This is a genomic window from Cryobacterium tagatosivorans (assembly GCF_004402215.1).
Taxonomy (GTDB): domain Bacteria; phylum Actinomycetota; class Actinomycetes; order Actinomycetales; family Microbacteriaceae; genus Cryobacterium; species Cryobacterium tagatosivorans.
In genome coordinates, this window is the sequence record NZ_SOEZ01000018.1 from 1 (window position 1) to 57424 (window position 57424).

Below are 57424 nucleotides of genomic sequence, written 5' to 3' on the forward strand. Positions count from 1 at the left end.
CTTGCGGGCGTTGAGCAACTCACGGAAGTTGAACAGGATGGTCTGGCGCTTCGCCTGCGAGGTGTCGCGCCAGGCCGGGAACGCGGCCAGGGCCGACGCAATCGCGACGTCGACGTCGGCCGTGCTGGCCAGGCTCACGTTCCGGGCGACCTGGCCGGTCGCCGGGTTGAAGACCGGCGCGGTGCGCGTGGAGGTACCGGCGGCGGCAGCTCCATCGATCCAATGGCTGACAGTGGGAATGGCGTTCATAGTTATCTTTCGATTCTTTCGGTGTTGTGGATTGTGGGGGCCGGCGATCAGGCCAGCAGGTCGAGGCCGAGCACCTCGTCGTAGACGGCGAGGGCTTCGGCGACCTCGTCGTCGGTGACGACGCAGGGCGGCACGACGTGGATGCGGTTGTCCGCGAGGAAGGGCAGCAGGCCACGGCCGAGCAGCTCGGCCTTGATCCGCCCCATCACCGCCCCGTTGAGCGGCTCGCGGGNATCCGCCAGGCCCGGCGCGAGCACATCGCGGCCGATCCGGGCCGCGTTCTCGACGATGCCCTCGTCCTCCATCGCGTCCAGCGCCGCGACGATGGACGCCATCGCCAGCGGGTGACCGCTGTAGGTCAGGCCGCCCGGGAAGACGCTCGTGTCGAAGGTATGCGCTATCGAGTCCGAGATGATCACGCCGCCCGTCGGAACGTAGCCGGAGTTGACGCCCTTGGCGAAGGTGATCAGGTCGGGCACGACGTCGTAGCCGTCGAAGGCGAACCAGCGCCCGGTGCGGCCGAACCCGGCCATGACCTCGTCCAGGATCAGCAGGATGCCGTACCGGTCACACAGCGCCCGCACGCCCGCCAGATACCCGGGCGGCGGCACCAGCACGCCCGCCGTGCCCGGGATCGATTCGATCAGCACGGCAGCAATCGACGTCGGGCCCTCGCTCTGGATCATGCGCTCCAGGTGGCGCAGGGCGCGTTCGCTTTCCTGCTCCGGCGTTGTCGCCCAGAATTCGCTGCGGTAGAGGTACGGGCCGAAGAAGTGCACGTGTCCGCGCGCGAATTCGTTCGGGATGCGGCGCCAGTCGCCGGTCGCGACAATGGCCGACCCGGTGTTGCCGTGGTACGAACGGTAGGTCGAGAGCACCTTGTCGCGGCCGGTGTGCAACCGGGCCATCCGGATCGCATTCTCGATCGCATCCGCACCGCCGTTGGTGAAAAAGACCTTGTTGAACCGCGCCGGTGCCCGGCCCACGATCCGTTTGGCCGCTTCGCCGCGGGCGAGGTTGGCCGTCGACGGCGCGATGGTCGCTAGCGTCCCGACCTCTTCGATGATGGCCTTGACGACGGCCGGATGCTGGTGGCCGATGTTGACGTTCACCAGCTGGCTCGAGAAGTCCAGGTAGCTGCGACCGGCGTTGTCCCACACGCGCGAGCCCAGCCCGCCGGCGATGACGAGCGGCTTGAGGGCGCCCTGCGCCGACCAGGAGTGGAAAACGAAGGCACGATCGAGCTCGACCGTGCGCTGGTCGAGCCCTGCCCCTGCGGTCAGTTTGACGGTGTCATGGCCGGTGGTGTCATACACGATATTCGGTGTCTTTCTGTAGTGGGGATGGCGCCGAAGCGCGGTAAGGAGTGGTTCGGCGACGGTGGGAGTCGCGGCTAGATTTCCGGCCGGACGATTGACCGCGGTGCGAGCCCGAGGCCGCGGGTGTGCTGCGCGATTTCCTCGAGCGACGCGACCCACACGCCCGGGGTGGCCTTGACCTCGGCCATGAGCTCGCCGAGCTGCCGGGCTCTCCCCGGCCGGCCGGAAAGGAAGGGATGATTCGTGAGCACCCAGCATCCGCCTTCGTCGTGGAGCCCCTCGAACTCGCTGGTCCAGAGTTCGCGGGCCTTGGCCGGCGTCTCGATCAGGCCGCTGCCCGAAATGTCCGGGAGGAAGCAGTACTGCTCCCAGTCGTCCAGGGCCCATTGGATGGGAATCTCAACGATCGACTCCGCGGAGCCCGGCGTGATCGACAGCTCGTAGGGAACATCCGCATCCATCAGGCTCGAGTCGTAGAGGAATCCACGCGCGGCCAGCAGCGCCGGGGTCTCCCAGGACAGATCCCACATCGGGGCCCGGTAGCCAACCGGCCGCACGCCGACCACCTCGGCCAGGGCGTCCAGTCCCCGATCGAGGTTGTCGATCTGGCCGGCGAGATCGACGGCGCTCGGTTGCTCGTGCAGGTAGCCGTGGTGGGCGATTTCGTGGCCGGCCCTGGCGATGTCCCTGACAATTCCCGGATACCGGTGGGCCGTGTACCCGGGGACGAAGAAGGTGGATCGGATCTGATGATGATCGAGCATCCGCAACAGCCGGGGAACGCCCACGAGCGGGCCGTAGGCCTGGTGGCTCATCACGCTCATCCGGTCGGCGTTCCCTGGTGCGTTCCAGAGCACGGCCGACTCGGCATCGACATCGAAGGTGAACGCCGCTGCCGACTGCTTCCCTTCCGGCCATCGGATGGGACCTGCGGCGGTCATTCGCGGCTCTGCGCAGACATGATCGTAATCAGCTCATAGGCAAGATTCGCCGCCGCCACGGCCGTGATGGCCGCGTGGTCGTAGGCCGGGGACACCTCGACGATGTCGGCGCCGACGATTTTGTTGTGGCGGAACCCCCTGAGCACCGCGAGGAGTTCGCGGCTTGTCATGCCCCCGGCTTCCGGCGTGCCGGTGGCGGGCGCGAATGCCGGGTCCAGGACGTCGATGTCGATCGAGATATACACCGGAGCGTCGCCGACCCGGTCAAGGACCCGCTCGAGGATGCCGTCGACCCCGATGCGGTCGAAATCGCGGCAGTGCACGATGGTGAAGCCCATTTTCTCATCGTCGGTGAGATCTGCCGGGTCGTAGAGCGATCCGCGGATTCCGACGTGGGCCGACCTGTCCTTGCGGATCAGCCCTTCCTCCGAGGCGCGGCGGAAGGGGGTGCCGTGCGTGTACGGCGCTCCGAAGTAGGTGTCCCACGTGTCGAGGTGTGCGTCGAAATGCACCAGGGCGACCGGACCGTGCTGGGCGTGGGCCGCCCGAAGGGCCGGGAGGGCGACGGTGTGGTCGCCGCCGAGGGCGAGGACGAGGCGGCCGTCCGCCATGAGCTCGGCGAGCCCTGCCTCGATCTCCCCGAGCGCTTCCACGATGTCGAACGGGTTGCAGGCGATGTCGCCCGCGTCGACCACCTGCGCGTCCGCGAAGGGCATCGAGTCGAGAGCGGGGTTGTACGGGCGGAGCAGCCGGGAGGCTTCGCGAATCGCCGAGGGGCCGAAGCGCGCTCCGGGACGGTAGGTGACCCCCGCGTCGAACGGGATGCCGACGACCGCCACGTCATAGTCCGGCACATCCTCGCGCCGGGGCAACCGGGCGAAAGTGGTCAGGCCGGCGTAGCGCGGGGACTTCTGGCCGTCGACCTGGCCTACCGGCGTGCTTCGGGCGCTGATGTCGGGAGTGTTCATGACGTGTTTCCTTCTGTGTGCTGTGCAGCCCGGAGGCGTGAAGAATTTGGAATCGGGGGCATGCTCACGCTCGCCCTCTCGTGGAGCCGCCGTTGACCTGCACCACCTGGCCGATGATCGCGGAGAGTCGGAAATCGCACAGCAGCGCGACCGCCGCCGCGATTTCGGGCGACGTGCCGATCCGGCCCAGGGGGATGCCGGCGGCATAGACGGCCCGCATCTCGTCGAGGGAGATCCCGGCGCTTCGGGCATCGACCTCAAGCTGGGGGGTGTCGGTCACGCCGGGTGCGACCGCGTTGACGATGATGCCTTCGGGGGCCAGTTCGCGGCCCAGCGTTTTGACCAGTGAGATCAGGCCGGCCTTCGAAGCCGAGTAGGCCGTCGCGCCGGGCCACCCCGTGACACCCCACTCGCTGGAGATCACCACGATGCGTCCGGCTCCGCGACGTCGCATCCCCGGCAGGACGGCCTGGACGAGGTGGAAGGTGCCACCGAGGTTGGTGTCGATGACTTTCCACCAGTCCGCGGGGTCGGCCTCCAGGAACGGCCCCATGGTCATGAAGGCGTGGTTGGCGACCAGGACGTCCACCGGGCCGACTTCCAGTTCGACCCGTTGCACCAGTGCGCGAACCTGATCCGGGTCCGACACGTCGCCGGGCACGGCCAGTCCGGACAGCTCCGCGGCGAGGGCCGACAGCTCGGCCGAGGCCTCCCGGTCGTTCACCGCCACGGTGGCGCCCGAGGCGGCAAGCCGGCGGGCGTGCTCCGCGCCCATGCCCTGCGCCGCGCCGGTGACGAGGACGACTTTGCCTTCGAGATCGGGGTAGGGATGGCCGGTGTTCTCGGGCATCAGATCACCGCTCCAGCATTGGGGTTGAGGGTTTCCCCGACGCAGAATGTGCCCTCGTCGAGAAGGAATGCGATGCAGATCGCGACTTCCTCTGGTGAGGTCAGCCTGCCCAGGGGAAGGGTGGCCAGGTATTCCGGGGCGCGCCACGGAGAGTCGGCTGCGAGCAGGGGCGTGTCCGTTGGGCCCGGCGCGACGGCATTGACCCTGATTCCGCTGGGTGCGGACTCCGCGGCGAGGCTCCGGACGAGGCCGAGCAACGCGCCTTTCGCGGCCGCGTAGTGCGCGTCCTGCGACCCGCCGCCGATGGCCAGTTCGCTCGTGATCGCCACAATCGACCCGCCGCCGGCCGTTGTCATTCCCGGCATCACCGCGCGACTCAGGTTGACGAATCCGCCCACATGGACCGAGAGCATCCGGCGCCAGTGGTCGAGCGTGATCTCGGACACGGGCAGCATTTCGTAGTAGCCGGCGGCCGAAACCGCGGCTTTAACCGGCCCGAGTTCCTGCTCGACCCGAGCGACCGCGGCCCTGACCTCCTCCGGATCGGCCATGTCGACGCACGCGTCGAAGGAGCACTGCGGCGAGGGCCTGAGGTCGAACCCGGCGACGGTCCAGCCGCGGGACTCGAGTTCCGCTGCGGCGGCCGCCCCGATTCCGCTGGCTGTGCCCGTGACGATGGCCACCTTGCGTGCCGCCGCGTTCTGGCTCATGAGAATTGCGATTCCTTTTCCGGGAGGTTCTCCGGCGGCAGGAGCTCTTCGGGCATCCGGTATTCCAGTCCGGTGACGACGGGGATGCGCTTGTGAACGGCCAGGTAGATCACCGTTCCGACGACGCTCAGGACGGCGACGGCGATCCAGATCGACCAGTCGAGGAAGGACTCTTCGTACACGGGCCGCGGCCAGGCGATGTTGAGGAATTCGAAGGTGGCCCAGATCAGCGCGATCACGGCGAGCGGGAGCGTTGCCTTGCCGAGGGTGAACGGGCCGGCACGCCAGCGTCCGCGCAGATTCACAACAACGAATCCGACGAGCGGGAACAGGAACGAGAGGAAGAATCCGCCGGAGGTGAAGTTCAGCATCAGCGTGTACACGTTCTCAGCCACGTCGCTCAGGAGGAACAAGGCGCCGCCGACGACCATCGTGATCAGCAAGGGGCCCACGGGCTGGCGCTGCTTCCGACTCAGCCGGGACAGCATCTTCGAAGCCGGCAGTGCGCCATCCCTCGCGAACGACCAGATCATTCGTGACGCGGAGGTCTGCAGGGCCAGGAAGCTGGCCAGGAAGCCGATGACGAAGAGGATCTCGACGGGCTTGGCGATCTGGCTGCCGAGCTGCGACGTGAGAGTGAAGTTCACCGGGTCAGCGACGCTGCCGCTGCGCACGGCGTCAAGGTCCGGAACGGCGAGGATGAGGGCGAGGCTCGTGTACATGACGACCACGGCAATGAAGATGAGTGCGAAGAGGATCGCCTTGGGCAGGTTCTTGCGCGGCTCATTGACTTCCTCGGCAATCGCGCCAGCGCTCTCGAACCCGACGAACGAGAAACCGATGAAGACCATGGCGAGCAGGAACGGACCGCTGAGCGACAGGTAGTCAGTTCCCGGTGCGAGCCCCGCGCTCCCATCGAACAGGACACTGATGGAGTTGTGCTGGTGGAAGAAGAGAAGCCAGGTGCCGAGGCCGAGCGAGCCGACGATTTCAGCCACGATGCTGCCGATCATGAAGACCTTCAACACCATCCGTCCGGCCAGGTTCACGGCCGTTCCGAGGACCAGGACCACCAGCGCAATCCAGGCTTTGTCGACGCCGGTGGGGTTGTCGATGCCAATGACGTTGGCGATGAAACCCGCTGCGGCTATGGCGACGGTTGCCATCGCGATCAGCAGGGTCCACATGTATGCCCAGCCGGCAAACCAGCCGAATGCCTTGCCCCCGAGACGAGCAGACCACTGGTAGATCGACCCCTCGATGGGCCAGCGCGAAACCAGCATCGCGAAGACGAGGGCGACCAGGAGCTGGCCGCCGAAGACGATGAGAAAGCCCCACCAGAAGGACGGGCCGGCGATGGACAGGGCAACGCCGAAGATCCCATAGAGCGCGACGATCGGCGAGATGAACGCGAAACCGAACGCAAAGGATGAGAAGAGGTTGAAATCTCGCTTGAGGGTGATGCCTTCGGCGGCAGCGACCGTTTCGGTCTGGGTCATGGTGTGGTCTCCTTCGACTCTCGCAATTATGAATTGATTCGGGATGCGGCGGCCACTTTCGGCCACAACTTAGGAAGAACCACCGAGGACGGTGGGTGATATTGTAGGAACCTCTAATCTAAGGCGATCGTATAAGCAACAATTGCGTTGCATACCGGACATTCTGAAATGAGGGTAGTAGAAGTGGCCAAACCGATCGCTCCGGCATTCGGCCTGGAACTCGGGGAACTCGTCGAAGTGACAGAACTCGGACTCCGGCTCATCGTGGGTTCCGACTGGGCGCTGCCCCGGGTCGTCAGCTGGGCCCACGCCACGGAAATGACCGACCCCCGGCCGCATTTGCGCGGAGCGGAACTCGTCTGCACGGTGGGGTCGGCGCTGCTGGATGCATCCAGTTGTGCGCGGCTGGTCGAAGCGGTCCATGCGACGGGCTCGGCCGGAATCTGTCTCGGCATCGGAGAGGTTCACACCCAGATTCCCCGGGCATTGATCAAGGAATGCCGACGGCTCTCCGTGCCGCTGATCGAGATGGCCCATGGAGTCCCCTTCCTCGCCATTAATGATGTTCTCGCCGACGCGCGCGTTCGCGCTCAAACCGGAAGCAGCCAGCGCAATGCGGAGTTGGTCGGCAGGCTGCTGGCGGCTCTTCGCGAGAATGCGCCGATGGAAGACATCCTGAGCGTTTGTACTGCCGCCCTGGGAGGTTCGCTCACCTTCGAGCCCGTCGACCCTGCAACTGAGCTGCTCCCCGCGGCCCTCGGCGCAGTGGTTGACGACGCGCCGGGGGCTGTCTCCATCTCGACGGCGGAAGGAAACCTGCTCATTTGGCAGGGCCAGTCCCCCGCGCCCGATGCCGACCTGCTCGGCCAGATCGGTCGAATTCTCGAGATCGCCCGGCACGAGAAGGCGGACCGTGATATTCAGAACCGTCAACGCATCGGGCAACTTTTCGCCCTGGTCTCCGACGGCTTGGCTGATTCTGCGGCCCTCATGCCGGAGTTGCAGAGGGCGGGCCTTGTTGGGAAATCTGTGACGATCTCGGCATGGCCGGCGGAAACAGCACAACTCCTCGCCGCGCACCTGCCCGGCACGTTGATCGCAGACGCGCCCGAAGCCACTTTCGTCGTCACGACCAGCCCGCAGACCGTGTACGACACTGCCCGCGATCTGGGTTTGGTCTCCGGCCACGGAAGCCCGGTCGACGTTTCCCAGATCGCGAGGGGAATCGGTGAAGCCCGAGCGACGCTTCGACTCGCGCGTCGTCACGGGAAGGTTGCCGGCCCGGAAAGCCTGACCAGCCTCACCGGGCTATTGGAACAACAGCCGCCCGTGCGGCTTGTTCCCTTCATCGACCAGCTCATCCGACCGTTGCTGGAACAGGACGCCCGCCGGGGAAGCCAGCTCCTGGCGACCTTGCGCACGTTCATCGAGCACCAGGGGTCCCTGCAGGCAACAGCCGAAGCCCAGTACCTTCACGTCAACACGGTCCGTCATCGACTCGGGCGGATCGCGGTCATCGTCGGCCGAAACCCCTTGGAAGACAACGACCGAGCCTCCCTGGCCATTGCCCTGTGGGCCTACGACAGGTCGCGACGATATGCTCCGTGACCCACGGGGTGAGATTCCCTCCGACATATGGGTCAGTGCGTGGCAGGTGTGGGCGGCAATCGGGCCTGGTCTCCGCGGGTAACGTTCCCCGCCCGGATGACCTCGGCGTAGACGCCGAAAAGGATCTCGCCGGCATCCAGTCGATAGCCGGCCAGCGTCTTCAGCAGGCTCGTTCCGCGAGCGCCGGTATCCGGATCGAGGTCGATGACCGCGCAGCGAGGGACACCGCCTTTCACCAGCAGGCGCGCTCCCCCGAGCTCGAGTTCGCGGCCGGCCCAGGAATCCTCCACATGTGCTGCGGCGTCGCCGGTGTCGATCGTGAAGGTGGACCGGAACCGGCGCTCGTCAACGGCAATTCCGGATTCGCGGGCCAGCCGACGCAGTGAGCTCGTCGTGGCGATCGTGACGGACGCGCCGAAAACCACGCCTCCTGCGACCACGCTCCGCGCGAGAGCCACGCTCCGGCCCAGGAGCCGGGAGAACTCACCGGCCCAGGGCCCGTTGACCACCTCCATCCGGCTGGCACGGCCCCAGTAGTCGAGTGTGAGGTACTCGCCGCTCATCTCGGGCTCCGCAGCGACCTGCCGCCCGCCGATGTCCACGGAAAGCACCCCGTTGTCCCATCGCGCCTCGCAGGACAGAAGGGACGGATGCTCGACAGTTTTCAAAACCTGTCCGCCGTCTGGATCGACGACCGCGAAGACTCGGTCCCCGACCGGTCCGTCGGACTGGAGAAGAACCTGGTCCCATGGCTGGTGGCGGCCACCCTTCAGCGCCGACACACCAATGTCGCGCAGATGCACTGTTCTGATCACCCAATCGGTCGAATGAGGTCAAGGCCCGCGAGGTACCTCCCGCAGCCAACCAAATGATATACGATTCAACAAGCGACGACAGCGATGTCCAATTCGCCCACAACGAAGTGAGGAAGCCGTGCAGTTTCACCACCACGGATACGTATCCACAGACCCGCGCATCCAGGACGCCGCGGGGGTCGGCCTCGATCGCCCCGAGGAGCTCCCCGAGAACGTCGACGTTCTCATCGTCGGGACGGGCCCGGCGGGCATGATCACCGCCGCCCAGCTCTCCCAGTTCCCCGGCATCACGACGCGCATCGTCGAGCGGCGGGGCGCACGCCTTCCGATCGGGCAGGCCGACGGCATCCAGGCCCGCAGCGTGGAGACCTTCCAGGCGTTCGGTTTCGCGGAGCGCATCATCGCCGAGGCCTACCGCATCACCGAGATGGCCTTCTGGAAGCCGGACCCGAGCGACCGCTCGCGCATCATCCGCACCGCCCGCGCGGTGGACGACCCCACCGGCATCAGCGAATTCCCGCACCTCATCGTCAACCAGGCGCGCGTGCTGGACTACTTCGCCGAGGTGATGGCCAATTCGCCGACGCGGATGAAGCCCGACTTCGGCCTGGAGTTCCGCGGCCTGGAGAACACGAACGAGGGCAACTATCCCGTCACGGTGACGCTCGTGCACACGACCGGGGAACGCGCGGGCCAGGAGCGTATCGTTCACGCCAAGTACGTCGTCGGCGCCGACGGCGCCCGCAGCGGCGTGCGCGACTCCATCGGCTGCACGCTCGCCGGCGACCAGGCAAAGCACGCCTGGGGAGTCATGGACGTGCTCGCGGTCACCGACTTCCCGGACATTCGCACGAAGTGCGCGATCCAGTCCGGCTCGGGTGGAAGCATCCTGCACATTCCTCGGGAGGGCGGATACCTGTTCCGCATGTACGTCGACCTGGGCGACGTGGCCGATGATGACAACGGTGCCGTGCGCAAGACGACGATCGAGGAGATCATCGCGAAGGCGAACGCGATCCTGCACCCCTACACGCTCGACGTGAAAAACGTCGCCTGGCACAGCGTGTACGAGGTCGGCCATCGACTCACCGACCGGTTCGACGACGTGCTCCCCGCAGAAATCGGCACCCGCACGCCGCGGGTCTTCATCACCGGCGACGCGTGCCACACGCACAGCGCCAAGGCCGGCCAGGGCATGAACGTGTCGATGCAGGACGGCTTCAACCTGGGCTGGAAGCTCGGCCACGTGCTCGACGGTCGCAGCCCCGAGACCCTGCTCGGCACCTACTCGGCCGAGCGCCAGGTCATCGCGAAGAACCTCATCGACTTCGACAAGCAGTGGTCGACCCTCATGGCGACGAAGCCGGAGGACCTCAAAGACCCCTCGGAGCTCGAAGACTTCTACACCCGCACCGCCGAGTTCCCGGCCGGCTTCATGACGCAGTACCCGCCGTCGATGCTGATCGGCGAGTCGACCCACCAGGAACTCGCTACCGGGTTCCCGGTCGGCAAGCGCTTCAAGTCCGCCCCGGTCGTTCGCGTCGGCGACGCCAACCCGGTGCAGCTCGGACACCACCACCGCGCCGATGGACGCTGGCGCGTGTACGCGTTCGCGGATGCCGCGGTTTCCGGTGAGCCCTCGGCGCTGGCGGACTGGGCGCACTGGGTGCGGACCTCGCCGGAGTCGCCGCTGCTCGTGCACACCCCGGCGGGGAGCGACATCGACAGCGTCTTCGACATCAAGGCGGTCTACCAGCAGGCGCACACCGGAGTGGACATCGGCGGTGTTCCCGAGGTGTTCCTGCCGAAGACCGGCCCGTTCGGGCTGATCGACTACGAGAAGCTGTACGCCGCCGATCCGGAGCACGACATTTTCGAGCTCCGCGGAATCAACCGCGGTGGCGCCGTTGTGGTGGTGCGCCCGGACCACTACGTGGCGAACGTGCTGCCGCTGACGGCGACGGCGGAGCTGGCTGCGTTCTTCCGGCAGATGCTGCTCGTGCGGTAGCCGGCGTGTTCACGAGTCAACCAATGGGCGGTTCGTCGACTCGCGGGCGCGCAGCACGTTCTTGACTGAAGGTGGACCGCTCCGTGCGTCGCCGTCGAGTCGGGAGAGCAGGAAATTGACCGCCGCCGTCGCCGTTGCCTCCGGACTCAGGTCAACGGACGTGATCGTCGGCCTGCTGCTGCGGGTCTGTTCGGAATCAGACCCGGCCACAATCATGACGTCGCCGGGAACGGTGAGGCCCGCCTCCCGGAGTCGCGCTTGCAGACCGGAGGCATGCCGTCCAGTCAGGCAGTAGATGCCGTCCGGCACCGGCTCCCCCGAATCCAGCATCACGTCGGCGACCATTCGGCCTCCGCTCTCCCCCGATCGCTCGTCCTCACGGTAGACGATCGCCTCTTGGCCGCGACCTGCGCACCACGAGCGATAGGCGATCTCGCTGTCGGCGTTCCAGGCATTGGCATCCGTACCGGCGACGAGGGCCACGCGCTGCGCGCCACGGTCGAGTAGGTGTGCAAACACTTCAGTTGAATCCGCCCCTGTGCCCGTCCCGATCCAGTCGGTGAAGTCGGGCCGATCCACGTCTCTGCCCACGGTCACCAATGGGATGCCATTGCGTTTCAGCAGTCCGATCACGGGATCGTTCCCGACCGGATCGGAGATGATGAAGCCGTCCACGGCGAGCGCGATCCCCGGCACGCTGCCAGTCGTCGGGTCACGCACGAGCATCAGGCCGAACCCGCGGTCAAGGGCGGCCACGGCGGCGGCCCCGGCGAACCGGACGAAGTAGTCAACCCCGACGGGCAAGTACGAATCAAGGGTGTCGAGGGGGCGAATGACCAGCCCGAGAATGCCCAAGCGGTTGCTGCGCAGCCCACGCGCAATCGCATCCGCGCTGTAGCCGAGTGTTGCGGCGGCATCGACGACCCTCTTCCGCGTGGCCGCCGCCACAACGCCCTTGCCGTTCAGAGCATGGGAGACGGTGGTTATGGAGACCCCCGCGTTCCGCGCGACATCGTGAATGGTGACCCGCCGTCCTGAAGTGCTCACGAGAAGCACACTACTCCGTCAAATCAGTTCACAAATCGTTTTGCTCATTCCTCGCCCAAAACGTTTTGTTCCGCTAGGTTCTCAATCACTGCACGTGCCGGCATCTCCCTCACCAAGAAATAGGGGCTCCATATGAAGAAGAAGAAAGCAGTCGCCGCTCTCGCGGTTCTCACCCTGGCTCTGACCGGCTGTGCCGGTGCTCCCAAGACCTCCGAAGGCCCCAGCCTGGCCAAGGATGATCTCCTGGTCACCACTCCCGAGGCCGTCGGTGAGCTCGACCTCGCCACCTGGAACCTGCCCTTCGGTGAGCCGGCTTCGCTCGACCCGATCAAGGCCTTCAACTACCCGGAAAACACCGTCGTCGCGAACCTCTGCGAAGGCCTGATGCAGCTGCAGCCCGACTACAGCATCACTCCCAATCTGGCCGAGAAGGTGGACAGCCCCGACGCGTCGACTTACGTCTACACCCTGCGGCAAGGCGTGACCTTCTGGGACGGCCAGCCGATGACCACCGAAGACGTTCTCTTCAGCCTGGGTCGCCAGCTCGATCCGAACGAGGGCAGCTACTGGGCCGGGGGCATCGTCGACAACATCGCCTCCATCGACCAGACCGGCGACTGGGAGGTCACCGTCAAGCTCAAGGCGCCAGATGCCACGTTCAACTCCTACATGGTCACCCCCGTCGGCACAGTAGTGCAGAAGGCCCACCGCGAAGCCGCCGGCGAGAGCTATGGCACCCCCGCCGGCCTGGTCATGTGCACCGGACCCTTCTCCGTCGGCGCGTGGAACGAGGGCCAGTCCATCTCCCTCCAGCGCAACAGCAGCTACTGGAACGAGGACAAGGCCGCCAAGACCGCGCAGGTCGACATCAACTTCATCGTCGACTCCGCCGCCATCGCCAACGCGCTGTCCACCGGAGCCATTGACGGCTCCTACGACGTCCCTCTGGGTGCGCTGAGTACCCTGCAGAACTCCACTGAGGGCACCCTCAACCTCGGGCGATCACTCCAGCTCGTCGCCATCATCGGGACCGGTAACGGCGCGTTCGCGGACCCGGCCGTGCGCAAGGCACTCATGATGGCCACGGACCGGGAAGCCATCGCGAACACCGTGTTCGAGGGAACTGCCCAGGCCTCCCGGTCGCTCGTCCCCAACAACGGCTGGGCCTACGGCGCGAGTGAGTTTGAATCCGGCCGAGAAAACCTCGCGCCGACGGGCGTCGACATCGAGGGGGCCAGAGAGGTCCTGAAAGAGGCCACGGTCGACCTGACTCAGCCCATCAAGATCGTCTATCCCTCCGAGCGCACCTACTACGCCGACATCATCTCGGAGATCTCTAATGGCGCTGCCGCCATCGGCCTGAAGGTGGAGCCGGAAGGAATCCCGAGCGCACAGTTCGGCGCGTTCTTCTCCGACCCGAAGGCACGCCAGGGCCACGACGCGTTTGTGACCAATAACTATATGGACGTGCCGGACCCGCTCGACTTCCTGCGGACCATCATGGGCACCGGTGGATCTCAGAACTACAACGAGTACAGCAGTCCAGAGGTGGACGACCTGCTCGCCGAAGCGGCCGCAGCGACCGACGAGGACGAACGCGCGGCGCTCGTGAACGAGATCCAGGACATCGCCATGACTGACCTGCCATGGATCCCGATCGCGGACCCCTCGGTGCGGCTGTTCCTCAACAAGCGGATTACGGGCGTCCCGGCATCCTTCGTCTACCTCTATTACCCCTGGGCCGCCGACCTCGGGGCTGCGGCCGAGTAGGCGACCGTGAACGAGAAGGGGTCATCACAGTGATGTTCGTCATGCGCAGGCTGCTCGCTCTGGCCGGGGTGCTCGTCGTGTCAAGCTTCCTGGTGTTCGCTGCCATGTACGCGGCGCCAGGCAGCCCGGAGAACTTCCTGGTTCAGGGCCGCACCGTTTCGCCGGAGGTCTTGGCCGCGATCCGCGAACAGTACTCACTTGATGACCCCTTCTTCGTTCGCTTTTGGAACTGGCTCACGAACGTGCTGCAGGGCGATTTCGGGCTCTCGCTCTCCAATCGTCAGGATGTGGGCGAGCTGCTCGCCAATCGTCTGCCCACCACACTGATGCTGGTGCTGCTCGCTGCCATCGTGATCGTCGTGCTGGGCCTGGGCCTCGGCATTGGGGCCGGCGTTCGCGACGGTTTCGTCGACAAGATCGTCCTTTTGGGTTCCAACCTGGGATTCGCGGTGCCGACCTTCTTCGCCGCTCTTCTTCTGATGAGCATCTTCAGTGTGGGCCTGGGCTGGTTCCCCGTCTTCGGATCAGGGACGGGGTTTCTCGATCGCATCTGGCACCTCACACTGCCGGCCCTCGCCCTTGCCCTGCCGTCCGCGGCCGTGGTCGCACGTATCACCCGCACCGCCATCCGGGAGGAGCGGGACTCCGAGCACTCGGTCATGGCGAGCGCCCGCGGAGTGCCCGGCAGATTGGTGCTGCGCCGCCACGTCATCCGCAACTCCATGCTCCCGGTGAGCACCATCGTCGGCGTGCACATCGCGGGGCTCATCGCGGGTTCCTTCGTCGTGGAATACGCATTCACCCTCGACGGACTCGGAACTCTGCTGGTGAGCGCCGTGCAGAGAAAAGACTTCGCCGTCGTGCAGGCGATCGCCATCATTCTGGTCGCGGCATTCGGCATCATCAACCTGCTCGTCGATCTGCTCTATGCAGCCATCGACCCACGGGTAGGAACGAGGCGCAGCAAATGATCAAGTTCTTTCAACGTATGGGTCCACTCGGCTCAGTCGCCGTAGGATTCGTCGCCCTGGTCGTGCTCGGCGCGCTGTTGGCACCGATCATTGCCCCGTATGACCCGACCATCGGGTCCGTCATACAGCGCTACCAGGGCCCCAGCCTGGCCCACCTGCTTGGCACGGACCAGGCCGGGCGGGATATCTTCTCTCGGTTGCTCTGGGGCGCGCGATCGAGCCTGACCGGTCCACTCATCGTGGTCGTTGTCACCGCGGTCTTCGGCACGACGCTGGCGTTGACCAGCGTCTGGTGGGGTGGAATGGTGGACTCCTTCATGAGCCGGGTGCTCGATCTGCTGTTCGCGTTCCCCAACCTCCTGCTGGCGATGCTCGCCATCGCCGTCTTCGGGCCGAGCCTCACCACAGCCGCCCTCGCTCTGTCGATTGCGTACATCCCCTATACCGCGCGGGTCATCCGCAGCACGGCGATGCGCGAACGCAACCTGCCCTACATCCGGTCGCCACAGCTGCAGGGCATCTCCGGGCTGACGATCACCGTCAGACACCTGCTGCCCAACGTCGCGCCACTCATCGTGACCGGGGCGACGATCAACTTTGGTTTCGCGATGATCGAACTCGCCGCACTTTCCTTCCTGGGTCTTGGTGTGCAGCCGCCCCAGGCGGACTGGGGCGTCATGGTGTCAAACGGGCAGCAGTCCCTCCTCAAGGGCTACCCGGCCGAGAGCGTCCTCGCCGGACTGTGCATTGTGCTGACCGTCTCCGCCCTCGGCGTCGTCGGCGAACGTCTGGGCGGCCGTGCGGCCGCCGGAAGGAAAGCATGATGCTGGATATTCGTGGTCTCAACCTCGTCATCACCGGTGAGCACTCGTCACGCCAGATCCTCAGCGACGTGTCGATCACCGTCAACTCCGGCGAGGCCGTCGGGCTGGTCGGCGAATCGGGCAGCGGCAAGTCCATGACTCTGCGGTCGATCCTCCGCACCGAACCACGGAACGCCACGGCCACCGGCGACATCACCCTCGATGGGGTCGACGTGCTCGCGCTGCGGGGCGAGCCGCTGCGTCTCATGCGGGCGAGGGCCGTTTCGATGATCGCTCAAAACCCGCACGCCGTGCTCAACCCGGTGCTGCCCATCCGGCAGTACCTCGTCGAGGGCATGCACGACGCCCAGGGCCTTTCCGTTCGCGCAGCCCGGCTGCGGGCGGGCGAGCTCCTCGAGCAGGTCGGCATCGAGCACGTTGACCGGGTCCTCGCCTCTTACCCGCACCAGCTCTCAGGGGGAATGCTGCAGCGGGTCGTGATCGCGGGGGCGATCGCCGGGAAGCCCCGGCTGCTGCTCGCCGATGAGCCGACGACCGCCCTGGACGTCACCACCCAGGCCGAAGTGATGGCGATCCTCGACGATTGCCGACGCGAACTGGGCATGGCCATGCTGTTCGTCACCCATGACCTCGACCTCGCCGCGGCCGTCTGCGACCGAATCAACGTGATGAAGAACGGGGTAGTGGTGGAGACGGGCAAGCCGGAACAGCTCCGTGACCATCCGCAGCATCCGTACACCCGGGAGTTGATGGATTCCCGCCCTGCCGGCGTGATCTGGACCCGTGCAGCAGGAGGAATCGAATGACAACGCCCGCGATTGCCGTCGATTCGCTCACGAAGACCTTCCATACCGGCCACTCCAGCGGGGCTGTGACGGCGCTCGATGCGGTCACACTGACCGTCGAGCCCGGGTCCTGTCTGGCCGTCGTCGGCGAGTCGGGGTCAGGCAAGACCACGCTGGCACGCATCATCGTCGGTCTGGAAACTGCGGACTCAGGCACGGTCAGCGTCGCTGGTCACCTGGTCGCCGCCAAGGCGAACCGGCGCGAATTGCGCCGCCGCGCCCGGCACATCCAGATGGTGTTCCAGGACCCCCAGAGTTCGCTCAATCGCCGACTGCCAGTGCAGACCGCCGTGGACGAAGTCCTCCGCGCCCATTCCACGCTCGATCGCCGGGCCAGGCATCTGCGGTGCGTTGAATTGTTCGCACAGGTGGGCCTGGAACCGGACCAGCTGGCCTCTCTCCCCGGCGAGCTCTCCGGCGGGCAACGGCAGCGCGTGGCTATCGCCCGCGCCCTGGCCGCGGATCCGGCTGTCATTGTCCTGGACGAGTCTGTGGCTGCGCTCGACGTCACGGTGCAGGCGCAGATCCTCACCCTCCTGACCGAGCTGCGCCAGTCCCGAGGACTGACCTACCTCTTCATCACGCATGACCTGTCTGTCGTACAGATGATCGCAGACCAGGTCGTCGTGATGCGCCGCGGCAGCATCGTGGAGCGCGGGTCCACCGCCGACGTGCTGACCAACCCACAGCATCCCTACACTCAGCTCCTGCTGGAGTGTGCCCCTCGCCCGGGCTGGAAACCCCAGCGCGGCGTCATCCGTGCCCTTCGGGAAGAAATCACTTCATGACCGCTCAGACTCCGACAACAATTCGCGTCGACTCCACGGATGCCTTCCAACGCGGCCTTCAACGCGGCCGGGCGATCCGTGACGTGCTGGCCGACGGCGTTGCAATCTATCTGTCCCTCTTCACCGCAGCCGGCATCAGTCCCGCGAACGTGAGGCTGAACGCGGAACAGGCGCTTCTCGCCACCGAGCGCTGGTGTCCCGACCTCGCCCTGGAGCTGGAGGGGACCGCCGAAGGAGCCGGGCTCGACGTCTGGCAAGTAGCGGCCCTCAACGCGCGCACCGAAATCCTCTCAGGCGGCCTCAAGGCCAAGCCCGGCGAATGCTCGACAGTTGTCAACACGCTTAACAACCCCGTCGGCGCCCAGACATGGGACTGGCACGAGGAGCTGTCGGGGCACTGGCACTTGCAGGAGGTTCACGGGAACGCCCGCGATTTCGTCGGATTAACCGAGCACGGAATCCTCAGCAAGATCGGCATCAACGATGCCGGTGTCGGCATCCTGCTCAATATCCTGGGCCACCAGGCCGACCGGGCGGACGGGGTTCCCGTTCACCTGGTCGGCGCTCGCGTGCTGGCGCAAGCGTCGACACTCGACGAGGCGATCAATATCCTGCGAACCGCTCCGGTGAGCACGTCTAGTGCAATCACCGTGATAAGCCCGGAAGGCGCCGTCATCGTGGAGCTGAGCCCGATTGGTGCTGCTGTCGTGGAGCCGCAGGATTACGTGCTGCTCCACACGAACCACTTCCTGGACTCCAGGCTGGCCCTGGGCGAGAAGCCCGGGCTCTACGACCCGGACTCTCAGCTGCGCCTCGCAACTCTCACTGAGCGGGTGCAACTCTCGCCGCTTCCGCCTGTGGCGTCCGGCCTCTTGCCTTACCTGGTTTCTCAGCCAGGGGACGCAGCGCAGCTGTGCTGCGTTCCTGCAGACGGAGCCGTGCTGGGCGACCGCTGGGCGACACTAGCGACGATCACCCTGGACGCCGCGGCGCGCGCGATGACTGTGTCGGCTGGGTCACCCGCGGAGACGACAGAGAATGAGCCAGTGCGTCTGGTCGTCGTTCCGGCTGTTCTGAGCCAGTAAGGCGCACTCCAGCCAACAATGCTCCTTGCCTCGGCGGCACGGCCCCAGCAGAGTAGGGGCCGACAGCGTCAGTGGGCGGCTACTCGGCGGACGGCCGCTGCCGTTGCCGTTTCGTCGCCGACCGCTGCTGCTTTGCGGCGAGGTGCCGCCGGCCCGAGCCCCGGGTGGGTTTGGTCGGGCGGCGGGGAGCCGCATCGGGAGCAAGGCCCGCGGCAACGAGGTCGGCGAGCTTGGCCAGGGCGATCTCACGATTGCGCAGCTGGGAGCGCCGCTCGGAGGCGCTCACCGTGATCACCCCGGCGACGAGACGCCGTCCGAGCCGCGTGAGCAGCAGCATCCGCTGGTCATCGTCGAGTGCCGCCGATTCGGCGACGTTCCAGAAGAGCTCGACGCGGCTGTCCGAGGTGTTGACGTGCTGACCGCCGGGCCCGGACGAACGCGAGAACCGCCAGCCCAGTTCCGACGCGGGAATCGTGAGCGCGGGCGACACCTCCAGGTCCATGCCACCAAGGGTTGCACGATCCGGGCGTCCCTTCGGCAGTTTCCCTAGCGGATGACCATCGGGTCTGCGTGCATCATGGACGCATGGAATCGTCAGAGCACATCCGCATCCACGTCCTGCAGGGGACGCGCGACGCGTTCGCCACCCGAGACGAGCTCGAGAACGTGGTTGAAAGAATCGGCGCTACGGCAACGCTTCATTGGCTGGTCGACGCGAACCATTCGTTCGAGATCAGGGGCGTCAAGCGTACCCCCGCCGAGGTCGGGGCATCGCTCGCCCCAACCGTCGCCGGATTCTTGCGGGGAAGTGATCCGACCAGCGCCGGAGGAACAGTGGGTCGTTGACTCAGGCGCCGGAGGCGATTCGACTTCCGAAGAGCTCAGGGAGATCGTCATCTGACCCGTGCTGGGCAGCTACTGGTGGTCGGTAGAAACGTCGGGCGACTCGTCCCCGCGGCGGTACACCAGCGAACCTGCGGAGTAGGTGCGCAGGACGCTAGTTAGGTGGATGTCTTCGGCCGGCAGGTCGAAGAAGTTGCGGTCGAGTACGGCGAGATCGGCGAGATACCCGACGGCGATTTTGCCGGATTCGTGTTCTTGCATATTCACAACGGCACTGCCCCAGGTGTACGCAGTGACGGCCGCCGCTAACGAGAGTTGCTGCTGCTCACCCAACGGCTGCTCAGCGCTGCCCGCGCTAATTCGGTTGACGCCAACGTGGATGGCGGCGATCGGGTCGGGGCTCGACACCGGCCAGTCGCTTCCGGCAGAAAGTTGGGCTCGCGCGCGGGCGAGGTCGCCAAACGGGTAGTAGCGTTCAACGAGTTCCGGTGCCAGAAATGGCACGTTTAACTCATCCAACTGTCGGGCATGCGCAGCCCAAAGCATCTGCATGTTTGCGATTGTGCCGAGCTCAGCGAACCGCGGTATATCCCTGATCCCAACCACCTGCAGGTGAGCAAGATGATGCCTGTTACCCAGATCACCGTTAGCTTCCCTGGCGGCCTCAATCGCGTCGAGCGACTCGCTTACGGCCCGATCACCGAGGGCGTGGAAATGGACTTGGAATCCCGCCGCGTCCAGTGCAGTCACACAAATCTTGAGATCCTCGGGATCGATGAATGAAAGGCCGAGATTCTCCGTCATGTCGCCGTGAGTATCACGGTAGGGCTGGCTCATGGCGGCCGTGAAGTTCTCCGGCACGCCATCCACCATGATCTTGACGGCCGACGCGCGGAAGTGCCCGGATGGATCAGCGTCGCGAATTCGCGCTCGTTGATCGATGATTTCGGGAAGTTGCTCGAGCCCTCGACCTCGCTCCCACCAAATCGCAGCGATGGTGCGCATGGTCAGCTCGCCCCGGTCGACCGCATCGAGGTAAGTCATGGTGGCGTCTTCCATTCCGAGGCCGCGCCCCAAGAGCGCATCCTGCCAGGATGTGACGCCGAAGCTGTGCAAATACTCCTGCGCCCGCAAGAGCCCGCGGTCGGCGAGGTCGCCCGTTGCAGACGGAGCGAAGCGGCCGACCAGGTCCATCGCACCTTCATGGAGCGTGCCGCTTGGCTCGCCTCCCTGGGTGCGCTCAATGCGTCCGTCGATGGGATCCGGGGTTTCCGCGGTGACACCGGCGAGACCAAGTGCGCGGGAATTGACCCACATGCCGTGGTGATCCCGGTTCATGAGGGCGACAGGCCTGCCCGGGATGACTGCGTCAAGCAGATCTCGGGTCGGCGTCCCACCTGCAAAGAACTCCATCGACCAACCTGCGCCCATGATCCACTCTGCGTGTGGGTGCGCACGGGCGTAGTCAGCGATCAACCGGAGGCAGTCTTCTGCATCTTTCGCGCCGGTGAGATCGCACTGCAACAGTTCGATTCCTCCGGCGACGGGATGGATGTGAGCATCCTGAAATCCTGGCAACAACAGACGGCCTGTGATCGGAACAACGTCCGTGTTTTCTCCCACGAGCGCCGCGATGTCCTCTGCGGCCCCCACCGCCATGATGCGACCGTCCACCACCGCGACATCGGCGCGGACCGGGGCGTCCTGAGGCGCCGAGAAGATCCAGCCGTCAACGAATACGATGTCTGCGAAGTCAGCCATCAGAGACTCCCTCGCACATGGCGATCGAGTATCTCTGCTGCGGCCTCGCGTCCGCTTCGTAGCGCACCCTCCATCAAGCCTGCGAAATCTCCTCCGAGGTACTCCCCCGCGAAATGCAGGGGTCCGATGTGTCTCCCCAGGTCGTCCACGTCATGTTCTGCGGATGCAGCTCCGTGCGCAGAATACGCACCCCTGGCCCACGGGTCGTTCGACCACGTGGTGAGAAGGGCGCCTTCGCTGACCAAAGGCATATCGGGCTGGGTTTCCTTCACACGTGCAACCCAAGCGTCCGGTCCGTCTCGAACGCCGAGCCGATCCAAGGCCGTGGCTGAGCCAGCGAAGCAATTCAGAACTGCTGGCACACGCCCGGTGTCATCCATAGCGGTCCAGGACCAATATCGGTCGGGAACACTCATGACGGCGCTCGTGTGGACCGAGCGCGCCAAAGGGATATGGAGCTTCGCAGCGTCACCGTAGGCGCTCCGAGCCAGGGCGTCCAGTTTCCACCTCGGAAGTGCGGGTGAGATGGATAACTCGCTCACCAGCGGCAGCGGAATGGCGAGCACGACGTGGTCGGCACGGTATGTGTCAAGGTCGGTTAGGACATCGCAGGTTCCGCCCTCAGCCACTATCGCTCTGACCGGGGTGTTGAGATGCAGGCGATCACCGAGTCGCCCGGCGAGGGCCTGCGCCAGACCCTGGTTTCCTCCTGCGATGCGATGGCTGGGCAGTGGAGACAGGGACGCCACATGTCCCAGGACACTGCTGTCGAGGAATTCCGCCTCAAGAGCGCAGGAAATCTCGACCCGGCATCGTATGGCCTCGGCGAGATCCGTAGACACAGTGAGGTTAGACAGCACGTCGCTGATCGACAAGCGTTCGTCCCCGCCAATGGCGTCGGTCAGCCTTGACCCCGCCGCGATCATCGCGGCGGAATCGACTTCCCCGGCGCCGCGGGGTTCGCGAAGGTAATAGCTCATTCCCGTGTCGACCAGGCTCAGACCCAATTCGGCGACATAGCTGCGAAGAAGGTCGTATCCGCGAAGAATGAATTCCGCGCCGCGCTCGACAATAACGCTCTGCCCGTCGGGCAGCGGCATCGATTCCGACCAGACCCGCCCACCGACCCGGTCGCGCGCCTCAAAGACCTGGACGTCGTGCCCGGCATCCATCAACTCGCTGGCCGCAGCCAATCCGGCCAATCCCGCCCCGACGATAGCTACCCGCACGACGGCACCACCGGGGTCAGCGCAGTTCAGCAACGGGCTCGGGCTCGGTTGCGGCCCCCACGAGGACATAGGTCTTGCGGATCGTCTCGTGAATGATCCAGGTACCGCGCCATCCAATCGGGAGCACAAGAAGTGAGCCGGCTGCAAGGCGAACGCTCGTCCCGTCGTCACCATGCACCGTGGCGGTTCCGCTCAGGATTTGGCAAACCTCGGTGCAGGTGTCGCGCACAGCGCTGAACTCGCCCGGCTCGCATTCCCAGACCCCGGTTGAGGTGTGAGGGCCGGCCTCCCACAGGCTGAGGGTCGATTCCATCTGACCTGTTCGGCTTGTGGGTTTGGACTGTGGTTGCGGGAGGGTCACAGTATTGGCCATCACGTGACGCAGACTGACGGGCTCGGAGCCGGTCTTCGCGCTGGCCAGGGCTTCGTTTTCGCTCACGATATTTCCTTTTCCTAATCGGAGTTGCTGTTGATGGGCACTTCAGCGGCCCGTGATCATATTCGCAAAGCGTGCGATCTTGCTGGTGCCCGGCAGGTCCCGTTCGTATTCACGACGGTCAGCTTCGCGATAGAGGGTGTACATGGCCTGCACACCCAGCCAACGCAAAGGTTCAGGCTCCCACGGGCGAACGCGACGCCCGACCCACGGGAGTCGGGTGAGTTCGGTGTCACGGCGGAGCACGAGGTCGGCGAGGGTCCGACCGGCAAGGTTGGTGGTCGTCAACCCGCTGCCCACGTAGCCCCCCGCGGTGCCGAGACCAGTTTCCTGGTCGAGTTCAATCGTCGCGCACCAGTCACGGGGTACACCCAGGACACCGCTCCAGGCTTGAGCGATTGGAACGTCACTTGCTGCGGGAAACATGCCGTGGAGCAAATCGGTCAGAGCGCGGATCGTCCAGCCCTGGGTCTCACCATTGTCATCGGTGCGGGACCCATACCGATACGGGATGCCACGGCCGCCCAGGGCGATTCGATTGTCAGCGGTGCGCTGGGCATACATGTACGCGTGAGCTGCGTCTCCGAGCAGCTCTCCACTTGCCCACCCGATCTGGGACATCACCGATTCCGGTAGAGGGTCGGTGATGATCATCGAGGAATTCATCGGCAACCACGTGCGCCGTTCACCTTCGATGCTTGGAGTGAATCCCTCCAGGCAGCGAAGAACGATCGGCGCTCGGACTATCCCCCGGTCCGAGTGGACAGTCTGAGGCTTGATCTCTCGCACCGTCGTCTGTTCATAGATGGAGACTCCAAGCCGCTCCACTGCGGCGGCGAGACCCCGCACGAGCTTGGCCGGTTGGACGCGGGCGCAGTGAGGGCTGTAAGTGGCACCTCGGGACCCTTCAACGACGATTCGGGCGTCCAGTTCAGCGCGACTCAGGAGAACAAAGTCGTCCGCGCCCGCGCCCCAAAGTTTTTCATACTCGAGGCTCTCCTGCAGGCGGCCAAGCTGCGCACTGTTGCGGGCGACATGAAGAAGTCCGTCCTTGACGATGTCGGCGTCGATGTTCTCGGCCCGTGCGACTTCGATCACCTCATCCACCGCGCCTCGCATGGCGCGCAGCAAGTCGACAACGCCCTGATGCCCGTGGGTCGAAGCATAGGCAGAGCGTGATCCTGCGAGCTCTGAAGAAAGCCAGCCGCCGTTTCTGCCAGACGCACCGAATCCTGCGAATTCCTTCTCAAGGATGACGATTCGCAGATCGGGCTGCTCGCGTTTCAGGTAGTAGGCGGTCCACAGCCCGGTGAACCCAGCCCCGACGATGCAGATGTCGGCTTCCAGGTCGCCAGGAAGCGGAGCGCGGTACGCGGGGATTTCGGTGCTGGAGTACCAGAAAGAAACGCCGCCATTTGGGATCGCACGCTCGGCCTGCCGAGAGTCATGCTTGATGCTGGTCATTGATGCACTCCTGTTTCTGTGGACGGCTAGTTCGACGTGAAGACGGGAACTTGGACGTCGGCGGCCAACTGTGGCCTATCGGGGCTCTCGTTAGTTGTGAGGACAACGGCGTCTTCGGGGAGGAAAGTGAGCCACACGCGGTCCCCGGGACGATTCGCCGTAACTTCACCCGCTGATTCGCGGACGAAGACTTTGCTTCCGTCGCCCAGTTCGACCTCGAGCTTGCGTGAGTTGCCGAGGTAGATTTCCTGAATGATGCGCCCACGAACTGCGTTGCCGCTCGGTTCCACCCCGTCGATTGGCTGCACTCGAATCCGCTCGGGACGCACGACCATAGCGGCATGCGCGCCGCTGCGCGCGTCACCCCTGTGCGCATGCAAAGTCCTATCTGAACTCAACACCCCCTTTCCCCCCTGGTGGTCGAGAGCCAGACCATGGAACAGGGACGATTCACCGACGAACTGTGCGACAAAGATCGTGCTCGGACGCTCGTAGAGGTCTTGGGCGCTGCCCACCTGCTCGATCTTTCCCTGGTTGAACACCGCAATGCGGTCTGAAAGAACGAGGGCTTCGTCCTGGTCATGTGTGACGTATACAAAGGTGGTCCCGAGCTCCGCATGGATCCGCTTGATCTCCAGTTGTAGGGAGTCGCGCAGCTTCTTATCCAATGCCCCGAGTGGTTCATCCATCAGCAGCACTCGCGGGCTGTAAACGATCGCGCGCGCGAGGGCGACGCGCTGCTGCTGCCCGCCGGACAACTGCCGCGGCATGCGGTGGGAGAGATTGGAAAGGCCGACCTTGTTCAATGCATCCGCGACAAGGCGCCCTCGCTCGGATTTGGGCAGTCTGCGCTGGCGCAGCGGATACGCAACGTTGTCGCCCACCGACATGTGAGGGAACAGCGCGTAGTGCTGGAACACCATTCCCATGTTCCGTTTGTGGGGCGGAAGGGCGTAGACGGGCTTGCCATCGACGAGGATTTCACCTTCGGTGACGTCCACGAACCCGGCGATCATGTTGAGTGTGGTCGTCTTGCCCGAACCGCTGGGCCCCAGCAGGGTGAGAAACTCGCCAGGCTCTGCGTTGAGGTCAATCGCGTCTACGGCCGTTGCATCACCGTAACGCTTTGTCAGCTTATTGAGGGTGATGGCAGCACCCTGCGAGATCGAACTATCGGACACGATTCCTCCGAGCGATATAGAGAGTTATGGTCAGCGTGAGAACGGTCGTCAATCCCAGGATGAGGGTAGCGGCCGCCGCTATTGTCGGGTCGGTGTCCCGCGTGACGGAGGCGTACATCTTCACTGGGAGGGTTTGAAGATACGGACTCTGAATAAAAAGGGACAAGACGACTTCGTCGAAGCTGGTGACGAAGGCAAATAGGGCACCCGAGATAACACCGGGCGCAACGAGCGGCAACGTGACCTGTCGGAACGTGGTCCAGCGATTCGCTCCGCACATAGCCGCGGCGCTCTCGAGGCGACGGTCGAAGCCGTTCAGGCTCGCCGTAACGGGGATGATGACGAACGGCAGAGCGAGAACACTGTGAGCAATGACAAAGCCAAGAGTTGTTCCAAGCAGGTTTGCGCGCAGGAACAGCGCGTACAGGCCGACTGCGACGACGATCACCGGGGCAATCATGGGCGCGAGAAGTATCGCATTCACGGTCTGTTGGCCACGGAATGCCGATCGGGTCAGAGCTGCAGCAGCAGCTGTGCCGGCAATGGTCGCGACGATCGCAACAAGCGCCCCCACCTGCAAACTGGACGCGAGGGCTCCAACCCAGCTTGGGTCCTGGAAGAAGTTCGTGTACCAGCGCGTCGACCAGCCGGTCGGCGGAAAGGAGAAGGATGGCTTGTCGGTCAGGCTGAGCGGGATGACGATCAACGAAGGAGCGGCCAGCCACAGCGCCACCAGCGCGCAGAACAACCACAAGGCGCCGTTCCACATCCGTGCCACGGGCTTTCTCATCAGCGCACCCCCTTGATCGTGCTGGTTGACCGTCCAATGACGAGCGCCAGGATTGCGAGGATCGCGAGCGTGATCACAATTAGCACGACCCCCATGGTCCCTGCGCGACCCCATTGCAGCAGCCCGTTCACCTGAGTGAATATCTGTTGACTGATCAGCGAGTTCCCTGGAGACCCCAACAGCGCCGGGGTCACGTAAAAGCCCAGGCTGCTAATGAACACGATCAGCGAGCCGGCGCCCACCCCAGGTAAGGACAATGGCAGCCAAATCCGAAAAAAGGACGTAAGCGGGCCGGCGCCCAGACTCGAAGAAGCCAAAATCAGGCGGCGATCAATATTTGTCATTACCGCGTACAGCGGCAAGACGAAGAATGGCAGCAGGACCTGACTCATGCCGATAACGACGCCCAGGTTGGTCCTGATGAGCGGGATCTGACCCAGACCGACGGTTGCGAGGAGGGATTGAAGAGGCCCGTGATCCTGGAGCAATATCACCCAGGCGAACGTGCGAACCATCAAGCTGGTCCAGAAGGGCACGAGGACCAGCAAGGTCAGCACAGCTCGCAGCTTCGGCCCTGCTGCAACCATGGCGTAGGCGTATGGATATCCCAGCAGTAGGCAGACGACTGTCACGTTGACAGCCGTCGTGAACGTGCGCAGCAGTATCCGCTGCTGAACAGCGTCTCCCAGGTACCACGCGAAGTTGCCAAACCCAACCGAGGGGTCCGTAAACGCGTACCACAGCATGATGACCAGCGGGACGACGAACCCGACGATCAGCAAGAGCCCTGCGGGGACGAGCAGGCCCAGGCGGCCCCACCTCTTGGATGGGGCCGCTTGGTCGATGACCGTGTCAGCGGTAATAGATCCTGCCACGAGTGCTTCCACGGTAGCCATCGAAATGCCTAGCCGGCCAGCCAGTTCGTGTACGCCGTAACCATTTCGTCATGGTTCTCTGCCCACCAGGAGTTGTCCAGCTTGAAGGCGTCCTTGACTCTTTCAGGCGTGGTCGTCACGAAGGACTGAGCCAGCTCGTCCAGCTTCGGCTTGGAATCCGTGTTTACGGGACTGTATGAGGTCAGTTCGGTGAGCTTGGCCTGTTGCTCACTCCCGAGGTAGTAGTTGATCATTGCCATTGATGCTTTCGGGTTTTTAGCGCCGATAGGGACAGCGAGGGCGTCCGCCTCGGGCATCCACTGGTTCCACATCGGCGCGTACGCCGCGCCGTTCTTCACCGCAGAGTACGCACGACCACTCCAGAGCAGCGCCATGTCGACCTGACCCGATTCGAGCAGCTGCTGGGACTGGGCGCCGCTCGACCAGAACACAATGTCCTTGCGGATCGACGCCATCTTTTTCATGGCGCGCTTCTCATCGATCGGGTACATGGAGTCGGCGGAAACACCATCGGCGAGCAAGGCACCTTCAAAGACACCCGGGTCGAGGTCGCCAGTACCGCCCTCAATCCCTCGCTTGCCAGGGAACTTCTTGGTGTCGTAGAAATCGGCCCAACTGGTCGGAGGGTTGGCACCATACTTCTTGGTGTTGTACATGACGATCATGCCGTAGCTCATCGCCGGCACCGAGCACTTGTCTGTAAGCAGACCGGCAGGGATCTTGCTCGTGTCCACGATGCTGGTGTCGAGCGGCATGAACAATTTGCCGCACTGCTGGGCTGCGAAGACGTTCGTGGTGTCGACAACGTCCCATGTCACATTTCCTGAGGTGACCTGCGCCTTCAGCTTGGCATTGTCCGTGGGCCCGTCCTGAAGGATTTTCGCGCCTGAAGCAGCACCAAACGGAGAGATGGCTGCGGCGACTTGGCCATCCTGGTAAATACCCCCGTAGGAAACGAAGGTCAGGGTCTGGCCCGTCAAGGCATTTGCCTTGACAGACCCAGAGACCGCCGCTCCGCTCCCGAGATCGACTGGTTTAGCAGGTCCGCCGCCACCTGCGGTACAGGCGGCTAGAAAGAGTGAGCCTGCGGCGACGGTGGCGATGGCACCGACCCGGACACTCCAGGTTGATTTCGCGATTTTCATTTTTTCTCCTTGTGAGCTTCGTTGCGTTTCAGGATGAGGACTCGGCGGTTCCCGTGTTGACCAGAATCAGTCGCTGAGGCTTAGGGGGCTCCGAGGGTTGGTGGGCTGATGATCCAAATGACCTCTGCCGGTTCTGTGCTGGTGTTGCGGACCGAGTGGAGTGTCGACGTGCGGTACTCGGCGCTGTCGCCACGGTTGAGTTGGTACTCAGCGCCAGCCAGTTCCAATGTCACGCTGCCGGAAATGACAACAAGCATTTCCTGAACATCGCCGTGAGTGTACGCATCGCCCGAGTTTCCGCCGGGAAGGAAGTCAGCGACATACACCTCCAGATTGCGCAGTGGCTTCTGAGACAACAGGTACTTCGAGGTCAGGTTGCTGGTGTGAATCTCCGGACGGTGTTCGCGCCGCAATACTTTGGGTCTCGTGACGTCATCGTCAGTGAAGAGGTCAGGGAGAGTGATTCCCAGTCCTTCCGCCAGCTTGCGAAGGGTCCCAACGCTGGCGTTGGCCTGGCCTCGCTCAAGTTGGCTCAGGAAGCCAGGTGAGGTATGAGCGAGCAGGGCAAGCGCGCGCAAGCTCATGCGGCGAGCGAGTCGAAACTCGCGGATACGCGCACCCAGCGATTCCTCCGGCGTCAACTCGCCCGCGGCTGGTACGCCATCGATCATGCGAACATCCGATCGGCCCAAAGAAACAATGTGTTATTTCCTAGCGAACGAAATGTTCGTTGGGACTGAATTTATGCGCGCCGATGGTCGGGTGTCAAGCAACATTTTCGTTTTCTTTCGCTTCGCAGCCAGCCGCGACCTTCGCTCACCCAGACGCCTGTCATTCGCGCACTCACACGGTTGCCGGGCCGAAACACGAGCGTCCTGATCCCGGGTGAGAGACGGCCTGCCGAACCCTTGGCCAACGATTTGACACGTTCCATCTCCGGCATGTACCGTCAGCCCGTTCTCATCAACTTGATCGACGAAGGAGTCGCTTTGACAGAAACGCATGCTTTGCGCAGGAACGCGCTGGGCCTGGGCGGGGCGGTCATCATGTCCGCTGCGCTCATGGGTCCCGCGGTGTCCGTGTACTTCAATCCGCAGGTGGTGGCGGCCAACGCCGGGGCTGCGACGCCGCTCGTGTTCGTCCTGGCGCTTGTGGTCATGCTCGTCCTGGCGAGCAGCATCATGGAGATGGCACGTACTTTTCCTGGTGCTGGATCCTTCTACACCTACGTATCGCGCGGGATCGGCGCCCGCAGCGGTTTCGTCACGGGTGGCCTCATGTTCATTGCCTATGGCCTGCTCGTGCCCGCGGAACTCGCGCTGATCGGCACCTATGCTGAAGGCATCCTGGCCGGCTACGGCGTGCACATTTCCTGGGTCGTCATCTCCGCTGCCTTCCTCGTGCTCATGGTTTTCTTGTCGTTTCGCGGCATCACCGGTTCGCTGAAGACCGCTGCGATCCTCTTCGTCGTTGAAGTTGCGGTGATCGTGCTCCTCAGCGCAATTGTGCTGGCCCAGGGCGGCGCACACGGCCTGACGCTGGAGCCGTTGTCGCCTGCTTCGTCGCCAAACGGTCTCTCCGGTTTGGCGCTCGGCATGGTGTTCGGCATCCTGTCCTTCGTGGGTTTCGAGGCCGCCACCACCCTCGGCGAGGAAGTGCGCAATCCGCACCGGAACATCCCGCGCGGCATGTTCCTGTCGCTGCTGCTCGTCGGTGCGATCTACCTGTTCACGACCTACAGCGAGATGATCGGCTTCGGTACCGATGGCGTCGGCCAGCTCGTCAAGGACGCCGCGCCGTTCAACACCCTCGCGGCAACGTACGCACCGTGGCTGGAGCTGCTGATCGGCCTGGCCGGCGTCTCGAGCATTTTCGCCGTAACCATGAACGCCAACAATGGCGTCGTTCGCATTCTCTTCGCGATGGGCAGAGAGGGCATGCTGCCGCCCGTGCTCGGACGCATCCATCCCGTCCACCGCACGCCGGCGAACGCGATCTGGTTGCAGGCGGCCGTCGCTGTCGTGTTCACCTTTGGTGTCGGGCTCCTGGCCGGGCCGTTCAATGCCTATATCTACCTCGGATCGATCCTGACCCTCGCGATCATTCCCGTCTACATCCTCACCAACATTGCGTGCATGCGTCATTTCAGTGGCCCCGGCCGGGCCGAACGGACCCTCTGGCGGCACGTCGTGCTCCCCGTCCTCGGCATCCTGCTCCTCGGGATACCGATCTACGGGCAGGTCTACCCGGTGCCGCCAGCTCCGCTGAACACGTTCCCCTACATCGTGTTGACACTCATCGCCGTCATGGCAGGCATCGCATTCGTCCTCGGTCGAAAGCGCCCTGAACTGCTCAAGCGGGCAGGCGCAGTCCTCGCCACCGGAGGCGTAGACGACGCAGTGCTGGAAGAGGACTCGGCACCGGTAGGCTCCGGAGCCCGATGAGTCGCTCGTTGACACTCGGCACCGCCGAAAGGATGGTGGCCGTCGCCCGGGAGCGCGCCGAGGAACTGGGCGTGCTCGTGAGCATTGCCGTCGTCGATCGAGGTGGCCACCTGGTTGCCTTCGCACGCATGGACGACGCGGAGATCGCGGGTCCGACGCTGGCAGTCGACAAGGCATTCACGTCCGTGGCGCACAGCGCGCCCACCGCTGAGCTGGCCCTCCTGGCGGCCCCCGGCGGGCCGCTCTTTGGCCTGCAGGCGAATGGAGGCGGGCGCTACGTCATTTTCCCGGGCGGCGTCCCGTTCCGGGAGAAGGACCTGATCGTCGGCGGGATCGGCGTCAGCGGCGCAACTGCGCCAGAGGATGCTTCCTGCGCTGAGGCAGCCGTGGAATGGTTCCGCGCGATGACCGGGGATTCCCGACTGGCTCAGCCGCCGGAAGCCGGCCGGTAATACAGAAAGGCCCCCGATTTCTCGGGGGCCTTTCTTGTTCACCTGGGCACCGCTCCCGGCGTTCCGTCGTTGGCTACGGCCAAAGTCGCTTGCTGGCCAGCTCGGCGCCGTCCGTCAGGGTCTGGAGTTTGGCCACCGCGATCTGGGGGTGGATCCGTCCCCCGAGGCCGCGGTCCGTGGACGCGATGACGCGCTCCCGTCCGACGAGCGCGGCGAAACCCTGGATGCGGTCGGCGACGAGTTCCGCGGGCTACACGGACTCCAGCACGCTGACGTAGTTGGCGATCCCGACGCCGCCCATGTTCTGGACGACGGCGCGCCGGGGAGCCGGAAGCTGCATGTCCCCCGCGGTGCCGGTCAGTTGCATCGCTGACACCACGTGTTGGGAGACTCCCGTCGCCCCCACGGGGTGCCCCTTCGCCTTGAGGCCGCCGGAGATATTCACCGGGAGCTTTCCGTCACGGTACACCCAGCCTTCTTCGATGGCCTGGCGACCCTGGCCCGGCGCGGTGAGGCCCATGACCTCGTACATGATCAGCTCGGCGATCGTGAAGCAGTCGTGAACCTCAGCGAAGTCCAGGTCGTCGAGCCCGACGCCGGCCATCGCCAGGGCGCGTTCGAACGAGACGCGGGTGGCGGCAAACTCGGTGGGGTCACGGCGGGCGGCCGGCAGGAAATCATTGGCCTGGCCGAAGCCGGCCAGACGCACCGCATCGGTCACGGCGGAGCCCGCGCGGAACCGGTCCGAGGTGAGAACCACGGCTGCGGCCCCGTCGGAAATCGGGGAGCAGTCGGTGCGGCGCAGCGGGCTCGCCACCATGGGGTTCTTTTCTGACACGGTTCGGCAGAAGTCCTCCCCCAGGTCCTTGCGCAGTTGCGCGTAGGGGTTGGCGAGGCCGTTTCGGTGATTCTTGGCCGCGATCGAGCCCAGGACGTCTCCGATCGGTCCGTAGCGCTCCTCGTATGCCCTGGCCACGGTGGCGAAGAGTCCGGTGAAGCCCGTCGTGGAGAACTTCCCCGCCATGTCATAGTCAGCGCCGAGGAGCGCCGACCCGACCAGCTCCGGGGAGGCCTGCGTCATCTTCTCGGCCCCGATCACCAGCACGGTACGGGCAGTGCCGGCGAGAATTGACTTCACGCCCTGCTGGAATGCGGCCGACCCCGAGGCGCAGGCGTTTTCCACACGCGTCGCGGGCACATTGACCAGCGCCGGGGCCGTTTGCAGGACCAGGGACGACGGGAAGCCGAGCGGTAACAGACCGGAGTTGAACTGACCGAGGAAGATCTCGTCGATATCCGCGGCATCCACGCCCGAATTAGCGATCGCCTCCGACGCGACCTGCACAATGAGGGTTTCCAGGGTGTCGTCCACAAGCTTGCCGAAGCGAGTGTGACCCCACCCGGTCAGCAGCACGTCGGTGCCGAACTGTTCCTTGAGGCTCATGCGGCCACCTCGCTCAGGTCTGCGGCGACGGAGAAGGCGGGCTCGGTGTTCGCGCGGATCTGCTCGACGGTGACTCCGGGGGCCAGACGGCGCAGCAGGAGTCCGGCATCCGTCACGTCGAACACCGCGAGGTCGGAAACGATGCGGTCGACCACTCCCACCCCGGTCAGCGGCAGGCTGCACTCGTTGACGATTTTCGCCGAGCCGTCCCGCGCCGTGTGCTCGGTGAGCACGACCACGCGCGGGGTGCCCGCGACCAGGTCCATCGCCCCGCCCATGCCCTTGACCATTTTCCCGGGGATGGTCCAGTTGGCGAGGTCCCCGGCGCCGGAGACCTGCATGGCGCCGAGGATGGCGACCTTCACGTGACCGCCGCGGATCATGCCGAAGGAAGTGGCCGAATCGAAGATTGACCCGCCCGGCAGTACGGTGACGGTCTGCTTGCCGGCGTTGATCAGGTCGGCGTCCTCCTCGCCCTCGAAGGGGTAGGGCCCCATTCCGAGCAGCCCGTTTTCGCTCTGCAGCGTCACCCGGATGCCCGCGGGCAGGTTGTTTGCCACGAGGGTCGGGATGCCGATGCCCAGGTTGACGTAATCGCCGTCGTTGAGTTCCTCGGCCGCGATCGCTGCCATTTCGTCACGTGTCCATGCCATGATTTCCTCCTTGAAGTTGTGGGTTGCTGCGGCTACGCGACGGCCGCGACCGGCCGCTGGCGAACGGTGCGCTGTTCGATGTCCTTGGGTCGGTTCCCGGCCAGGACCAGCCGCTGGACGTACAACCCCGGGGTCACGACGTGCTCCGGGTCGATGTCGCCCGGCTGCACGATTCGTTCGGCCTCGGCAACGGTGACGAGGCCGGCCGTGGCGACGATGGGGTTGAAATTGCGTGCGGTGTACCGGTAGACGAGGTTGCCGTCGGTGTCGGCCAGGTGCGCGCGCACGAGAGCGACATCGGCGACGATCCCGCGCTCCTGGATGTAGGTCACGCCGTCGAACTCCGCGTGCGGCTTGCCCTCGGCGATCAGGGTGCCGACACCGGTCTTGGTATAGAACGCGGGGATGCCGGCTCCGCCGGCGCGCAAACGCTCGGCGAGGGTGCCCTGGGGGCTGAATTCCACCTCGAGCGCTCCGGCCAGGAACTGCTCGGCGAACAACTTGTTCTCGCCCACGTAGGACGCGATCACCTTGCGCACCTGCCCGGCCTCGAGCAGCACTCCGAGACCCTTGCCGTCGATGCCCATGTTGTTGGACACCACCGTGAGATCCTGCACCCCGGATGCGCGCACGGCGTCGATCAGGTCCGCCGGGATTCCGCTCAGGCCGAAGCCGCCGACCGCCAGGACCATCCCGTCCCTGAGTGCGTTACCGAGCGCGTCGGCCGCGCTTGAATGAACCTTGGACACTGGATCTCCTCGTTGAGTCGTCGTGGTTGCACCGAAATGCGACGTCGCGTGTGTCCACTTTATGGACAGTTGGTTTACAGTCAATCGTATTCGCCCAACGGAAGAACTGTCAATGCCCGCGACTACAGCGCGTTGATTGCGCCCACGGGGCCGGGACGATATCGTAGAGCTATCCACATTATGGACAGGAGAAATCATGCTCGGTTTGTCGGGAACGCCCGCCGGTGGAAAGCCCGTGCAGGGCGCCCAGGTCGTCAGCAGGGTCGCGCTGCTCCTCCGGCTCGTCGGGCGGGACCCCAACGGATCCGCCCTGGCTGACATCGTGCGGGACTCCGGGCTGACCCGCCCGACGGTCTATCGCCTGCTGGGTTCGCTCGCCGCCGAGGGGCTCCTGGAACTCGATCCGAAGAGCAACACCTGGCGCTATGGCCCGGAGATCTTCGTCATGGGCACCGTCGCCGCGCCGCGCTATCCGATCGAGGACCTCGCCCGGCCCTCCCTGCGCAGGCTCGCCGACGCGACCGAGGAAAGCGCCTTCCTTTCGGTCCGCCGCGGCAACGAAACGGTCTGCCTGCTGCGCGAGGAAGGCAGCTTCCCCATCCGATCCTTCGTCCTGCACGAGGGCGTGCGGTTCCCGCTCGGTGTCGCCTCGGCGGGCATGGCCATCCTCGCCGCCCTGCCTGACTCCGAGGTGGACCAGCTGCTGCTGGATGCGGACCCGGCCTTTGTGCAACGGTGGGGCGAACAGAACTCCCCAGCAGCCATGCGCGCCGGCATCGAACGGACGAGGGCCGCCGGGTACGCCGTCAACCCCGGGATGATCGTCGAGGGCAGCTGGGGCATGGGCGCGGCCGTCTTCGACCCGGCCGGCCGGCCTGCGTGGGCATTGTCACTGACCGGCATCGAACCCCGCTTCCGGCCGGAACGACAGGAGCACCTGGGGCGACTCCTCGTCGAGGAGGCCCAGGCGATCACACGGAAATTGCGGCAGGACGAATCCGCTCCCGCCCGCTGACCCGGCGCTCCCTACGCGGCGTCGATGCCGAAACTCTTGAGCTTGCGGTAGAGCGAGGACCTCGCGATTCCCAGCGCCGCCGCGGCGCGCACCCGATTGCCCTCTGCATCGTGGAGGGCCGCCACGATCATGTCCCGCTCCCCCGATTCCAGAACCGACAGGAGCCGGCTGGCACCGCTGTGGCAGTATCCCGGCAGATCCTCGGACTGGATCTCACCGACGGGCCGTTTGAGCAACGCCACCGCGAGCGCTTCTTCCAGCTCCCTGATATTCCGCGGCCAGGGGTAGCGGGAGATGACGCGCATCGCGGCGGGGCTCACCACGGCGCGGCGCCCCCCGGTCACGTTGGCGATGACGTGCGCCACGAGCAGGGGGAGGTCTTCAATCCGGTGCCGAAGCGGGGCCACCGTTACGGCCCTCGCGAAGTGCGGCAGGAGATCCCGGAAAGGAAGGCCGGAGCCAAGATCGGCGTCCGAGACGGTCGCGGCGATGGAGATTGGCCGGTCGCTGGCGGCAAGCCCGACCAGGAAGTCGTTCAGGCCGACGACGCCGTCGATGCTCAGCCGGTCGATGTTCGTGAAGAGGAAGAGCGTGGGATCGACCGTATCGGCCAGCGCACGCTCCGCATCCCGGATGCGTGGCCCATCCAGATCGGCCGACGCGAACACCATGGTGCGGCCGCCCGGCACGGCACTCCGGTAGAGATCGGCAATGAGCGAGCGCTTTCCACACCCGGCCTCACCCATGACGAGCAGGGCGACGTCATCGCGGAGTGCATCGGAGATACCGCTGCAGGCCCGGTGCCACAGCAGCGAACGGCCATCGCCGGAGGCGACGGACAGGTCCGCGACGGCCGGCCCGGCTCCAAGGGAGGCCGGCTGTGTCTCGCCCGCGCGGTAGCTGCGACCGGATGCCCGATGCTCCAGGGATGCCGTCTCCGAGACGATCTGCACGGCCACGACGATCCCCGCGACATCATGACCGACGATGATCCGTGTTCCGCGGAGGTGAACGACCTTCCCGGACGACAGCTCGATCTGGTCGACGGGGTTGCTCTGTCCCATCATGAGATAGCGCGCGTGTTCATGAATCGTGCGCTGCTCGGACGGTTCGAAGAGGTTCTGCGCGACGGCATTGCCCATCACAATCGAACCGCCGATCGCCATCAGGGCGCCCCGCGTGCGGGAGTCCAGCCGGATGAAGGTGTCGAACAGGGCCTGCTGGCACTCGTTACGATCGACGAGCAGGTTGCGCTCGATGTCGTGTGCCGCCGACCTCACCAGGGAATGCATGAGCGGACTCGAATGCTCGGTCAGGCAGCTGATATCGAGCACGCCCTCGACCCGCCCGGTGGCAGGGTCGCGGATGGGGCTTCCCGCGCAGGCAAAAGGCTGCAGCTGTTCGTGGAAGTGCTCCGGGCCGACGATGTACAACGGTTGGCCTGACTCCAGCACCGTGCCAATGCCGTTGGTCCCGACCGATCCCTCGGCGTAGTTGAACCCCGGCGCCAGCGAGACCTTGTCCAGCAGGGTGCCGATGGTCCTGTCAGTCTCCGACCGGCTGAGAATCCTCGCCCGGTAGTCGGTGAGCACGATGCTCAGGGGCATTTCCGACATGTCATCGCTGAGCCGGGCGATGACCGGAGCGGCGCTGCGCATCAGGCGCCCGGTCAGGTCAAGGTCTTCGTGGTACGCGGCCTGCGACGTCGCGGCGTCGACTCCGGCCGAAAAGGAGCGTTGCCAGGATGCGGCGACGACCCCGGGCACTGTCGTGGACTCCGCCCGGCCTGACCGCAGAAAATCGGCCCGTGCAGTCGCGATCCTTGAACGCCGCTCGACGATTCCCGGCATATCTACTCCTTTGTGGACCCTGCAAGCATGCGCTTCCAAGCTTGGGATCCGCTACACGAGACGTGTCCCAATCTGGGACAGGTCGCCGCGGAGGCCCGGAGCCACTCTTGGTTGGTGGCCCCGAAAGGGCCCCCACGGTCATTCACAAGACAGACGCAAAGGAGCGCTCATGGAACGTTTGATCAACATCGACAATGGCGGAACACTCACGGACATCGTGGTCGGCAGCGGGACGGATTTCACGTTCACGAAGACCCTGACCACCCCGGTCGACCTGTCACAGTGCCTCTTCGACGCGATGACGAAGGCGTCGGCGCAGCTCTTCGGCGAGGCCGACCTGGCCGGCCTGCTCCACTCCACCCGCCACATCCGCTACTCGTCCACCCAGGGCACCAACGCCCTGGTGGAGCGCAAGGGACCGCTGATCGGCCTGATCACGGATGATCCCCAGCTCGTTAACGCGCTGCGCGCCTCGGAGGAGACCGCCGAACTCTGGGTCGACCTGATCGGCGCCCGCATCGAGGTCGTCTCCCCCGACGGCACGCCCGAGGAACTGGCCAGGGAGCTCGTCGCCGGGATCAACCGGTTGACGACGGCGGGAGCCGAACGACTGGTGGTCGCGGCAGCCAGCCTGGAACGCGAGCACCTGTACAAGCGCACCATGCTGAAGAACTTCCCCCGGCACCTCCTCGGCTCGGTGCCGATCCTCTTCTCCCGCGAATTCGCCGCGGACACGTCGCGGACGCGGCAGGTGTGGTCCGGCATCCTGAATTCCTTCCTGCACCCGACGGTGGAGCGTTTCCTCTACAGCGCGGAGCACCGGCTCCGGGCCTACAAAGTCAAGAATCCCCTCCTGATCTACCGCAACGACGGCGCGTCCTCCCGGGTCGCGAAGTCGGTGGCCCTCAAGACGTACTCCTCTGGGCCTCGCGGCGGGTTGGAGGGCACTCGCGCCCTGGCCGAGGCCTACGGCCTGGCGAACGTGCTGATGATCGACGTCGGCGGCACGACCACCGATGTCGGGGCCGTGCACGATTCAACGATCGCCGTTGACCGGCGCGGTTCGATCCAGGGCGTGGACATCTCCTATGAGATGAGCGATGTTCGTTCGACCGGCGTGGGCGGAAGCTCGATCATCGCCGTACGTGACGGCGAAATCACGGTCGGCCCGGAGAGCGTCGGGGCCGCGCCCGGCCCGGCCTGCTTCGGATTCGGCGGAACGCAGGCCACCATCACCGACGTCAACCTCCTGCTCGGAGTGCTGGATCCGGAGACGTACCTGGAGGGCGAGATGGCCCTGGACGCCGAACGCTCCCGCGCCGTCATCACCCGGACCGTCGCGGAACCGCTCGGAATCAACCTCGAAGAGGCGCTGATCCTGATGGAGGACACCTACTCGCGCCGGCTGGCCCACGCGTTCGCGGACCTCGTCGACCCGGCCGGTGACACGACCGTTGCCGCGTTCGGCGGCGGCGGGCCGATGAGCGCCTGCGGTGCGGCCCGGCTCGCCGATGTCCGCCACGTGCTCGTGCCTCGCCTGGCCGCCGTCTTCTCGGCATACGGGATCAGTTTCTCCGACATCGCGCAGTCCTACGAGAGCGACGTCACCGGCCTCGGCGCCGCGGCGATTGACGCGGCGAAGCAGCGGATGGAGGCGTCTGCGGCCCGGGACATGTTCCAGGAGGGACACGACCTGAGCGAGTGCGACCTCGAGTGGACGTCCATCACTGAGGGCGAGGCTGAAATCCTGGCGCTCAAGGCGGTCTTCCGACTGCCGCACCCCACCTTCGACGGTAGCCTGCCCGCCGAGAACAGCGTCGCCGTGGCGAGCGGCACGCGGCAGGTGCGGTCCTCCGCGTCCCAGGTCGACACGGTGTCGGTCTACCGGCTCGACGATCAGGAACCGGGCGCCGCGGCATCCGGCCCGGCAATCGTCGAAGGCCCGTTCTTCACGGCCAGGGTACCCGCCGGCTGGCGCCTGAACATCTCGGCCGCCGGCGACCTCCTGCTCACCGACACTCACGGCCACCAGCACCAGTAATCAGCAACTTCCCGTAACCCACTTTTGTTTCCCAAGGAAGGTAAAAACAAAATGCGCGTCCCTATGACGGAATACCTCTTCATCGACCTCGACACGGAGAGATGGATTTGCCGAGTCTGCGCCCACGACTTCGGTGACGCCCGCGGCAACTACAAGGAGGGGACGCTGGTCTACGACCGCGATCCCCGCGAGATCCACCCGCCGGTGATCGACCCGGAGAAGTACGAATTCACTTTCTCCCCCGACCCCGCCTTCTGTCGCATCCTCGAGTTCTACTGCCCGACCTGCGGCACCCAGATCGAAGCCGAGTACCTGCCGCCGGGGCATCCCCCGACCGTCGACATGCTCTGGGACATCGACTCGCTCCGCGAGAAATGGGAGGCCCGGGGCGACAACCCCGAAGAAGTCGTCAACTACGGCCCAGGCGAAAACGCCGTCACGGACCTCAGCGCCCGCTTCGACTCCGTCGGCGGCCACACGCACGGAAAGGCAGGACACTGACCATGAAACGGATCTCCGTGGACATCGGTGGCACCTTCAGCGATTGCTTCTTCGTCTGGGATGACATCTACATCGAATCAAAGGCCCTGACCACCCACCACAACCTGGCCCTGGGCTTCAACGAGGCCCTGGACCGGGCCTGCGGACGAGCCGGGATCTCCCGCGAAACGGCCCTCCGCGAGGTGGACTCGGTGCGCTACGCCACCACCCTCGGCACGAACGCCCTGATCGAGGGCAAGGGGCCCCGGGTGGCGGCCATCGTCACCCACGGCTTCGAGGACACGATCCCGCTGTCCCGGGGTCGCGGCTACGGTGAGGGCCTCGACGGCATCAAGCAGGGCGACATGCCCGATGCCCAGCGCCCGGATCCGCTGGTGCCGCGCCGCCTGATCCGTTCGGTCAAGGAACGCATCGACTCGGTGGGCGAGGTGCTCGTGCCGCTCATGTACGACGACGTGCGCACCCAGGTGCGCGAGTTGGTGGACAACGGGGCCGAGGCCATCGTCATCGCGCTCACCAACGCGACCGAGAATTCGGTGCACGAGGACCGCATCCTGGAGATCATCCTGGAGGAGTACCCGACGCACGAACTGGGTTCCATCCCGGTGCTCCTGAGCAGCCAGGTCTCCGGACGCAAGGGTGAGTACGTTCGGGCCATGGCCACGATCGTGGACGCATTCCTGCACGAAACCATGTTCCACGCGCTCAACCAGCTCTCCAACAACCTGCGCGATTCCGGCTACAAGAAGCCCATGCTGGTCATCCACAATTCCGGCGGCATGGCGCAGCCCAACTCCACGGATGCGCTGCAGACGATCCACTCCGGTCCGATCGCCGGCGTCGGGGCGGCGCAGCACCTGTCCGAGTCGACCGGGCTCGGCGATGTGGTCTCGATGGACATGGGCGGAACGTCGTTCGACATCGGACTCGTGCCGGAGGGCGGCGTGCGGCACTACGACTTCCAGCCCACGATCGGGCGCTGGCTGGTGTCGGCGCCGATGATCCACCTCAACACCCTGGGAGCCGGCGGCGGGTCGATCGCCGCCTACAACCGCATCCACCACGCCATCCAGATCGGCCCCGAATCGGCCGGGTCGGACCCGGGACCGGCCTGCTACGACCGCGGCGGCCTACGCCCCACGGTCACGGACGCCGACCTGGTCCTGGGCTACCTCGACCCGGACAACTACGCCAACGGCCACATCCAGCTCAACAAGAAGCGTTCGCTGCACGTCATCGATGACACGCTCTCCGACGAGCTGGATCTCGACGCGGTCGAGGTGGCCAAGGTGATCAAGCGGACCGTGGACGAGCAGATGGCGATCGGCATCGAAAAGGAGCTGCGCTCCCGCGGCGGGCTCATCGAGGACTACACGATGCTCGCCTACGGCGGCAACGGCCCGCTGCACGCCTGCGGCATCGCGGCGAGCGCGGGGATCAGCCGCATCCTGTTCCCGCCGTTCGCGTCGGTGTTCTCGGCGCTGGGAGCCGGCAACATGCGGCCCCTGCACATCCACGAGCGCAGCGCCTATGTCGTGCTCTACGAGCCCCTGAAACGGAGCCTGTACAGCAAGTACGAGACGATGAACGGCTACATCGAGGAGCTGGAGGCCAAGGGCGCCGAAGACCTGGTTCGCCAGGGTTACGACCGCGGCGACGTGCGCTACCGGCTCGAGATGGACATGCGTTACGGCAACCAGCTCGTGACCACGGCCGTCGCCTTCGACATCAACCGGGTCGACGGGGTGGCCGACGTGCTGCACCTGATCAAGACCTTCTCCGAGATCTTCGGCGAGCGCTACGGCGAGGGCACGCAGGCGCCCGAGGCGGGCATCCGGGTGCAGACGATCCGGGTGGCCTCCTACATCGAAGGCGAAGTCATCCAGTTCGAGTCCATCCACGCCGGCGGTGAGAAGACGAAGCCGGCGCCGGTGTCCCACCGTGAGGTGCACTTCACCAACATCAGCGGCGCCGTCGACACCCCGGTCTACGACGCCGACGCGCTCAAGCACGAGTACGTCATCCACGGGCCGGCGATCGTCACCACCGAGAACACCACCTACCTGGTCGAACCGGGATGGCGGCTCGAACCCACAGTGCAGGGGGCCGTGTGGCTGCTCAGCGACTGACCACCCCTCACACCATTTCTTCAGCACGCGCAAGCAAAGGAGCTTGAGAACAATGACAATGACAACCAGCGAGTTTGTGCCCACCGGCGGAAACGACGAAGAATCCCAGCTGCTCACCAACCAGGAGCAGCAGTGGGTCGACAAGTTCATGGACGAGACGACGCTCTTCCTCGGCCCGGATCCGGCCATCATGCGGCATCACGAGATCATGCCGCGCAGCAAGTACGAAGAGGAATGCATCGCACAGGGCGTCGACCCTCTCGAGATCGACCGGATCCGCAAGCGCCTGGCCGGCGCTTTGGATGAGGCCTTCGAAATGTGCGAGAGCATGGGCGCCGCGCCCGGCGCGAAGTGGGCCGACCTGTCCTGCGCCGTCTACACGGCGGAGGGTGACGTCACCTACCTGTCCAACCGCGGGGTCATCGCCTTCTCCGCGGTGCTGCACCACCCCATCCGCTACATCATGAAGAACTGGAAGGACGAGCCGACCGTCGGCATCAACGAAGGCGACGGATTCTTCCACAACGATTCACGCTTCGGCATGGTGCACAACACGGACCAGTCCATGCTCGTGCCCGTGATCCGCGGCGGAATCATCATCGCCTGGGTGGGCGCGACCATCCATGAGGGCGAAAACGGCGCCTGCGAGCCCGGCGGCATGCCGTCCGGTTCGGAATCGCCCTTCGACGACGGCCTTCGGGCGTCCCCGATCAAGATCGTCGAGCGGGGGCACCTGCGTCGCGACCTGCTGACCTTCCTGCAGCACTCGACGCGGGATCCGAAGCTGATGCTCGCCGACATCAAGGTGAAGATGGGCGCCGTGCGGCGCATCATGGACACCGTCGACCGCCTCATCGACGAGGTCGGCCAGGAGACCTTCGTGGCCTCCCTGCGCGTGACGGTCGAGGATGTCGAGACCGAGGTGCGTCGTCGCATCGGCGAGCTGCCCGACGGCACGGTGACGTTCAACCAGTTTGTCGACTCGACCCTCAAAGAGAACATCCTGATCAAGTTCGCCTGCAAGATCACCATCAAGGGCGAGCGGATGATCGTTGACCTCACCGGCACCGGCCCCGAGATCCTCAACCGGGCCATCAACTCGCCGCTGGCATCGACGAAGTCCTTCATGGCCCAAGCGATCCTGTCGTACTGGTGGCCCGATCTCCCCCGCAGCACGGGGGCGCTCTCGCCCATCGAGGTCATCACCGAGGAACACAGCTGGGCCGATGCCGGCTACGACGCCCCGGTCGGCCAGTCGCTCCAGGCATCATTCCGTGGGTTCTCGGCGCTCCAGACCGCCTTCGCGAAGATGCAGTTCTCCTCCCCGCAGAAATACTCCAACGTCGTGGCCCCCTGGTTCAACCAGATCAACGACTTCCTCTGGGGCGGCACGACGCAGAACGGCGAGCAGGTGGGCAACCTCTGCGCCGACCTCAACGGCATGGGCGGTGGGGCGAAGGCCTTCCGCGACGGAGAGGATGCGGTCGCCCCGCTGTTCTGCGCCATGGCCGACATCGGCGAGCAGGAGGTCATGGAGGAGGAAGTTCCGTTCCTCCAGCTGGTGAGCAAGCGGCTCGTCCGCGACAACCAGGGCTTCGGTAAATTCCGCGGCGGCATGGGCTACGAAATGATCGTCGCCTCTCGCGGCACGCCGAGCTGGGGCTTCATGACCGTCACCTCCGGGTCGAAGTTCTCGTCGGTGCCCGGCATGTTCGGCGGCTACGGCTGCCCGGTCTATCCGCTGGCGATCGTCAAGGGCATCAACATCTACGACATCATCCAGAAGGACCCCACCCAGTTCGACCTGTCGATCGAACGCGTCATGAACGAGCAGCCCTTCGAGGGAGGCGACTACCAGTCCGCGCACATGGGACTGCAGTTCGACGTGGCGAAGGAAGGCGAGTTGTACATGATCGCCCAGGGCGCCGGCGGCGGCTACGGCGACGTGCTGGAACGTGACCCGGAACTCGTGGTGACCGACCTGGAACTGGACCGGATCTCCGCCCAGGTCGCCACGAACATCTACGGGATCGTCTGGGAACCGGAGACCTACGTCGTGCACGAGCAGGCGACCATCGAGCTCCGGGCCCAGATCCGCCGGGACCGGATCGCCCGCGGCAAGCCGTACCACGAGTTCGTCGCGGAGTTCGTGCAAGAGGAGCCCCCGAAGGACCTGCTCTACTACGGGTCATGGGGGCAGGACAATGACGAGGAACTCATTGCGACGCACTGGGGCGGCCTGGAGCCCGAGCGGGTCACCGGCAAGCTTGGCGAACTGCCGCTGATCATGGTCCCCGATCGCCGGGTGCTGAAGATCGCCCGTCTCGAGGAGCGCGTGCGCGAACTCGAGCAGAAGTACGGCGAAACGGTCGTGCACAAGTCCTGAGCCCCGCTCTCGTTGCCCCACGCCGGTGCGGGGCCTTCCTGTCGACAACCGTCGGCAGGAAGGCCCCGCCTTCCCGCACCAATTCTCGTGAAGGAACAATCGTGACCACCTCGCTTACCGCCGTCATCGCCCGGCCGCCGTCCGGCCGCACCAGGGCCGTCCTGATCGACAGCCATGACTACGCACAGACCGTCATCCTCCAGGGCAAACCAGTCCCCTGGCAGGAGCCGATGGCCTACTCGAACTTCTTCGGCCAGGCGCAGGGACTGCTGAAGTCCGACGTTGCCCTGCTCAGCCTGGACCGGTTCTACGCGCACCGACTCGACGGCAACCCCGGCCTGGCCACGGCGATGGGCGCCAAGACCCGCACCGGATACGCCCTCCGCACCCTGCTCGGCGACGCCGATACGACCCGGGCCGTGATCGACTTCGCCGCGATCTTCAGCAAGACCCAGCGCGAGCCGGTCGTGCTGCAGATCCCCTCGCCGATGCAGTGGCTCGCCCGCACCCACGCCTTCTCCGGCGCCTCCGATGTCTCCGACCTCGACGCGGATGACGCCGAAAACGCATCCATGTATGTGGCGGACTGGCTCCGAGGCTTTGCTGCGCTGCCGCTGGCGGCGGTGTTGCTCGACGACAGACCCGGGGCGAGCGACCCCGTCACCGTGCCGGTACCCCTCGACACGTACTCCCCCATCGCCAACGTCACCGACCACTACCAATGGACGCTCGGTATGCGGCACGCCGGCGGGATCGAGCTCAAGGGAACCGCCGCCTCAGGATCCCTCATCCAACCCGAGTTCTGGTTCGATGACGATCAAACGCCGCCGGCCGGCGACTTCCTACTGGGAGAGATCCCGGCAGCGGCCGTCCCCGAGGATGTCCTGGCCCGAATCTCGACGCTGATGTGAGTGTTGCCCGGCGGCAACACCTAGCCGCGATCCACTCGTCTCCTGGCAGCGATAGCGTTCGTGAGTTGATCCAGCGTGGGGAGCCCGGCCAGACCGTTGGGCGTGGCATAGAGGCGGCACGCCAGGTCGACAATGCGCTCGGCGCCGGGGAAGATGTCGACGCCGTCCAGGACCAGGGTGGGCGATCCGGCATAGGGGAAGTTTTCCGCGTCCTGCGGCGTCCGGATCTCCCGAGAACCGATCTCCACGTCAGGATGCCCGGTCGCGATGAGCGCCTGGCGCACCATCCGCCCAGCCTGCTCCCAGTTCGGACAGTCAGCCGTGTGCCGGATCTCGACCCTCATACGGCCATTATTCGACACGCGCGGTGCATCAGCCAGCTCGCACTCAGCGCCAGTCGATCGACACGACGGGTGTCGGCTCTGAGATTCCCTTGAGCTCCAGGGTGCGACGTCCGGTCTCGCCGAACGAGCGCCTGCTGCCCGACAGGCTCGATTCACTGACCAGGATCTCGGACCCGGAGGCTGCCGCCGCGATCCGGGCGGCGATGTTGACGCCCGTGCCCGAGTAGTCCGAGGCGAGTCGCGTTGCCTCGGCGGCGTGGATACCGACCCGGATCGACGGAGCGAAACCCTGGGTGTCGCGTTGCCGGGCCAGGCGGCGCTGGAGGGCGATCATCGCCTCGATCGCGCGGTCCGTGTCGTCGAAGGCGAGGAAGAAACCGTCGCCAATCTCCTTGACCTCCTCCCCGCCGTGCTCCGCCACGACCGATCGCACCGCCTGATCGTGCCAGCGCATGAGCTTTCCCCAGGCGTCGTCGCCGAGCAGTTCGCCCAACTTTGTCGAGTCGACGATGTCGGTGAAGGCGAACGTCTTCAGCTGGCGGGCGTCCGGGTGCCTCGGCGCGCCGCCGTCCTCGCCGCCGAGGGAGGCAAGAAGCTCTCGGGCCCTCGCCAAGTCGATGAGGGCCCCGAGGCGCTCGAATGTGTCGGCCGCGGCCCGCAGCTCGACCGCGGCTCGGTCCGCACTGGCGTTCGCCGCGTACGCCTGGGCCAGCACCATCCGCGCCCGCGCTGCCTCGTGCGGCGCCTCCAGTCTGGTCCACGCGTCGACGGCGGTGCGAAGGGACACCTCGGCCGCCGGCGCGTCGCCCGAGGCCAGCTGGAACATCCCGCGCGCGCTGGCGACGCCGGCGCCGATCGCCTGGCTGCCGAACCGGCCGGCGAGTGCCCCGAGCTCATCGACGGCCGCGCTCGCAGTTGCGAGGTCTTTCGCCGCCAGGGCGATCTCGATCTGGGCCCGCAGCAGGGGCATCCGCATCAGCGGCGTGTCCGGCGGCGCGTCCCAGGTCGTCGTTCTCGGCGGGTCCTCGAGGGCGCGTCGAATGGACGCCGCCGCGACTGCGGGGCGTCCCTGTGCGAGGCGCAGCAGCGAGAACGCCGGTTCGGTCTTCGTGCCGCGGGCGTGCGCCTGCGTCAGGACCTCCTCTGCCGCCTCCAGGTCGCCACGCTGGAGGCGAATCGCACCGATCCGGTAGAGCGCCAGTGCGGCCGCGGCGGGAATGAAGTTCTCGAGTTCGATCGATGCCCGGCGCGCCTCGGCCTCAGCTTCCAGCCACTGGCCTCGCAGCTGCTTGATCTCGGATCGATAGAGGCGGCACATGCCCGGGAACCCGCTGATGCCCTCCCGTTTGCACCAGCGATCCTGCGCCTCGGTCCACTCGGCCGCGCGTCGCCACTCGCCCAGGCTCGCGCACGTGCCGATGGTGGTGCAGCAGATTCCGCCTGCCGTGCCCGGCTCGAGCTCACCGGCGACCGCGGCCACGCTGGACTCGTCGACCAGGGCGAGCCCTTCGTCGACATGACCCTGGTTGACCAGCGCGAACCCGCGTTCCGCCTGGGCCATCGCCGCAATGTCGCGATCCCCGAGTCGCCGCCCGATCTCCTCGGCCAGGGTCGCCGCCGCGAGTGCGGTCTCGATGTCGCCGACCATGGCGGCGCGGAACGAACGCACGATCGCGAGCCAGCCATGCCCGGCGTTTTCCGGCACGCTCTCGAGCAATCGCTCGGCGCGGCGGGCCCAGGCGGCCGACATCGAATCGGCAGCCCGGTAGACATTGTCACGCGCCAGGGCGATCGCCGCCCTGGCGGCGACCGCGGGCTGGTTGGCCTTCATCGCGGCGGCATAGCTGCGTTCGCGGACCTCGATCGCCAGGGGCAGCTGACCCGTCCACCACGCCGCCGTCGCCAGGAGCTCGAGGTCGCCCGCATCCAGCTGGCCCTGGGCGTCGGCCGTGGCCAGCTGCTCGAGTGCCTCCCCCCACGCATGGCGCGCAAGCGCGGCGCGGCCCTGCTCAACCAGGGTGGGCGCCGCAGGCGCCGGTGAAGATGACTTGGTCGCCATGCGGTCATTCTGCACCTTGCGCGGGTCACCCGCGAGAGCGCACCGTGCGGCCCGAGCCAGCCCAGAAGCCCAGCGAGCGCCCATCTTGAGCAGGCACGATGTCGAGGTGCCGCTGGTCTCTGTCAGGGTCCATCCCTCCCTCCGGACCCTTCTGCCTCCGCGGGACCGGGGAGACCACGTCGTGCGTGACGCGGCCCCCACCGAGACGGTGGCACACCTCCTTCAAGTCCTGGGCGTGCCGCTGACCGAAGTCGGGGCGGCATCCGTCAACGGCCGGAGGATCGGCCGCGAGGCGCTTCGTACGACGCTCATCGGACACTCGTCAGCGCTCGAGGTCGAAGCTCGGGAACGACCGCAGTCCAACTCCGGCCGTTTCCTGCTCGACATGCACCTCGGCACGCTGGCGCGACGGATGCGGCTGCTCGGCCTCGATGCGGCCTATGAACCCGATGGCGATGACTCCAGCCTGGCGACCCGTTCCGCGACCGAGCAACGGGAGCTGCTCAACCGGGACCGCGGGCTGCTCTTCCGCAAGACCGTGCACGACGGCGCGCTCCTCCGCTCAGGCGACGTGAACGCGCAGCTCGATGACGTCCTCAGTCGCTTCGCCCCGCATCTCGCCCCCGTGGACGCGGTGCCTGCGCTGCGGGGCGCTCCTCGAGGAGGTGGCCGCCGCAGATGTCGCGGCCCAACTTGAACCAGGCACCGCCCGCACCTATCGCTCGTTTTCGCGGTGCACCGGTTGCGGTCGGGTGTACTGGCGCGGCGCGCACAGCCGGCGACTTGAGGCGCTGGTGCGTCGGGCCACCGGGGACGAGCCAGCGGGGTAACCCGGAATTCTTCCCTGACCAGTCCGCCCGCTGAGACGACCCGGTCAATCGCTATCCGATGTGGAAGCCGTCCGTGGCGATGTACATCAGGTCCACGGGACGCTGCGTGATCTGCCGGCGAACCTGCCAGTAGTTGTCGATCCAGATCGGCGTCTCGGGGTCCGGGACATCCTCGAGCATCTCGAGGAACTCCGACTTCGTGAAGTGCTGGTGTCCAGCGGGCAGCTTGTTCATCAGCGGCCAGGGGTGTTCGACCATGGTGTGGTCCTTCCGGTACAACTCCCGCCCGGCGGGCAGGGTTGAATCGGGAGCCAGGTCATCAGGCGAGCATAGCGGTCGCTCGCGAAATCACCCCAGGCTAGCCGACGCGCGCCAGGACCGGATCCGCGATATCTGCAACAACCCAGGCACTGGCACGAACCAGTTGCGAGACGGTCAGCGTGTCGGCCCGAACGTACTTGTACACGAAGTCCGAACCGAACGATCCGAATCCGCTCTCGGTCTTGAACGGCCCCGTCGGCGCTCCCGGGTCTCCGAGCACTGCGTCCAGCCCATCGAAAGAGAACAGATCCGGATGCCGTCGCGCAAAGGCGAACCGCTCGGCCTTCTTCTCCAAGGAGGTGCCGAAGATGTGCGGTGTGATCGCGAAGCGACGGAACTGCCCATCCTGGAGTTGCCATCCGACTCGAATCTGGTGGCCCTCCCGCTCGATCCCGGTTTCCCACGTGACCAGAGGCTTGCCGTGGGAGACATCGGCTTCCGCGGCGTCTGCGAATTGGAGATTCGAGCCCACCAGGGCGGCCAGTCGGAAAGCGCGCATTTTCTTCAATGCAGTCCGAGTTTGCGACGAGGCGATAGGCGCCAACTCGTCCTCATCGAGCCAGACATGCTCATCGGACTCAGGGCCCTGGACGGACGTTGACTCGATGAGCGCACTCAGGAGACGCACGATGCTGGAGTATCGACGCATCGTCTCCACCTCATAAGACCTTGTTGCGCCTTCCAGGGCCTCGTCCAGACGGTCTGCGAGGCTGTCGTAGCTCAGGTGTCGCCATCCGTTCGGGGTGAAACTCACCGGCTTCCCCTCGATCTCACGCAACTCCGTCTCGGGAGCAATCATGCTGAGAATGCAGAGCTCAGGCGCCGATCCTTTCCACTTCACAACCTTTTCCGCATACCGGTCAAGCTGCTCGAGCGCGGGCAAGGAGAAGACCTTGTTCTCGATGACGAGTGGCGCGAAGCCCGGCCAGTTGAACACCAAATCGAGGTTCTGCCGTTCGCGGTCGACGGAACGTCCTTCTCCATCGCCTGGTAGTGCGAGCGGCTGGAACACTCGATCGGCGATGTCCGGCAACGCTTCAAAGAACCACGCCAGGAGGTTGGTGTGGAACAGTTCGCGCTGGCCGAACATGATCCGCGCGAGCGGTTCCGCGTTGAGGTCGGCAGCGATCTTCGCAACGTCGGCCGACACAGCCGCGGGGACGCCGTCAAGGAACAAGCGAACAGGATTGGCCGCACCACGCGATGGAGCGATTCGTTTCACACTCGTGCCGACGACCTCGAGGTCACGTGCCGGCACACCGTTGAACCCCCATCGTTTCTCTTCGCCGAGCCGCTGCGACGGAAACCAGGATTCCACGCGGTAGGCGCCGCGCACGATCCCACCGGCTACTCCGAGGACATACTGGGCCCGCTCACGAGAGCCCTTGGCGATCCGCCAGTTTCCGCGGGTGGCCTCGTATACGGCGGCGTCATCGTCGCCCTCACGCCAGGCCCTATTGATCACCACCATGATGGTTGGGGCGTCAATTGACGGGATTGGGACGTCGCCGACCCACGAACCCGATTCGTCGCTGAGCACGTCAGCCCTCCCTGCGCTGCACGGTCGCCGCAAGCGCAACCGCGGAGCCACCAGGCACCACGTCGAGATTCGGGCCAAGGGTGTGCGGCAAGATCGTCATGCTCCATTCTCCAATGTGCTGCTGCCTGACCGAGTCGATTCCCTTTACGAGCGCGGCGCGCCGGACGGCGACTTTGGCCGCTGGGGGCCACGAGACACTAGCCTCTGGGAAACAACAAGGTCGGAGCGCTGGCAATGGTTGATGCAAGAATCTGGGCAGGCGCACTCTTCTGCACCGCAGCCCTGGTCCTCACCGGGTGCGCAGCAGATGACGCGACCTCGCAGATCCGCAAGTTCCTGACTACCGACAGCGGCCCGGAAGACGTGCTGCCGACCAGGCTTGAAGACTTGACGAGCGACCCCGAGTCCAGCCGCCTCATCGGCGATCACGCCGGTGTCAGCTACTTCGTCACGAAATACGTCGATCCGGACTCGGGGAGACCCGGCTTCTGCCTTGTGCTCTCCAAACCGCCGGAGGGCGCTGTGTCCGGCTGCGCGTCCGATGCCGACGCAACACGCATGCGGGTTGGCGGCTCCGGGACGAGCAGCGCCAGGGTCGTGGTCGCCAACGACATCATCCCCGACGGGTGGACGAAGGTCGGCGACTTCCTGATCGTCAACCCCGAAACCTGATCTCGGTTCGGCCCTCGGTCGATCATTGCGCGATCGCCGGATCTGACTATTGCTGGGCAGCCTCATATTGCGCGCGAATCACAGGGGCAACTCGTGGTTCATGAGCTGGGGCGATAGGTGTCGACCACGTGGGCAGCTCCCCCGTGAGCGCCCAACCGGCTTGCCGGGCAGCGCCCGCCGCCACGTACTCACCCGTGACGGGGATTGAAATGGGATACGTGAAGATCTCGGATGCGATCTTCTGGACGGACGAGTTCTGAGCTGCACCTCCGATGAGCAGGATTCTCCTGACCTTCACCGATTGACTCAATACCGCGTCCAACCCGCCGGCGAGGCCACACAGCATGCCCTCGATCGCCGCCCGGGCGAGGTTCGCCCTGGATGTATTTGCCAGGGTCATCCCGAATAGCGTGGCCGTCGCATCGGGGAGATTGGGGGTCCGCTCGCCCTCGAAGTACGGATGAAGCACGACCCCGCCCGAGCCGGGGGCGACGGACTCGGCAATTTCGCCCAACGCACGATGGCTTACCGCGAGCAGGTCGGCGACGACATCCAGGATCCGGGCAGCGTTCAGCGTCGCAATGAGCGGTAGATAGCGCCCCGTCGCGTCCGCAAAACCGGCCACCGCCCCGGACACGTCCCGTACGGGATCGTCGGTGACCGCGAAAACGGTGCCGCTGGTCCCGATCGAGATAATGACGTCCCCCGATGACGCGCCAAGACCGAGAGCGGCCGCCGCGTTGTCACCAGCTCCCGCTCCGATCACGATGTCCGTGCCGGCAACGCAGCCCGCGCGATCAGCGGCACCGAGCACGCGGGGAAGAATGACGTCGTGGCCGAGTGCTGCGATGAGGATCTCGCGGTCGTACTCTCCCGTTGTTGGATTCCAGTAGCTCGTGCCGCTGGCGTCCGAGCGGTCCGTGGTCAATTCATGAAGCGCCGGGTTCGCCGGACCGAAGCCGCGTAGCCGCCAGGTGAGCCAGTCGTGCGGAAGGGCTACGGCGGCCACCGAAGCGGCATGGTGTGGCTCGTTATCGCGGAGCCAGCGCAGCTTCGTCGCGGTGAAGGAGGCGACGGGCACGGACCCGGTCCGTCGAACGAACGCCTCGGGTCCGAATTCGGCAATCAGGTCGAGGGTTGCCTGGGCGGACCGAGTGTCGTTCCAGAGCATGGCAGGCCGCACGACGCGGCCGTTCTTGTCGAGGAGTACGGAGCCGTGCTGCTGACCCCCGATCGCAATCGCCGCGACATCGGCCAACCCGCCCGCTTCCGCGATCGCCTCGTAGAGCGCCGCCCACCAGTCTTCCGGGTCGATTTCCGTGCCAATTGGGTGCGGTGCGCGACCGGTGCGCACGATCTCCCCAGTGACCAGATCATGGACGACCACTTTGCAAGCCTGGGTGGACGAATCCACTCCCGCCACCAGCGTCACCGTGTCACATCCGAGTCGACGGCTTTTCGGAGCAGCGCGCCTTCCGTGCGACAGGTTGCGGCGGCGGTCAGCATTGCGGACTCCATGAGCTGCCTCCACCCAACCGCGTCGCCGGGTACTCCGCGGGACAGGAAGTGCCGCACTGTCGCAGCGAGCGTTGCGTCGCCCGCGCCCATCGTGTCCACCACCTCGCCATGCAGGACGGCGATCGGAACACGCACCAGCACCCCGCGGCTCGTCCCGATGGATGCGCCGTGGCGGCCGGCGGTCGCAAGCACCGCTTGCGCGCCGTTCACCAGGAGCAGCTCCCTGAGCTCCTCGAGCGCTATCCCATACAGGAGATCTGCATCCTCATCGCCGACCTTGGTGATCAAGCTCCGGGCGGCCATCCGCTCGAAGTTGGTCACGAACAGTTCGGAATTGGTGAGCATGCCGGCCCGGGGGTTCGGATCGATGACGAGTCTGTGCTCCGGGTCCGAGACGCATGCCGCGAACTCATCAGTTTGCCTCGTGTCGTCGAAGGGGAAGCAGCTCACGACGACGAGGCTCGCTGCCTTGAGCGCGTCGCGCTCCGCCGCGCCGAATACAATCCGGCGTTTTTGGGCCGCCTCGTTGAAGATGTACCTCGGTTCGCCTTCCCTCCGGTCTGAAATCGCCCGCGAGCTACCGAACAGACTTGTCGTGGCCAGCAGATCCACACTGTGGGACGCAAGAAATTCGCGGATTACTCGCCCGTCGGCGTCCTCTCCGACCATGGCAATGAGTGTGGTCGGTACCCCGAGGATGGCGAGACCGACTGCGACGTTGAGCGCCGCCCCGCCGGGAAACTCCCGGCTCCCCTCCGGATCGCGCATCTCATCGATCAAGGCGTCGCCAACGACGACAACGCGGTTCTTTTCAGTCATGCGGACGAATCTCCCTGAAGCGCGAGCGATCAGCTCGGTTGGAATGGTGGCGGCGCAGGCGGGCTACCGCCCGGGATAGACGATGGCCTTCATCTCACCGGAGAGTTTGCCGGAGTTGAGGGCTTCCTCTGCCTGCTCCAGCCCGTATCGGCCCGTCACGAGAACGTCGAGGTCAACCTTGCCGCTGCCGACGAGCTCGATACCGAGCGGCCACGTGTTGGCGTAGCGGAACACGCCACTCAGCCAGATTTCGCGATTCTGAATCCAGGAGACCGGCAGCTCGACGGTGTCATTGCCCATGCCGACGAGGATCACACGGCCGGCGGGACGAACGGCCTTGATTCCGGCTTGCACGGCCGCAGCGACACCGGATGCATCGATGAACACGTCGACTTCGAGGCCCTCGACCGAGTCCACCCGAGGATCGAGCGCGACATCCGCCCCATGGCCGAGTGCGAACGCGCGGCGATCGTCCGAGACGTCGGTGATGTAGACGGTCGACGCGCCAAAGGCCTTGGCGGTCTGGGCCACGATGACGCCAATAGGGCCGGCTCCTGCGATCAGCACCCGGGAACCAAGAGCCACCCCGGCGCGCTTGCACGCCCAGATTCCCACCGACAACGGTTCGATCAGGGCGGCCGCCTCATCGGAGATGCTGTCCGGGATGCTGTGGGCGAAGTCCGACTGGATAGCCACATACTCACAGAAGGCTCCGTCGATGGGCGGCGTCGCAAAGAATTCGATGTCGGGGCACAGGTTGTATCGACCGGCCTTGCACTGCTCGCACACCCGGCAGGGTCGCTGCGGCTCGACCGCAACCCGCTGCCCGACGCGGGCGGAATCCACGGCTGAGCCGACGGCCGTGATCCGGCCCGACAGCTCGTGGCCGAGGATCAGCGGATGGTTGACAACATACGGACCGATGCGGCCGTGCTGGTAGTAGTGCACATCGCTGCCGCACACGCCGACGGCGGCAACCCGGACGAGCACCTGGTCAGCCTCCAGCACTGGCACGGGCAGCATCACCACGGCGACCTCGCTCTGCTTGTTCAGGAAGGACGCTTTCATCTGGGTTGGCATGCGGCTCTCTCGCTTAGGTCGGAGGTCTGGTGAATCGATTCGAACGGGGGCATCCGTCCGGGGATCAAGAGAAGGAGCTGACCGTGGCATGGGCGCCCCTTTCCCAGAGTGATGTCAAGGCCGACAGGTACGCCGCCCGGAACCGCTCGTTGTCGGCCAGGTCGCCGAAGAGGCGACGATTCTGGATGAACGCCAACGGGTTCTCCCGCTGGCTGCGGGCAATCGCAACCAGGTCGTCGCGTAGCGCATCCACCACTTCGATGGGTTCTCCCTGCTCGTCTACGGCCTCGGCGTAGCGCGCCCAGCTCGCGACGATCGCCGCAGAACAGTCGATGTCACCTCCGGATGCGAGCTGGTCGCGGATGACCGGAACCAGCCACTTGGGAATACGGTCGGATGATTCTGCGCACAGCCGCGCCAGCGTGTCGCGCACCTCGGGGTTTAAGAAGCGCTCGATCAGCATCGACTTGTACGCGGCGAGGTCGATTCCCGGTACGGGCCGCAGGGTCGGCGTGGCTTCCAAGTCCATGTATCGGGTGAGGAACGCGGAAATCGCGGGATCTTGCACCGCTTCGTGGGCGAAGCGATAGCCGCTGAGGTACCCGAAGTAGCACAAGCCCTGGTGGCTCGAATTCAGCAGACGGAGCTTCATGTACTCGTACGGCTCGACGTCGTCGACCATCTGCACGCCCGCCTGCTCGAACGGGGGCCGGCCCAGGCCGAAGTCGTCCTCGATCACCCATTGGAAGAACGGTTCGCACACGACGGGCCAGGCATCGTCGAGCCCGGTCAGTGAGGCCGCCTCGGCGATGTCCTCGGGAGACGTCACCGGCGTGATCCGGTCGACCATCGAGTTCGGGAAGTGCACGTTGGCGTCGATCCACTCGCCTAATTCCGCATCCTTGAGCCGTGCGTAGGCGGTGAACATCCGCTCGGCGATGTCCCCGTTGCCCTGGATGTTGTCGGAGGACTGGACGGTGAACGGTGCCAGGCCGCGGTCTCTCCGGCGCCGCAGGGCTTCCGTGACGAAACCAAAAGCGGTGGTCGGTGTCGCGCCGTCCTGCAGCTCGGCGACGACGTTGGGATTTGTGGCGTCGAACTCACCTGTGACCCGGTCGAAGTTGTAGCCGCCCTCGGTGATCGTCAGCGAGACGATTCGGGTCTCGGCGCTCGCCATCTTCTCGATCACGGCCTCCGGGCCGTCGGGGGCGAAGAGGTAATCGATGATGCTGCCGACGACCGAGGCCTCGCGGCGTCCGTCGGGGTGTTTGAGAATGACCGTATAGAGGCAGTCCTGCGCGTCGAAGACGTCCTTCATACGCCGGTCTCCCTCGAGCAGGCCAACCCCGCAGATCGCCCACTCGTGCGCGAGTCCGGCGTTCATCAACCGGTCGAGCGCCACGGCCTGGTGGGCGCGGTGGAAGCCGCCGACACCGATGTGCACGATCCCGGCCGTCAGCGACGTGCGATCGTAGGTCGGGCGCCCGATGTCGGGATCGAGCGTGCCGAGGGAACGCGCGTTGAGTCTCTCCATCGTGGCGCCCACTTCCGGTAGAGCTTCTCGGGGGGAAGACACTACTTGACCGCGCCCATTGCGAGTCCGCGAACGAGCTGCTTCTGGGCTGCCCAGCCGGCGATGATGACGGGGAGAACGGCAATCGTCGCGGCGGCCGACAGCACGGCGAGGAATTGTCCTCGGCCGTCAACGAAGCTGGCCAGGAATGGCGGCGTCGTGCGCGCCTGGAACGTGGTGAGCAGGGTTGCCAGGAAATACTCGTTCCAGGAGAAGATGAAGCAAATCAGCGCGACGGCGGCTATCCCGGGCAGGAGGATGGGCAGCACGACGCGCACCAGTTCCGTGCGCAGATTGGCTCCGTCGATCTGCGCGGCTTCCACGATTTCCAGGGGGACTTCGTTGAAGAACGACCTCATCATCCAGACGGCGATGGGCAGATTCATCGCGGCGTAGAGGAATGTCATCGCGGTGATGTTGTCGAGCGCGCCGACCGACTTGAGGATGAAGAACACCGGAAGGATAGACGCCGCAGCCGGAAGGAAGCGCGTGGAGATGAAGAAGAAGAGCACATCCTTGACCTTCTTGATCGGCCGGATGCTGAGGCCGTAGGCGGCGGGAATGGCCAGCAGGAGCACCAGGATGGTCGATCCCACGCTCGCGGTCAGCGAGTTGAGGAGATACGCGCCCATGCCGCGTTCGAAGACGATCGCATACTGGTCGAAGCTGAGGTCGGCGATGAATCGCGGCGGGATCAACGCGGCGTCGCCCTCGGACTTGAGGCTGGTGAAGACCATCCACCCGATCGGGAAGAAGAACATCAGTACGAGCACCCACGTCATCGCGGTGATCAGGATTCCACGTGTCTTGCGCATCAGCGCTCTCCTCCATTGATGAAGACCTTGAACAGCGTGCGGAGGGCGAAGGTCGCCACCGCAATGGTGACCACAACGGTCACGACACCGAAGGCGGCCGCCTGGCCGACGTCGAGTCCGATGAATGCCCGCTCGTAGAGCAGGTAGGACAGCGTTTTGGTGCCGCCCGTGCCCTTAGTCATGATGGCTATCGGGTCGAAGGCCTGGAGCAGCATGATCGAACCCAGAAGGGTCGCGATCTCGATGTACTGACGCAGGTGGGGCAGGGTCATCCACTGGAATGTGCGCCAGGGGCCCGCGCCGTCGACGGATGCCGCCTCGAGAACTTCACGACTCTGGCTCTGCAGCCCGGCGAGGAGGATGAGCATCATGAAGGGGGTGTACTGCCAGGTCAGCAGCATGATGATGGTGACGATCGGCAGGTCGGTGTTCCAGGCGACCGAGGGAAGACCGACCGTGTTCAGCGCCCAGTTCACCATGCCCACGTTGACGTCGAGCATCGACCACTTCCAGATCAGGGCGGCCGCGGCCGGCATCACAAGGAACGGGGTGATCATCAGGGTGCGTGCCAGACCCTGGCCGACGAATTTGCGGTCGAGCAGAATCGCGAAGAAGAGGCCCAGCAAGAGGGAGAGCACAACGGACGAGCCGGTAATGATGACCGTCGACATCAGGGAGGGCAGGAAGTCCGGACCGGTGAAAACTACCGCGTAGTTCTTGAACCAGTTGAATGCGATCTCGTCGGGCCGCAGCTGATTCCACTGGAGGGTGGAGAAGTAGATCGTCGTCAGGAACGGGATCTGCGTCATGACCACGGAGAAAATCAGGGCGGGCAAGACAAGCGCCCGTGCCTGTCGAGCCTTTTTCCGCTGTGGAGCGTTGCGGGGGCGAGTCGCCGGTCGCCCGCCTGTTGCGGCAGGTGTCGCCGCGGTCGGCATCGTGGGGGGTGGGGTCAGGGTTGTCATTGTCTATCCTCGTCGTTGAGGTGATACACGGGGCCGGGCGGATACCCGGCCCCGCGAGTCACAGTCGCCGTGCGTGGGTTATTTCTGTTTGTCTCCGGCGGCCTGGGCGATCTTCTGACCCTTGGCGAGGGCATCCTCGACCGAGGACCGTCCGGCAATCGCGTCGGCCACCAACTGGGCAACCTGGTTGCCCACGTCCTGGAACTCAGGAATCGTGACGTACTGGATGCCGACCCACGGTTGCGGGTTGAGTCCAGGCTGCTTGGGGTTG

Annotated in this window: 52 protein-coding genes and 2 pseudogenes (1 of these 54 cut by a window edge); 19 read left to right on the plus strand and 35 right to left on the minus strand. The window is 65.3% G+C overall.

The annotated features are described in order from the left end of the window. The 7 genes from E3O23_RS03440 to E3O23_RS03470 form a co-directional block, all read right to left on the minus strand. Positions 1-249: aldehyde dehydrogenase family protein (locus tag E3O23_RS03440; protein ID WP_134488204.1), on the minus strand; the 249-nt coding region annotated here is incomplete at its 3' end. A gap of 47 nt (positions 250-296) precedes the next feature. Beyond that, the gene (locus E3O23_RS03445) at positions 297-1532 is read right to left on the minus strand and encodes an aspartate aminotransferase family protein (protein WP_134488325.1); all 1236 of its coding nucleotides are present in this window, start codon (positions 1530-1532) and stop codon (positions 297-299) included. A gap of 110 nt (positions 1533-1642) precedes the next feature. After that, entirely contained in the window at positions 1643-2509 is an 867-nt protein-coding gene (locus E3O23_RS03450; protein ID WP_134488206.1) for a polysaccharide deacetylase family protein, read from the minus strand. Continuing rightward, positions 2506-3477, minus strand: a complete 972-nt coding sequence (speB, locus tag E3O23_RS03455) for an agmatinase (RefSeq protein WP_134488208.1) — start codon at positions 3475-3477, stop codon at positions 2506-2508. The genes E3O23_RS03450 and speB overlap by 4 nt, the downstream gene beginning before the upstream one ends. Positions 3478-3541: 64 nt before the next feature. After that, positions 3542-4327, minus strand: coding sequence for an SDR family NAD(P)-dependent oxidoreductase (locus E3O23_RS03460; RefSeq protein ID WP_134488210.1), 786 nt, complete (start codon positions 4325-4327; stop codon positions 3542-3544). Further along, positions 4327-5037 (minus strand): SDR family NAD(P)-dependent oxidoreductase, encoded by a 711-nt coding sequence (locus tag E3O23_RS03465; RefSeq protein ID WP_134488211.1) that lies wholly within the window; start codon positions 5035-5037, stop codon positions 4327-4329. The genes E3O23_RS03460 and E3O23_RS03465 overlap by 1 nt, the downstream gene beginning before the upstream one ends. Next, positions 5034-6536, minus strand: coding sequence for an amino acid permease (locus tag E3O23_RS03470; RefSeq protein WP_134488213.1), 1503 nt, complete (start codon positions 6534-6536; stop codon positions 5034-5036). Before E3O23_RS03470 ends, E3O23_RS03465 begins: the two co-directional genes overlap by 4 nt. A gap of 183 nt (positions 6537-6719) precedes the next feature. Between E3O23_RS03470 and E3O23_RS03475 the strand changes: the two genes are divergently transcribed. Continuing rightward, a complete protein-coding gene (locus tag E3O23_RS03475) occupies positions 6720-8144 on the plus strand; it encodes a PucR family transcriptional regulator (protein WP_166790392.1) in 1425 nt (474 codons plus the stop codon). A 32-nt stretch (positions 8145-8176) separates the two neighbouring features. On the opposite strand, the gene E3O23_RS03480 is transcribed toward E3O23_RS03475, so the two are convergent. Beyond that, positions 8177-8959, minus strand: coding sequence for an MOSC domain-containing protein (locus E3O23_RS03480; protein WP_134488217.1), 783 nt, complete (start codon positions 8957-8959; stop codon positions 8177-8179). Between the two features lie 118 nt (positions 8960-9077). On the opposite strand from E3O23_RS03480, the gene E3O23_RS03485 reads away from it, so the two are divergent. Beyond that, on the plus strand, positions 9078-10967 hold the full coding sequence (locus tag E3O23_RS03485) for an FAD-binding monooxygenase (RefSeq protein ID WP_134488219.1): 1890 nt from the start codon (positions 9078-9080) through the stop codon (positions 10965-10967). A 9-nt stretch (positions 10968-10976) separates the two neighbouring features. Here E3O23_RS03485 and E3O23_RS03490 read toward each other — a convergent pair whose 3' ends face one another. Then, positions 10977-12014 carry a LacI family DNA-binding transcriptional regulator gene (locus tag E3O23_RS03490; RefSeq protein ID WP_134488221.1) on the minus strand — a complete coding sequence of 346 codons (1038 nt, stop codon included), beginning with the start codon at positions 12012-12014 and terminating at the stop codon, positions 10977-10979. A gap of 132 nt (positions 12015-12146) precedes the next feature. On the opposite strand from E3O23_RS03490, the gene E3O23_RS03495 reads away from it, so the two are divergent. The 6 genes from E3O23_RS03495 to E3O23_RS03520 are packed head-to-tail and all read left to right on the plus strand — an operon-like array spanning position 12147 to position 18297. Continuing rightward, on the plus strand, positions 12147-13784 hold the full coding sequence (locus E3O23_RS03495) for an ABC transporter substrate-binding protein (protein WP_134488223.1): 1638 nt from the start codon (positions 12147-12149) through the stop codon (positions 13782-13784). A 32-nt stretch (positions 13785-13816) separates the two neighbouring features. Continuing rightward, entirely contained in the window at positions 13817-14755 is a 939-nt protein-coding gene (locus E3O23_RS03500; RefSeq protein ID WP_241983306.1) for an ABC transporter permease, read from the plus strand. Beyond that, positions 14752-15579 carry an ABC transporter permease gene (locus tag E3O23_RS03505; protein WP_134488227.1) on the plus strand — a complete coding sequence of 276 codons (828 nt, stop codon included), beginning with the start codon at positions 14752-14754 and terminating at the stop codon, positions 15577-15579. The genes E3O23_RS03500 and E3O23_RS03505 overlap by 4 nt, the downstream gene beginning before the upstream one ends. Next, entirely contained in the window at positions 15579-16385 is an 807-nt protein-coding gene (locus E3O23_RS03510) for an ABC transporter ATP-binding protein (RefSeq protein ID WP_134488327.1), read from the plus strand. Before E3O23_RS03505 ends, E3O23_RS03510 begins: the two co-directional genes overlap by 1 nt. Further along, complete coding sequence (locus tag E3O23_RS03515; RefSeq protein WP_134488229.1) at positions 16382-17212, plus strand: ABC transporter ATP-binding protein; 831 nt, start codon at positions 16382-16384, stop codon at positions 17210-17212. The genes E3O23_RS03510 and E3O23_RS03515 overlap by 4 nt, the downstream gene beginning before the upstream one ends. After that, positions 17209-18297: a C45 family autoproteolytic acyltransferase/hydrolase gene (locus tag E3O23_RS03520; RefSeq protein ID WP_134488231.1), complete on the plus strand. Its 1089-nt coding sequence runs from the start codon at positions 17209-17211 to the stop codon at positions 18295-18297. Before E3O23_RS03515 ends, E3O23_RS03520 begins: the two co-directional genes overlap by 4 nt. A 79-nt stretch (positions 18298-18376) precedes the next feature. On the opposite strand, the gene arfB is transcribed toward E3O23_RS03520, so the two are convergent. Next, positions 18377-18799: an alternative ribosome rescue aminoacyl-tRNA hydrolase ArfB gene (gene arfB / locus E3O23_RS03525; RefSeq protein WP_134488233.1), complete on the minus strand. Its 423-nt coding sequence runs from the start codon at positions 18797-18799 to the stop codon at positions 18377-18379. Positions 18800-18882: 83 nt separating this feature from the next. Between arfB and E3O23_RS03530 the strand changes: the two genes are divergently transcribed. Beyond that, complete coding sequence (locus E3O23_RS03530) at positions 18883-19143, plus strand: alpha/beta family hydrolase (RefSeq protein WP_134488235.1); 261 nt, start codon at positions 18883-18885, stop codon at positions 19141-19143. 69 nt (positions 19144-19212) lie between these two features. Here the strand turns inward: E3O23_RS03530 and E3O23_RS03535 are convergent, their stop codons facing one another. From E3O23_RS03535 to E3O23_RS03575, 9 genes are all read right to left on the minus strand, one after another. Next, positions 19213-20901 carry an amidohydrolase gene (locus E3O23_RS03535; protein WP_134488237.1) on the minus strand — a complete coding sequence of 563 codons (1689 nt, stop codon included), beginning with the start codon at positions 20899-20901 and terminating at the stop codon, positions 19213-19215. Continuing rightward, positions 20901-22130 (minus strand): flavin monoamine oxidase family protein, encoded by a 1230-nt coding sequence (locus E3O23_RS03540; RefSeq protein WP_277613872.1) that lies wholly within the window; start codon positions 22128-22130, stop codon positions 20901-20903. The genes E3O23_RS03535 and E3O23_RS03540 overlap by 1 nt, the downstream gene beginning before the upstream one ends. 16 nt (positions 22131-22146) lie before the next feature. Next, positions 22147-22569 (minus strand): cupin domain-containing protein, encoded by a 423-nt coding sequence (locus E3O23_RS03545; protein ID WP_241983302.1) that lies wholly within the window; start codon positions 22567-22569, stop codon positions 22147-22149. Between the two features lie 42 nt (positions 22570-22611). Then, entirely contained in the window at positions 22612-24030 is a 1419-nt protein-coding gene (locus tag E3O23_RS03550) for an NAD(P)/FAD-dependent oxidoreductase (protein ID WP_134488241.1), read from the minus strand. Between the two features lie 26 nt (positions 24031-24056). Next, positions 24057-25211, minus strand: a complete 1155-nt coding sequence (locus tag E3O23_RS03555; protein ID WP_134488243.1) for an ABC transporter ATP-binding protein — start codon at positions 25209-25211, stop codon at positions 24057-24059. After that, positions 25201-26001 (minus strand): ABC transporter permease, encoded by an 801-nt coding sequence (locus E3O23_RS03560; protein ID WP_134488245.1) that lies wholly within the window; start codon positions 25999-26001, stop codon positions 25201-25203. Before E3O23_RS03560 ends, E3O23_RS03555 begins: the two co-directional genes overlap by 11 nt. After that, positions 26001-26897, minus strand: coding sequence for an ABC transporter permease (locus E3O23_RS03565; RefSeq protein WP_134488247.1), 897 nt, complete (start codon positions 26895-26897; stop codon positions 26001-26003). The genes E3O23_RS03560 and E3O23_RS03565 overlap by 1 nt, the downstream gene beginning before the upstream one ends. An 8-nt stretch (positions 26898-26905) precedes the next feature. Next, the gene (locus E3O23_RS03570) at positions 26906-28042 is read right to left on the minus strand and encodes an ABC transporter substrate-binding protein (RefSeq protein WP_134488249.1); all 1137 of its coding nucleotides are present in this window, start codon (positions 28040-28042) and stop codon (positions 26906-26908) included. 80 nt (positions 28043-28122) lie between these two features. Then, the gene (locus E3O23_RS03575; RefSeq protein WP_134488251.1) at positions 28123-28713 is read right to left on the minus strand and encodes a helix-turn-helix domain-containing protein; all 591 of its coding nucleotides are present in this window, start codon (positions 28711-28713) and stop codon (positions 28123-28125) included. Positions 28714-28950: 237 nt separating this feature from the next. Between E3O23_RS03575 and E3O23_RS03580 the strand changes: the two genes are divergently transcribed. Beyond that, complete coding sequence (locus E3O23_RS03580) at positions 28951-30486, plus strand: APC family permease (protein ID WP_134488253.1); 1536 nt, start codon at positions 28951-28953, stop codon at positions 30484-30486. An 8-nt stretch (positions 30487-30494) separates the two neighbouring features. Beyond that, a complete protein-coding gene (locus tag E3O23_RS03585) occupies positions 30495-30938 on the plus strand; it encodes a GlcG/HbpS family heme-binding protein (protein WP_198415117.1) in 444 nt (147 codons plus the stop codon). 73 nt (positions 30939-31011) lie between these two features. On the opposite strand, the pseudogene E3O23_RS18460 reads toward E3O23_RS03585, so the two are convergent. The 4 genes and pseudogenes from E3O23_RS18460 to E3O23_RS03605 form a co-directional block, all read right to left on the minus strand. Further along, positions 31012-31182: pseudogene (locus E3O23_RS18460) on the minus strand (epoxyalkane--coenzyme M transferase); the annotation flags it as partial. Between the two features lie 6 nt (positions 31183-31188). After that, on the minus strand, positions 31189-32382 hold the full coding sequence (locus E3O23_RS03595) for an acetyl-CoA acetyltransferase (protein WP_134488257.1): 1194 nt from the start codon (positions 32380-32382) through the stop codon (positions 31189-31191). Then, on the minus strand, positions 32379-33035 hold the full coding sequence (locus E3O23_RS03600; protein ID WP_134488259.1) for a CoA transferase subunit B: 657 nt from the start codon (positions 33033-33035) through the stop codon (positions 32379-32381). Before E3O23_RS03600 ends, E3O23_RS03595 begins: the two co-directional genes overlap by 4 nt. Positions 33036-33067: 32 nt before the next feature. Beyond that, positions 33068-33784, minus strand: a complete 717-nt coding sequence (locus E3O23_RS03605; RefSeq protein ID WP_134488261.1) for a CoA transferase subunit A — start codon at positions 33782-33784, stop codon at positions 33068-33070. A 196-nt stretch (positions 33785-33980) separates the two neighbouring features. Between E3O23_RS03605 and E3O23_RS03610 the strand changes: the two genes are divergently transcribed. Further along, positions 33981-34799 (plus strand): IclR family transcriptional regulator, encoded by an 819-nt coding sequence (locus tag E3O23_RS03610; RefSeq protein ID WP_134488263.1) that lies wholly within the window; start codon positions 33981-33983, stop codon positions 34797-34799. Between the two features lie 11 nt (positions 34800-34810). Here the strand turns inward: E3O23_RS03610 and E3O23_RS03615 are convergent, their stop codons facing one another. Next, positions 34811-36649: a sigma-54-dependent Fis family transcriptional regulator gene (locus tag E3O23_RS03615; protein WP_134488265.1), complete on the minus strand. Its 1839-nt coding sequence runs from the start codon at positions 36647-36649 to the stop codon at positions 34811-34813. Between the two features lie 169 nt (positions 36650-36818). On the opposite strand from E3O23_RS03615, the gene E3O23_RS03620 reads away from it, so the two are divergent. The 5 genes from E3O23_RS03620 to E3O23_RS03640 all read left to right on the plus strand — a co-directional run bounded on the left by E3O23_RS03620 (position 36819) and on the right by E3O23_RS03640 (position 44617). Beyond that, the gene (locus tag E3O23_RS03620) at positions 36819-38690 is read left to right on the plus strand and encodes a hydantoinase/oxoprolinase family protein (protein ID WP_134488267.1); all 1872 of its coding nucleotides are present in this window, start codon (positions 36819-36821) and stop codon (positions 38688-38690) included. A 51-nt stretch (positions 38691-38741) separates the two neighbouring features. Beyond that, on the plus strand, positions 38742-39191 hold the full coding sequence (locus tag E3O23_RS03625; protein ID WP_134475976.1) for an acetone carboxylase subunit gamma: 450 nt from the start codon (positions 38742-38744) through the stop codon (positions 39189-39191). Between the two features lie 2 nt (positions 39192-39193). Further along, positions 39194-41320 (plus strand): hydantoinase/oxoprolinase family protein, encoded by a 2127-nt coding sequence (locus E3O23_RS03630; RefSeq protein ID WP_134488269.1) that lies wholly within the window; start codon positions 39194-39196, stop codon positions 41318-41320. A gap of 52 nt (positions 41321-41372) precedes the next feature. After that, positions 41373-43706, plus strand: coding sequence for a hydantoinase B/oxoprolinase family protein (locus E3O23_RS03635; RefSeq protein ID WP_134488271.1), 2334 nt, complete (start codon positions 41373-41375; stop codon positions 43704-43706). Positions 43707-43807: 101 nt separating this feature from the next. After that, complete coding sequence (locus E3O23_RS03640) at positions 43808-44617, plus strand: hypothetical protein (protein ID WP_134488273.1); 810 nt, start codon at positions 43808-43810, stop codon at positions 44615-44617. Positions 44618-44637: 20 nt separating this feature from the next. Here the strand turns inward: E3O23_RS03640 and E3O23_RS03645 are convergent, their stop codons facing one another. Further along, positions 44638-44961, minus strand: a complete 324-nt coding sequence (locus E3O23_RS03645; RefSeq protein WP_134488275.1) for a thioredoxin family protein — start codon at positions 44959-44961, stop codon at positions 44638-44640. A 43-nt stretch (positions 44962-45004) separates the two neighbouring features. After that, on the minus strand, positions 45005-47020 hold the full coding sequence (locus tag E3O23_RS03650; protein WP_166790393.1) for an adenylate/guanylate cyclase domain-containing protein: 2016 nt from the start codon (positions 47018-47020) through the stop codon (positions 45005-45007). Between E3O23_RS03650 and E3O23_RS03655 the strand changes: the two are divergent. After that, positions 47019-47850, plus strand: a pseudogene (locus E3O23_RS03655) (Mut7-C RNAse domain-containing protein). The gene E3O23_RS03650 and the pseudogene E3O23_RS03655 sit on opposite strands and share 2 nt — an antisense overlap. A 51-nt stretch (positions 47851-47901) precedes the next feature. On the opposite strand, the gene E3O23_RS03660 reads toward E3O23_RS03655, so the two are convergent. Beyond that, the gene (locus E3O23_RS03660) at positions 47902-48108 is read right to left on the minus strand and encodes a hypothetical protein (protein WP_134488279.1); all 207 of its coding nucleotides are present in this window, start codon (positions 48106-48108) and stop codon (positions 47902-47904) included. A 100-nt stretch (positions 48109-48208) separates the two neighbouring features. Further along, the gene (locus E3O23_RS03665; protein ID WP_134488281.1) at positions 48209-49711 is read right to left on the minus strand and encodes a PD-(D/E)XK nuclease family protein; all 1503 of its coding nucleotides are present in this window, start codon (positions 49709-49711) and stop codon (positions 48209-48211) included. Between the two features lie 234 nt (positions 49712-49945). Here E3O23_RS03665 and E3O23_RS03670 point away from each other — a divergent pair, with 234 nt between their 5' ends. Then, on the plus strand, positions 49946-50383 hold the full coding sequence (locus E3O23_RS03670) for a hypothetical protein (RefSeq protein ID WP_134488283.1): 438 nt from the start codon (positions 49946-49948) through the stop codon (positions 50381-50383). A gap of 46 nt (positions 50384-50429) precedes the next feature. On the opposite strand, the gene xylB is transcribed toward E3O23_RS03670, so the two are convergent. The 7 genes from xylB to E3O23_RS03705 all read right to left on the minus strand — a co-directional run. Further along, positions 50430-51815, minus strand: coding sequence for a xylulokinase (gene xylB, locus E3O23_RS03675; protein ID WP_134488285.1), 1386 nt, complete (start codon positions 51813-51815; stop codon positions 50430-50432). Further along, entirely contained in the window at positions 51812-52720 is a 909-nt protein-coding gene (locus E3O23_RS03680) for a PfkB family carbohydrate kinase (protein WP_134488287.1), read from the minus strand. The genes xylB and E3O23_RS03680 overlap by 4 nt, the downstream gene beginning before the upstream one ends. Positions 52721-52783: 63 nt before the next feature. After that, positions 52784-53800, minus strand: a complete 1017-nt coding sequence (locus E3O23_RS03685; RefSeq protein WP_134488289.1) for an NAD(P)-dependent alcohol dehydrogenase — start codon at positions 53798-53800, stop codon at positions 52784-52786. 64 nt (positions 53801-53864) lie between these two features. After that, positions 53865-55334, minus strand: a complete 1470-nt coding sequence (locus E3O23_RS03690; protein WP_134488291.1) for a mannitol dehydrogenase family protein — start codon at positions 55332-55334, stop codon at positions 53865-53867. A 41-nt stretch (positions 55335-55375) separates the two neighbouring features. Further along, entirely contained in the window at positions 55376-56188 is an 813-nt protein-coding gene (locus tag E3O23_RS03695) for a carbohydrate ABC transporter permease (protein ID WP_134488293.1), read from the minus strand. Next, positions 56188-57024 (minus strand): carbohydrate ABC transporter permease, encoded by an 837-nt coding sequence (locus E3O23_RS03700; RefSeq protein ID WP_241983304.1) that lies wholly within the window; start codon positions 57022-57024, stop codon positions 56188-56190. Before E3O23_RS03700 ends, E3O23_RS03695 begins: the two co-directional genes overlap by 1 nt. Before the next feature lie 207 nt (positions 57025-57231). Further along, positions 57232-57424, minus strand: partial view of an ABC transporter substrate-binding protein gene (locus E3O23_RS03705; protein ID WP_134488297.1) — the end only. 1145 nt of this gene lie beyond the right edge of the window; 193 of the gene's 1338 nt are visible here — the last part of the coding sequence; its start codon lies off the right edge, out of view — the gene reads right to left on this strand; the stop codon is at positions 57232-57234.

What these genes read in the sequence shown, in the direction of transcription:
- E3O23_RS03510 (WP_134488327.1), top strand. Translation starts at nt 15,579, where the DNA reads ATGCTGGATATTCGTGGTCTCAACCTCGTCATCACCGGTGAGCACTCG.
- E3O23_RS03535 (WP_134488237.1), bottom strand. Translation starts at nt 20,901, where the DNA reads ATGGCTGACTTCGCAGACATCGTATTCGTTGACGGCTGGATCTTCTCG.
- E3O23_RS03645 (WP_134488275.1), bottom strand. Translation starts at nt 44,961, where the DNA reads ATGAGGGTCGAGATCCGGCACACGGCTGACTGTCCGAACTGGGAGCAG.
- E3O23_RS03470 (WP_134488213.1), bottom strand. Translation starts at nt 6,536, where the DNA reads ATGACCCAGACCGAAACGGTCGCTGCCGCCGAAGGCATCACCCTCAAG.
- E3O23_RS03465 (WP_134488211.1), bottom strand. Translation starts at nt 5,037, where the DNA reads ATGAGCCAGAACGCGGCGGCACGCAAGGTGGCCATCGTCACGGGCACA.
- E3O23_RS03565 (WP_134488247.1), bottom strand. Translation starts at nt 26,897, where the DNA reads ATGGCTACCGTGGAAGCACTCGTGGCAGGATCTATTACCGCTGACACG.
- E3O23_RS03520 (WP_134488231.1), top strand. Translation starts at nt 17,209, where the DNA reads ATGACCGCTCAGACTCCGACAACAATTCGCGTCGACTCCACGGATGCC.
- speB (WP_134488208.1), bottom strand. Translation starts at nt 3,477, where the DNA reads ATGAACACTCCCGACATCAGCGCCCGAAGCACGCCGGTAGGCCAGGTC.
- E3O23_RS03505 (WP_134488227.1), top strand. Translation starts at nt 14,752, where the DNA reads ATGATCAAGTTCTTTCAACGTATGGGTCCACTCGGCTCAGTCGCCGTA.
- E3O23_RS03615 (WP_134488265.1), bottom strand. Translation starts at nt 36,649, where the DNA reads ATGCCGGGAATCGTCGAGCGGCGTTCAAGGATCGCGACTGCACGGGCC.
- E3O23_RS03515 (WP_134488229.1), top strand. Translation starts at nt 16,382, where the DNA reads ATGACAACGCCCGCGATTGCCGTCGATTCGCTCACGAAGACCTTCCAT.
- E3O23_RS03625 (WP_134475976.1), top strand. Translation starts at nt 38,742, where the DNA reads ATGCGCGTCCCTATGACGGAATACCTCTTCATCGACCTCGACACGGAG.
- E3O23_RS03695 (WP_134488293.1), bottom strand. Translation starts at nt 56,188, where the DNA reads ATGCGCAAGACACGTGGAATCCTGATCACCGCGATGACGTGGGTGCTC.
- E3O23_RS03500 (WP_241983306.1), top strand. Translation starts at nt 13,817, where the DNA reads ATGTTCGTCATGCGCAGGCTGCTCGCTCTGGCCGGGGTGCTCGTCGTG.
- E3O23_RS03635 (WP_134488271.1), top strand. Translation starts at nt 41,373, where the DNA reads ATGACAATGACAACCAGCGAGTTTGTGCCCACCGGCGGAAACGACGAA.
- E3O23_RS03680 (WP_134488287.1), bottom strand. Translation starts at nt 52,720, where the DNA reads ATGACTGAAAAGAACCGCGTTGTCGTCGTTGGCGACGCCTTGATCGAT.
- E3O23_RS03570 (WP_134488249.1), bottom strand. Translation starts at nt 28,042, where the DNA reads ATGAAAATCGCGAAATCAACCTGGAGTGTCCGGGTCGGTGCCATCGCC.
- E3O23_RS03690 (WP_134488291.1), bottom strand. Translation starts at nt 55,334, where the DNA reads ATGGAGAGACTCAACGCGCGTTCCCTCGGCACGCTCGATCCCGACATC.
- E3O23_RS03530 (WP_134488235.1), top strand. Translation starts at nt 18,883, where the DNA reads ATGGAATCGTCAGAGCACATCCGCATCCACGTCCTGCAGGGGACGCGC.
- E3O23_RS03600 (WP_134488259.1), bottom strand. Translation starts at nt 33,035, where the DNA reads ATGGCATGGACACGTGACGAAATGGCAGCGATCGCGGCCGAGGAACTC.
- E3O23_RS03670 (WP_134488283.1), top strand. Translation starts at nt 49,946, where the DNA reads ATGGTTGATGCAAGAATCTGGGCAGGCGCACTCTTCTGCACCGCAGCC.
- E3O23_RS03460 (WP_134488210.1), bottom strand. Translation starts at nt 4,327, where the DNA reads ATGCCCGAGAACACCGGCCATCCCTACCCCGATCTCGAAGGCAAAGTC.
- E3O23_RS03450 (WP_134488206.1), bottom strand. Translation starts at nt 2,509, where the DNA reads ATGACCGCCGCAGGTCCCATCCGATGGCCGGAAGGGAAGCAGTCGGCA.
- E3O23_RS03650 (WP_166790393.1), bottom strand. Translation starts at nt 47,020, where the DNA reads ATGGCGACCAAGTCATCTTCACCGGCGCCTGCGGCGCCCACCCTGGTT.
- E3O23_RS03595 (WP_134488257.1), bottom strand. Translation starts at nt 32,382, where the DNA reads ATGAGCCTCAAGGAACAGTTCGGCACCGACGTGCTGCTGACCGGGTGG.
- E3O23_RS03630 (WP_134488269.1), top strand. Translation starts at nt 39,194, where the DNA reads ATGAAACGGATCTCCGTGGACATCGGTGGCACCTTCAGCGATTGCTTC.
- E3O23_RS03610 (WP_134488263.1), top strand. Translation starts at nt 33,981, where the DNA reads ATGCTCGGTTTGTCGGGAACGCCCGCCGGTGGAAAGCCCGTGCAGGGC.
- E3O23_RS03575 (WP_134488251.1), bottom strand. Translation starts at nt 28,713, where the DNA reads ATGATCGATGGCGTACCAGCCGCGGGCGAGTTGACGCCGGAGGAATCG.
- E3O23_RS03550 (WP_134488241.1), bottom strand. Translation starts at nt 24,030, where the DNA reads ATGACCAGCATCAAGCATGACTCTCGGCAGGCCGAGCGTGCGATCCCA.
- E3O23_RS03495 (WP_134488223.1), top strand. Translation starts at nt 12,147, where the DNA reads ATGAAGAAGAAGAAAGCAGTCGCCGCTCTCGCGGTTCTCACCCTGGCT.
- E3O23_RS03560 (WP_134488245.1), bottom strand. Translation starts at nt 26,001, where the DNA reads ATGAGAAAGCCCGTGGCACGGATGTGGAACGGCGCCTTGTGGTTGTTC.
- E3O23_RS03685 (WP_134488289.1), bottom strand. Translation starts at nt 53,800, where the DNA reads ATGCCAACCCAGATGAAAGCGTCCTTCCTGAACAAGCAGAGCGAGGTC.
- arfB (WP_134488233.1), bottom strand. Translation starts at nt 18,799, where the DNA reads ATGGACCTGGAGGTGTCGCCCGCGCTCACGATTCCCGCGTCGGAACTG.
- E3O23_RS03660 (WP_134488279.1), bottom strand. Translation starts at nt 48,108, where the DNA reads ATGGTCGAACACCCCTGGCCGCTGATGAACAAGCTGCCCGCTGGACAC.
- E3O23_RS03620 (WP_134488267.1), top strand. Translation starts at nt 36,819, where the DNA reads ATGGAACGTTTGATCAACATCGACAATGGCGGAACACTCACGGACATC.